Annotated in this window: 54 protein-coding genes and 1 riboswitch; of the genes, 39 read left to right on the top strand and 15 right to left on the bottom strand. The window is 43.2% G+C overall.

The annotated features are described in order from the left end of the window. The first annotated feature begins 594 nt into the window (after positions 1–594). From BCU94_RS11745 to BCU94_RS11710, 8 genes are all read left to right on the top strand, one after another. On the top strand, positions 595–792 hold the full coding sequence (locus tag BCU94_RS11745) for a twin-arginine translocation signal domain-containing protein (protein ID WP_102435971.1): 198 nt from the start codon (positions 595–597) through the stop codon (positions 790–792). A 17-nt stretch (positions 793–809) separates the two neighbouring features. After that, on the top strand, positions 810–3665 hold the full coding sequence (locus tag BCU94_RS11740) for a formate dehydrogenase subunit alpha (protein WP_102476478.1): 2856 nt from the start codon (positions 810–812) through the stop codon (positions 3663–3665). A gap of 28 nt (positions 3666–3693) precedes the next feature. Then, positions 3694–4263, top strand: a complete 570-nt coding sequence (gene fdh3B, locus BCU94_RS11735; RefSeq protein ID WP_102476477.1) for a formate dehydrogenase FDH3 subunit beta — start codon at positions 3694–3696, stop codon at positions 4261–4263. 74 nt (positions 4264–4337) lie between these two features. Further along, positions 4338–5321 (top strand): formate dehydrogenase subunit gamma, encoded by a 984-nt coding sequence (locus BCU94_RS11730; RefSeq protein ID WP_102476476.1) that lies wholly within the window; start codon positions 4338–4340, stop codon positions 5319–5321. A 319-nt stretch (positions 5322–5640) separates the two neighbouring features. Beyond that, positions 5641–6978: a coproporphyrinogen III oxidase family protein gene (locus BCU94_RS11725; protein ID WP_102435978.1), complete on the top strand. Its 1338-nt coding sequence runs from the start codon at positions 5641–5643 to the stop codon at positions 6976–6978. Between the two features lie 171 nt (positions 6979–7149). Continuing rightward, a complete protein-coding gene (locus BCU94_RS11720; protein ID WP_102476502.1) occupies positions 7150–8004 on the top strand; it encodes a PfkB family carbohydrate kinase in 855 nt (284 codons plus the stop codon). A 427-nt stretch (positions 8005–8431) separates the two neighbouring features. Beyond that, on the top strand, positions 8432–9142 hold the full coding sequence (locus tag BCU94_RS11715; RefSeq protein ID WP_102476475.1) for an MOSC domain-containing protein: 711 nt from the start codon (positions 8432–8434) through the stop codon (positions 9140–9142). Positions 9143–9191: 49 nt separating this feature from the next. After that, complete coding sequence (locus BCU94_RS11710; RefSeq protein ID WP_102476474.1) at positions 9192–9551, top strand: DUF4870 domain-containing protein; 360 nt, start codon at positions 9192–9194, stop codon at positions 9549–9551. A gap of 97 nt (positions 9552–9648) precedes the next feature. On the opposite strand, the gene BCU94_RS11705 is transcribed toward BCU94_RS11710, so the two are convergent. Then, positions 9649–11298, bottom strand: a complete 1650-nt coding sequence (locus tag BCU94_RS11705) for an electron transfer flavoprotein-ubiquinone oxidoreductase (RefSeq protein ID WP_102476473.1) — start codon at positions 11296–11298, stop codon at positions 9649–9651. Between the two features lie 208 nt (positions 11299–11506). Further along, positions 11507–11640: riboswitch (molybdenum cofactor riboswitch) on the top strand. Between BCU94_RS11705 and moaA the strand changes: the two genes are divergently transcribed. The 11 genes from moaA (at position 11628) to BCU94_RS11650 (ending at position 19977) form a co-directional block, all read left to right on the top strand. Next, positions 11628–12608 carry a GTP 3',8-cyclase MoaA gene (gene moaA, locus BCU94_RS11700; RefSeq protein WP_102476472.1) on the top strand — a complete coding sequence of 327 codons (981 nt, stop codon included), beginning with the start codon at positions 11628–11630 and terminating at the stop codon, positions 12606–12608. It overlaps the preceding riboswitch by 13 nt. A gap of 64 nt (positions 12609–12672) precedes the next feature. Next, complete coding sequence (moaC, locus tag BCU94_RS11695) at positions 12673–13155, top strand: cyclic pyranopterin monophosphate synthase MoaC (protein WP_102476471.1); 483 nt, start codon at positions 12673–12675, stop codon at positions 13153–13155. Between the two features lie 111 nt (positions 13156–13266). Further along, positions 13267–13515 (top strand): molybdopterin synthase sulfur carrier subunit, encoded by a 249-nt coding sequence (gene moaD, locus BCU94_RS11690; protein WP_076541374.1) that lies wholly within the window; start codon positions 13267–13269, stop codon positions 13513–13515. Positions 13516–13517: 2 nt separating this feature from the next. Then, positions 13518–13994 carry a molybdopterin synthase catalytic subunit MoaE gene (moaE, locus tag BCU94_RS11685; RefSeq protein WP_102476470.1) on the top strand — a complete coding sequence of 159 codons (477 nt, stop codon included), beginning with the start codon at positions 13518–13520 and terminating at the stop codon, positions 13992–13994. 14 nt (positions 13995–14008) lie between these two features. After that, a complete protein-coding gene (gene modA, locus BCU94_RS11680; RefSeq protein WP_102435989.1) occupies positions 14009–14863 on the top strand; it encodes a molybdate ABC transporter substrate-binding protein in 855 nt (284 codons plus the stop codon). A 3-nt stretch (positions 14864–14866) separates the two neighbouring features. Next, positions 14867–15547, top strand: coding sequence for a molybdate ABC transporter permease subunit (modB, locus tag BCU94_RS11675; RefSeq protein ID WP_102435991.1), 681 nt, complete (start codon positions 14867–14869; stop codon positions 15545–15547). After that, a complete protein-coding gene (locus BCU94_RS11670; protein WP_102476469.1) occupies positions 15528–16634 on the top strand; it encodes an ABC transporter ATP-binding protein in 1107 nt (368 codons plus the stop codon). Before modB ends, BCU94_RS11670 begins: the two co-directional genes overlap by 20 nt. Before the next feature lie 82 nt (positions 16635–16716). Beyond that, positions 16717–17241: a hypothetical protein gene (locus BCU94_RS11665; RefSeq protein ID WP_102435995.1), complete on the top strand. Its 525-nt coding sequence runs from the start codon at positions 16717–16719 to the stop codon at positions 17239–17241. 11 nt (positions 17242–17252) lie between these two features. Continuing rightward, entirely contained in the window at positions 17253–17930 is a 678-nt protein-coding gene (locus BCU94_RS11660) for a response regulator transcription factor (protein WP_102476468.1), read from the top strand. Positions 17931–17979: 49 nt separating this feature from the next. Further along, positions 17980–19236 (top strand): HAMP domain-containing sensor histidine kinase, encoded by a 1257-nt coding sequence (locus BCU94_RS11655; RefSeq protein ID WP_102476467.1) that lies wholly within the window; start codon positions 17980–17982, stop codon positions 19234–19236. 60 nt (positions 19237–19296) lie between these two features. After that, a complete protein-coding gene (locus BCU94_RS11650; RefSeq protein ID WP_102476466.1) occupies positions 19297–19977 on the top strand; it encodes a TIGR01621 family pseudouridine synthase in 681 nt (226 codons plus the stop codon). 47 nt (positions 19978–20024) lie between these two features. Here BCU94_RS11650 and BCU94_RS11645 read toward each other — a convergent pair whose 3' ends face one another. Further along, positions 20025–21221: a GGDEF domain-containing protein gene (locus BCU94_RS11645; RefSeq protein ID WP_102476465.1), complete on the bottom strand. Its 1197-nt coding sequence runs from the start codon at positions 21219–21221 to the stop codon at positions 20025–20027. 139 nt (positions 21222–21360) lie between these two features. On the opposite strand from BCU94_RS11645, the gene BCU94_RS11640 reads away from it, so the two are divergent. Then, the gene (locus tag BCU94_RS11640; RefSeq protein ID WP_076541354.1) at positions 21361–21528 is read left to right on the top strand and encodes a YqaE/Pmp3 family membrane protein; all 168 of its coding nucleotides are present in this window, start codon (positions 21361–21363) and stop codon (positions 21526–21528) included. Between the two features lie 139 nt (positions 21529–21667). Continuing rightward, a complete protein-coding gene (locus tag BCU94_RS11635; RefSeq protein WP_102436005.1) occupies positions 21668–21889 on the top strand; it encodes a DUF2986 domain-containing protein in 222 nt (73 codons plus the stop codon). Between the two features lie 71 nt (positions 21890–21960). On the opposite strand, the gene BCU94_RS11630 is transcribed toward BCU94_RS11635, so the two are convergent. The 3 genes from BCU94_RS11630 to moeA form a co-directional block, all read right to left on the bottom strand. After that, positions 21961–22293 carry a DUF333 domain-containing protein gene (locus tag BCU94_RS11630; RefSeq protein WP_102436007.1) on the bottom strand — a complete coding sequence of 111 codons (333 nt, stop codon included), beginning with the start codon at positions 22291–22293 and terminating at the stop codon, positions 21961–21963. 77 nt (positions 22294–22370) lie between these two features. Further along, positions 22371–23141: a molybdopterin-synthase adenylyltransferase MoeB gene (moeB, locus tag BCU94_RS11625; RefSeq protein ID WP_102476464.1), complete on the bottom strand. Its 771-nt coding sequence runs from the start codon at positions 23139–23141 to the stop codon at positions 22371–22373. A 38-nt stretch (positions 23142–23179) separates the two neighbouring features. Further along, positions 23180–24433, bottom strand: coding sequence for a molybdopterin molybdotransferase MoeA (moeA, locus tag BCU94_RS11620; protein WP_102476463.1), 1254 nt, complete (start codon positions 24431–24433; stop codon positions 23180–23182). A 137-nt stretch (positions 24434–24570) separates the two neighbouring features. Between moeA and BCU94_RS11615 the strand changes: the two genes are divergently transcribed. Next, the gene (locus BCU94_RS11615) at positions 24571–24927 is read left to right on the top strand and encodes a GIY-YIG nuclease family protein (protein ID WP_102476462.1); all 357 of its coding nucleotides are present in this window, start codon (positions 24571–24573) and stop codon (positions 24925–24927) included. 71 nt (positions 24928–24998) lie between these two features. Here the strand turns inward: BCU94_RS11615 and BCU94_RS11610 are convergent, their stop codons facing one another. From BCU94_RS11610 to hslR, 4 genes are all read right to left on the bottom strand, one after another. Next, a complete protein-coding gene (locus tag BCU94_RS11610; RefSeq protein ID WP_102476461.1) occupies positions 24999–26867 on the bottom strand; it encodes a M14 family metallopeptidase in 1869 nt (622 codons plus the stop codon). A gap of 197 nt (positions 26868–27064) precedes the next feature. Continuing rightward, positions 27065–28606 (bottom strand): phosphoenolpyruvate carboxykinase, encoded by a 1542-nt coding sequence (locus tag BCU94_RS11605; protein ID WP_102476460.1) that lies wholly within the window; start codon positions 28604–28606, stop codon positions 27065–27067. Positions 28607–28905: 299 nt separating this feature from the next. Then, the gene (gene hslO, locus BCU94_RS11600; protein WP_076541343.1) at positions 28906–29766 is read right to left on the bottom strand and encodes an Hsp33 family molecular chaperone HslO; all 861 of its coding nucleotides are present in this window, start codon (positions 29764–29766) and stop codon (positions 28906–28908) included. 33 nt (positions 29767–29799) lie between these two features. After that, positions 29800–30198: a ribosome-associated heat shock protein Hsp15 gene (gene hslR, locus BCU94_RS11595; protein ID WP_102436019.1), complete on the bottom strand. Its 399-nt coding sequence runs from the start codon at positions 30196–30198 to the stop codon at positions 29800–29802. A gap of 246 nt (positions 30199–30444) precedes the next feature. On the opposite strand from hslR, the gene gspC reads away from it, so the two are divergent. The 12 genes from gspC to gspN all read left to right on the top strand — a co-directional run bounded on the left by gspC (position 30445) and on the right by gspN (position 42029). Next, the gene (gene gspC / locus BCU94_RS11590) at positions 30445–31353 is read left to right on the top strand and encodes a type II secretion system protein GspC (protein WP_102436021.1); all 909 of its coding nucleotides are present in this window, start codon (positions 30445–30447) and stop codon (positions 31351–31353) included. 25 nt (positions 31354–31378) lie between these two features. Then, positions 31379–33523, top strand: a complete 2145-nt coding sequence (gene gspD / locus BCU94_RS11585) for a type II secretion system secretin GspD (RefSeq protein ID WP_102436023.1) — start codon at positions 31379–31381, stop codon at positions 33521–33523. Then, positions 33516–35078 (top strand): type II secretion system ATPase GspE, encoded by a 1563-nt coding sequence (gspE, locus tag BCU94_RS11580; RefSeq protein ID WP_102436025.1) that lies wholly within the window; start codon positions 33516–33518, stop codon positions 35076–35078. The genes gspD and gspE overlap by 8 nt, the downstream gene beginning before the upstream one ends. A gap of 3 nt (positions 35079–35081) precedes the next feature. Then, the gene (gspF, locus tag BCU94_RS11575) at positions 35082–36305 is read left to right on the top strand and encodes a type II secretion system inner membrane protein GspF (RefSeq protein WP_102436027.1); all 1224 of its coding nucleotides are present in this window, start codon (positions 35082–35084) and stop codon (positions 36303–36305) included. Between the two features lie 63 nt (positions 36306–36368). Further along, positions 36369–36818: a type II secretion system major pseudopilin GspG gene (gene gspG / locus BCU94_RS11570; protein WP_102436029.1), complete on the top strand. Its 450-nt coding sequence runs from the start codon at positions 36369–36371 to the stop codon at positions 36816–36818. A 22-nt stretch (positions 36819–36840) separates the two neighbouring features. Next, a complete protein-coding gene (gspH, locus tag BCU94_RS11565; protein ID WP_102476459.1) occupies positions 36841–37416 on the top strand; it encodes a type II secretion system minor pseudopilin GspH in 576 nt (191 codons plus the stop codon). Further along, a complete protein-coding gene (gspI, locus tag BCU94_RS11560; protein ID WP_076541330.1) occupies positions 37403–37771 on the top strand; it encodes a type II secretion system minor pseudopilin GspI in 369 nt (122 codons plus the stop codon). Before gspH ends, gspI begins: the two co-directional genes overlap by 14 nt. Next, positions 37761–38495: a type II secretion system minor pseudopilin GspJ gene (gene gspJ / locus BCU94_RS11555; RefSeq protein ID WP_102436033.1), complete on the top strand. Its 735-nt coding sequence runs from the start codon at positions 37761–37763 to the stop codon at positions 38493–38495. The genes gspI and gspJ overlap by 11 nt, the downstream gene beginning before the upstream one ends. After that, positions 38495–39496, top strand: a complete 1002-nt coding sequence (gspK, locus tag BCU94_RS11550; protein ID WP_102436065.1) for a type II secretion system minor pseudopilin GspK — start codon at positions 38495–38497, stop codon at positions 39494–39496. The genes gspJ and gspK overlap by 1 nt, the downstream gene beginning before the upstream one ends. 78 nt (positions 39497–39574) lie before the next feature. Then, a complete protein-coding gene (gspL, locus tag BCU94_RS11545) occupies positions 39575–40777 on the top strand; it encodes a type II secretion system protein GspL (protein ID WP_102436067.1) in 1203 nt (400 codons plus the stop codon). Between the two features lies 1 nt (position 40778). Continuing rightward, on the top strand, positions 40779–41255 hold the full coding sequence (locus BCU94_RS11540) for a type II secretion system protein M (protein WP_102436035.1): 477 nt from the start codon (positions 40779–40781) through the stop codon (positions 41253–41255). A gap of 12 nt (positions 41256–41267) precedes the next feature. Further along, positions 41268–42029, top strand: a complete 762-nt coding sequence (gene gspN, locus BCU94_RS11535; protein WP_102476458.1) for a type II secretion system protein N — start codon at positions 41268–41270, stop codon at positions 42027–42029. A gap of 90 nt (positions 42030–42119) precedes the next feature. Here gspN and yrfG read toward each other — a convergent pair whose 3' ends face one another. After that, positions 42120–42794, bottom strand: a complete 675-nt coding sequence (gene yrfG / locus BCU94_RS11530) for a GMP/IMP nucleotidase (protein WP_102436039.1) — start codon at positions 42792–42794, stop codon at positions 42120–42122. 79 nt (positions 42795–42873) lie between these two features. Here yrfG and nudE point away from each other — a divergent pair, with 79 nt between their 5' ends. The 3 genes from nudE to BCU94_RS11515 all read left to right on the top strand — a co-directional run bounded on the left by nudE (position 42874) and on the right by BCU94_RS11515 (position 46566). After that, positions 42874–43422 carry an ADP compounds hydrolase NudE gene (gene nudE, locus BCU94_RS11525; protein ID WP_102476457.1) on the top strand — a complete coding sequence of 183 codons (549 nt, stop codon included), beginning with the start codon at positions 42874–42876 and terminating at the stop codon, positions 43420–43422. Positions 43423–43590: 168 nt separating this feature from the next. Further along, entirely contained in the window at positions 43591–44400 is an 810-nt protein-coding gene (gene cysQ / locus BCU94_RS11520) for a 3'(2'),5'-bisphosphate nucleotidase CysQ (RefSeq protein ID WP_102436043.1), read from the top strand. Between the two features lie 294 nt (positions 44401–44694). Further along, entirely contained in the window at positions 44695–46566 is a 1872-nt protein-coding gene (locus BCU94_RS11515; protein ID WP_102476456.1) for an MFS transporter, read from the top strand. A gap of 122 nt (positions 46567–46688) precedes the next feature. Here BCU94_RS11515 and mnmH read toward each other — a convergent pair whose 3' ends face one another. The 3 genes from mnmH to BCU94_RS11500 all read right to left on the bottom strand — a co-directional run bounded on the left by mnmH (position 46689) and on the right by BCU94_RS11500 (position 50045). Continuing rightward, positions 46689–47792 carry a tRNA 2-selenouridine(34) synthase MnmH gene (gene mnmH, locus BCU94_RS11510; RefSeq protein WP_102476455.1) on the bottom strand — a complete coding sequence of 368 codons (1104 nt, stop codon included), beginning with the start codon at positions 47790–47792 and terminating at the stop codon, positions 46689–46691. A gap of 10 nt (positions 47793–47802) precedes the next feature. Next, entirely contained in the window at positions 47803–48846 is a 1044-nt protein-coding gene (gene selD, locus BCU94_RS11505; protein ID WP_102476454.1) for a selenide, water dikinase SelD, read from the bottom strand. A 95-nt stretch (positions 48847–48941) separates the two neighbouring features. Beyond that, positions 48942–50045 carry a fatty acid desaturase gene (locus BCU94_RS11500; RefSeq protein WP_102476453.1) on the bottom strand — a complete coding sequence of 368 codons (1104 nt, stop codon included), beginning with the start codon at positions 50043–50045 and terminating at the stop codon, positions 48942–48944. Positions 50046–50189: 144 nt separating this feature from the next. On the opposite strand from BCU94_RS11500, the gene fabR reads away from it, so the two are divergent. After that, a complete protein-coding gene (fabR, locus tag BCU94_RS11495) occupies positions 50190–50804 on the top strand; it encodes an HTH-type transcriptional repressor FabR (RefSeq protein WP_076541308.1) in 615 nt (204 codons plus the stop codon). An 87-nt stretch (positions 50805–50891) separates the two neighbouring features. Here the strand turns inward: fabR and trmA are convergent, their stop codons facing one another. Further along, positions 50892–51989, bottom strand: a complete 1098-nt coding sequence (trmA, locus tag BCU94_RS11490; RefSeq protein WP_102436053.1) for a tRNA (uridine(54)-C5)-methyltransferase TrmA — start codon at positions 51987–51989, stop codon at positions 50892–50894. A 142-nt stretch (positions 51990–52131) separates the two neighbouring features. Between trmA and murI the strand changes: the two genes are divergently transcribed. Continuing rightward, positions 52132–52932 carry a glutamate racemase gene (murI, locus tag BCU94_RS11485; RefSeq protein WP_102436055.1) on the top strand — a complete coding sequence of 267 codons (801 nt, stop codon included), beginning with the start codon at positions 52132–52134 and terminating at the stop codon, positions 52930–52932. A gap of 10 nt (positions 52933–52942) precedes the next feature. On the opposite strand, the gene BCU94_RS11480 is transcribed toward murI, so the two are convergent. Next, positions 52943–53401 carry an RNA-binding protein gene (locus tag BCU94_RS11480; protein WP_102436057.1) on the bottom strand — a complete coding sequence of 153 codons (459 nt, stop codon included), beginning with the start codon at positions 53399–53401 and terminating at the stop codon, positions 52943–52945. Positions 53402–53648 lie beyond the last annotated feature (247 nt).

The following is a 53648-nucleotide window of genomic DNA, read 5'->3' as shown; positions in this document are numbered from 1 at the left end:
AGTTATTTCAATAGTTATTTTGACCAATTTTAGTGGCTTATTGATTGCTGTTACTACTGAATTTTTACGGCCGCTTTTTGTGCGCTACCTATGCTCAAAAGTAACTTGCTTGTTAATGTTTACAGAGGCATTTGTGGTCAGCTAAATATTGGCTATTTTAATAACGAAAAGCACTGCAAGTACAGCTTTTAAGTACTAAAAGTTATATAGTGATTGTGGTGTTTATTTAGACAAAAACCGTATAAAAATCCTTTTAACTCAATCTACTTGTTAAGTAATTTAACATTGTAAGCACTGCTAAAATCCCACCCAAAAGTTTTGTTCTCACACGGCATGATTTGAAAACATGACCCAGTTAACGCTTTCTTTATTTATTGGTTATTTTAGGCCAATGAACAGGTGTTAGATCATATTATTTCAGCCTCTCTCTCTATATATTAGCGGCGTAAATTTGTGGACTAGATTCATTTATATGTGTTTTTACCTTTTTAGCTCATCCGCTTAACCATTGATTAACAATGGTGTTTGGTAACTAAAAAGGCCTAAGAGGGCATCTGCATGATAAGCAGATGTGTATTAAACCCAGGAGTAAAGATGAAGAAGCAACAGCCTGATCTGAACCGCAGATCTTTGCTGAAAGCCATCACCGTAGGTAGCGCTGCTACTGCAGCAATTGCTGTTTCAGGTGTGAGTGTGGCAAAAGCAACCGAGAGTAACATTAGTATCAAAGGTTCTAATGGTTACAAAGAAACTGCGCATATTCGTAGCTACTACGATAGCTTACGCGGATAATTCAGGAGAAATAAGCGATGAAGTTAACTCGCAAGTCTACGGCAGCACCTAAAGCTGCTAGCAAGTCGCTCGGTATCAACCGTCGTCAATTTATGAAGAATGCAGGTATTGCTACTGGTGGTATCGCCGCTGCTTCATTAATGGGCACTGGCATGATGCGTCGAGCTGAAGCAAAAGAAATTGCTCATGATGCACCAACTGAAATCAAACGTACCGTATGTTCTGCATGTGCTGTTGGTTGTGGTTTATACGCTGAAGTACAAAATGGTGTTTGGACAGGTCAAGAGCCTGCATTCGATCACCCATTTAATGCTGGTGGACACTGTGCTAAAGGTGCTGCATTACGTGAACATGGTCACGGTGAGAAGCGTCTTAAATACCCAATGAAATTGGTTGATGGCAAGTGGAAGAAACTATCTTGGGAGCAAGCTTACAACGAAGTTGGCGACAAGATGCAAGATATCCGTGAAGAGTCAGGTCCTGATTCAGTTTACTTCATGGGTAGTGCTAAGTTCTCGAACGAAGGTTGTTACATGTACCGTAAATTTGCGGCTATGTGGGGCACGAACAACATCGATCACTCTGCACGTATTTGTCACTCTACCACTGTAGCTGGTGTTGCAAACACTTGGGGCTATGGTGCGCAAACTAACTCTTTCAATGATATCCAAAATGCAAATGCAATCTTCTTCATCGGTGCAAACCCGGCTGAAGCGCATCCAGTTGCAATGCAGCATATCTTATTAGCGAAAGAGAAAAACAACGCGAAAATCATCGTTGTTGATCCTCGTTTCTCACGTACTGCAGCGCACGCTGACCTACATTGTGGTCTACGTCCTGGTACTGATATTCCATTCATTTACGGTATGCTATGGCACATCTTTGAAAATGGTTGGGAAGACAAGACGTTCATCAAAGAACGTGTTTTCGAAATGGAATCAATTCGCGAAGAAGTGAAAAAATTCCCGCCTAAAGAAGTTGCTGATGTAACTGGCTGTAGCGAAGAAGAAGTTTACCAAGCTGCGAAAATGATGGCAGATAACCGTCCAGGTACTGTTGTTTGGTGTATGGGTGGTACTCAGCATCACGTGGGTAACGCAAACACTCGTGCTTACTGTATCCTTCAATTAGCCCTTGGTAACATGGGTGTATCTGGTGGCGGAACAAACATTTTCCGTGGTCACGATAACGTACAGGGTGCAACTGACTTAGGTTTGTTATTTGATAACTTACCAGGTTACTACGGTCTAACTTCAGGCGCTTGGGATCACTGGACTAACGTTTGGGATCTTGAAAAATCTTGGGTTAGCAACCGTTTCGACCAAGGTACTTACTTAGGTCGTGATCCAATGACCACTCCTGGTATTCCTTGTTCTCGCTGGCACGATGGTGTGTTAGAAGAGAAAGGTAAACTAGCACAGAATGACAACATCCGTATGGCATTCTTCTGGGGTCAATCTGTTAACACTGAAACTCGTCAAAGCGAAGTGCGTGATGCATTAGATAAGATGGACACAGTTGTTGTTGTGGATCCATTCCCAACTATGGCGGGTGTTATGCATCGTCGTCAGAACGGTGTTTACTTGCTTCCAGCTGCGACTCAGTTCGAAACTGAAGGTTCAGTATCTAACTCTGGCCGTAGTCAGCAGTGGCGTGAAAAGGTTATCGAGCCTTTATTCGAATCAAAAACTGACCTTGAGATCATGTACCGTCTATCTCAAAAGCTTGGTTTTGCAGAGCAATACACTAAACGTATCGCTAAAGATGCCAATGACATCCTAGTTATTGAAGACATCACTCGCGAAATCAACCGCGGTATGTGGACTATTGGTATGACAGGTCAAAGCCCTGAGCGTATCAAACAGCACACCCAAAACTGGGGCACGTTCAGCAACAAGACTCTTGAAGCTGCTGGCGGACCTGCTAAAGGCGAAACTTATGGTTTACCTTGGCCTTGTTGGGGTACGCCAGAGCAGAAGCATCCTGGTACTCAAATCCTGTATAACACAAGCAAACACGTTAAAGACGGTGGTGGTAACTTCCGTGCACGTTACGGTGTTGAATACAAAGGTGAGAACATTCTTGCTGATGGCAGCTTCTCTAAAGGCGCTGAAATCACTGATGGTTACCCAGAGTTCTCTGCACAAATGCTTAAGCAATTAGGCTGGTGGGACGAACTAACAGCTGAAGAAAAAGCATCAGCTGAAGGTAAGAACTGGAAAACCGATCTATTAGGCGGCATCGTACGTGTTGCTGTTAAGCATGGTTGTATTCCATTCGGTAACGCTAAAGCGCGTTGTATCGTTTGGACTTTCCCAGATATCGTACCTATTCACCGTGAGCCGTTATACACATCTCGTCGTGATCTTGTGTCTAAGTACCCAACTTACGATGATATGCAAGTACATCGCTTACCAACTCTTTACAAGTCAATCCAAGAGAAAGACACGTCAGCTAAGTACCCATTAGTACTGACTTCTGGTCGTTTGGTTGAGTATGAAGGTGGTGGTGAAGAGTCTCGTTCTAACCCTTGGCTTGCAGAGCTTCAACAAGAAATGTTTGTTGAAATGAACCCTGCTGATGCCGCAGATCGTAGTCTACGTGACGGTGATACTGTGTGGTTAGAAGGTGCTGAAGGTGGCCGTATTAAGATTAAAGTTATGGTTACTCCACGCGTTAAACCAGGTGTTACTTGGATGCCTTACCACTTCGCGGGTGTTATGCATGGCGAAAGCTTAGCGCCTAACTATCCAGAAGGTACTGTTCCTTACGTAATAGGTGAGTCTTGTAACACTGCAATGACTTACGGTTATGACCCTGTGACACAAATGCAGGAAACTAAGGCATCGCTTTGTCAGGTAGAGAAAGCGTAACAGCAGTTTAAGCTAGGAGAATTGCCGAATGGCTACAATGAAATTTTTATGTGATACCAAGCGCTGCATCGAATGTAATGGTTGTGTCACAGCTTGTAAAAACGAAAACGACTCTGCTTTAGAGTGGGGAATTCAACGTCGTCGCGTAGTGACTATCAATGACGGTCAACCAGGTGAAGCGTCTATCTCAGTGGCATGTATGCACTGTAGTGATGCACCTTGTATGGCTGTTTGTCCTGCAAACTGTTTCTACAAAACTGAAGACGGTATCGTACTGCACGATAAAGATACTTGTATCGGTTGTGGTTACTGTTTATATGCATGTCCATTTGGAGCGCCTCAGTTCCCTCAAGGCGGCGCTTTTGGTGCTCGCGGTAAGATGGACAAGTGTACTTTCTGTGCTGGTGGCCCAGAAGCTGATCACTCTAATGAAGAGCGTCAGAAATATGGTGCTAACCGTGTTGCAGAAGGCAAGCTTCCAATGTGTGCTGAGCTTTGTTCAACCAAAGCCCTACTTGCTGGTGATGCAGAAATCGTTTCTGCTATCTTCCGTGAGCGTGTGGCTTATCGCGGTTCTAACAAGGCTATTTGGGGTTAATCTCCAGCTGAGTTAGTAAGCATAGCTATGATGCCCAAGGTCACTTGGGCATCAAGCAGCATAGAGGAAGTATTATGAACAAGTGGTTCAAACAAATAGGCATCGCAGTCGCACTGGTATTCAGTGTGATCACATTTGCCCATGCAAGTGGTGAGCAACCGACAACAGCGCAAGACAGCAATGTTCAAATTTGGACACAGCTTAAAGACGGTGTTGAAGGGCGTACTACTTCAACCAGCGAGTTCCATGCACAGCCTATCAATACTTATGATATGCGTGTATTTCAACTCCGTAGTGACTTACTAGCGCCTGCGTTAATGGCGTCGTTATTTGGCATGATCATCGTCTTCTTACTGTTTATCAAGATAAACGGTATTTCTAAGCTTCACGGTGGTTTCACCGGTAAGATGGTGTATCGCTGGTCTAAATTTGATGTATCAATTCATTGGTTAGGTGCGATCCCTTGCTTGTTATTGATTCTGACTGGTTTAGTACTATTGGCTGGCCGTTATTTCTTCCAACCGTATATTAGTGAAGGGATGTGGTCTAATTTAGTCTACGTTGCTAAAGAAGTTCACGACTATATGGCTATCCCATTCATGTTGGGTTGGGCGTTAATGGTAGTGCTTTGGGCTAAAAACCAAATGCCAAAAATGTACGACCTTAAGTGGATGATGGTGGTTGGTGGTTACATTAACTTCGGTCCATTTAAAGGTAAGCATCCAGATGCGGGCTTTGCTAATGCGGGTGAAAAACTGTGGTTTTGGGCATTCGCATTGTTTGGTTTATTCATCTCAGTATCAGGAATGTTATTACTGTTCCCGAACTTATTTGAACCAAGCCGTACCTTAAGCTTAATTGCGTTAGTTATTCACTCAGTGAGCGCTATCGTGATTTGTGCCTTCTCAATCGTGCATATCTTCATGGCAACTGCTATGTCAGAAGGTGGTATGGATTGTATGGTTTCAGGTTACTGTGATGAGCAGTGGGCGAAACAGCATCACAACCTTTGGTATGATGAAATTAAAGCGAATGGCGAGTTAAAATATAAAGACTAATAGGTCTGCAGTATTTTTAGCTAAAGCTTAAAAAGCACCTCCAATGACTTCGGTTTAGGAGGTGTTTTTATTTCGGCTTTAGGTTAACCGTGTTTTAACAAAACTTTTTATCATTTTTAACAATGTGATACCTTATATTAGCTATTGGTTATTTAAGCACTCCTAATTTGTGATCGTGGCGGTAAAAATCGACAGATTTGGTTGTTTTTAACTGATAACTTCTAGATAGTTAACATCCTTGTAGCGTATGTCGAAATTTTCTACTTGAGTAGCAACTCATTAGCGTTGCTTGCGAGCCCCTTTTTAACTAGGAATTGCCATGTCATCAATTATCCGTCCATCAGATACCATTATCCAATCACCTTATCAGGCCAATATCACCACGCCAGATTGGATGATCAGTGCGATGGAAAAAGTGATGCAATTTTACGTTGATCGTAATTTGCGTTTAGACACGGTTTCAGCGGAAATGATGCCAGCGCCAGTAGAAGGTAAAAAGTACATGCTGTATGCTCATGTACCTTTTTGTCATACCTTGTGTTCATACTGTACTTTCCATCGTTTCTTATTTAATGAAGATAAAGCTCGTCGCTATTTCGTGTCTTTACGCAAAGAAATGGATATGGTTAAAAACCTCGGTTACGACTTTGAATCTATGTATATCGGCGGTGGCACCACCACGGTATTAGAAGATGAATTGGCTCGTACCATCGAGCATGCTAAAACCCTATTCCCGAATATTAAAGAGGTATCATGTGAATCCGATCCTCAGCACTTAGACAGCCCTGGCTTTAAGCAGTTAGAAGGCTTAGTCGATCGTATGTCTATTGGTGTGCAAAGCTTTAATGATGACATTTTAGCGATGACAGACCGCATTGAGAAATTCGGTACCGGTCAGCAAACATTTGATAAAATCATGGCGGCAAAAGAACTGTTCCCGATCATCAATGTTGATTTGATTTTTGGTTTCCGCGGTCAAACAGATGAAGTTATTCAGCATGATTTAGATATGGCGTCTAAGCTAGACCCTCGTCAAATTACCACTTATCCATTGATGATTACTCACCAAACACGTAAGAGTGTTAAGGGTAAATTAGCCGCTCCTCATGGTGATATGGCCCGTCAGTATCGTCAAATTCTTAATACCTTAAATGGTCAATATACTCAGCTATCAGGTTGGGCATTTGGTAAAGCGCAGAACGAAGGCTTTGATGAGTATGTTATTGATTATGATGAATACTTAGGCGTAGGTTCAGGTTCATTTAGTTTCTTAGATGACACCTTATACGTGAATACCTTCTCGCTTAAAAAATACCAAGAGCGCATTGCCAATGGCAAAATGGGTGTCGAGCAACAAAAGCAATATGGCAAGAAAGAAGTGATGCAATATCGCTTCTTACTGGGCATGTTCTCTGGTCGTTTATCACGTAAGTATTTCCGTGAAACCTTCGGCGTTAACTTAGATACCGCATTGTTTAAAGAAATGGCCTCAATGAGAGCCATAGGTGCAATTAAAAATGACCCGAACGATCCTGATAACCTCATTTGGACCGATAACGGTAAAATGATGGGCTTATTGATGATGAAAGAATTTTATTCAGGCATGGATAATGTTCGCGCTCAATTACGTAAACCCTTGCAAGCCGCTGATATGTAAGCGCCCCAAGCTTGAGAAATAAGTTAATGAAAGGCAGTGACCATGGTCACTGCCTTTTTTGTTATTTGCAGTATACTGATTTTGAATGCATCATCACTGTCCCACCATCCTCGTCATTTTTATCATGATGATTTTGGTGCATTGGACATTGGATTGTTAAAAGAGACCGCTATGGCTAATATTTTACTGCTTGCCAACATTAACTGTGACCGCTTACTGGAATTAGATAAACCGCTGCAAACCGGAGGTCGCTTTCATTATCAAGATGGCGGCTTACGGCTCGGTGGCGGTGGTGCTAATACCGGCATCGGTTTGGTATGGGCTGGGCACAATGTCTCGTTAGTGAGCCAAGTGGGCTCTGACAAGATAGGTAATTGGATTTTGGCTCAAGCCAGCACCAAGGGGCTAGATTGCCGCTTAGTGGAACGCTTTGATGGCGCAACCTGTGAAATGTTATTGGTGATGACGCCCGATGGTGAACGCACTATTATCCGCCCACAAAGACCCCTATTTGAACTGAGTGCGCCACCAAGCTGGCGACAATGGGATGCCCTATACACTAATTCATCAGCTAAAGGGATTAGTCAATGGACCGCATCAGCCCTTGATCATTGCTTGGTCGTATCGCAGTTAGCTAAAGATGAGCGGGTACGACCATGCCATATTTTAATTGCTTCAATTACCGATATGCATGGCCGCTGTGATGACAATAAGTGGGATTTTGCCGCTAAAATTGCCGGTGAGTCATTGCAATACTTTGTGGTCACCGATGGCGAGAATGGGGCGATAGCCTATAGTGCCAATGAACAGTTCCATGTGGCAGCAGTTCAATCAGAAGTTGTTGATACCACAGGTGCGGGTGATGCATTTGCTGCAGGGCTTATACATTACTTATGCCAGCAAAAAACCATTACTCAAGCCATGGAAGAAGGGGCAAGATGGGCTGCATTTGCCGTATCTACGGCAAGCTCGGTACCAGGGGATGCGTTGCAGCACTATCTTCAGTCGGCAACGATTAATGAGTAGTGAGCAATCAGCTACAGGCATTTATAAGTAACAATCAGCAATGAGCATTCAGTAAGCTGCACTTTGTCACTTAGCATCGCAACTAACGTATTTATGTCATTTGGCTTAGGTCATATTTTTATCATAAAAGTGTCGTTGTTCTGTCATGTGAGACGATTATTATGACAAGGTAACTTATTGAACAGGATGCTTTATATGGCTTTTTTGTTGAAAAAGTTTCTTCCATTTCTGGGATACGTTAATGCCCAATGTAATTTGAAAGATTTATGCCCCTGCAATCTCCCCATTTGCAGGGGCTTTTTGTTTAGCATCGCTCTTTTGTGTTAGGGCTAAAAATGCGCTTTGAAAATTCTCTATAGTAAGCACTGCTATAAGCCTGCTATATTCTTAAATAATCCAATCCCTTGTTAATTAAGAGTTACTGCTCATGGATGCTCAGTTGCTGGTTAAAAAAATTTCCGCTTTATATCAAGGAGAACAAGTTAGTGCTCTTGGTGATCAGAAGCACCTTATTGATAGTGGCATTAACAATAAACAACTCGCCCAAACCCTTATCGTCTCCAAGCTGGGCGTAACAGGCGATGGCCAAGCAGATCCACAGCATCATGGCGGCAGCGATCGGGTACTGCATCACTTTCCTCGAGAGCATTATGGCCAATATCGTCGTTGGGATTTAATGACAGGCTTTAAAGATGCGCCTGCCATGGGCGAAAATATCAGTAGCGTTGGCTTAGATGAATCACAGGTCAATATTGGCGATATTATTCAAATTGGCACTACGCTATTGCAAGTCACCCAGCCTCGTTCGCCCTGTTTTAAGCTTAACTTACAGTTTGGTCACCCTCAATTTGCCCTTGCTATGCAACAAACTGCGATGTGTGGTTGGTTTTATAAAGTCTTGCAACAAGGTGAAATTAACGCTGGTGATAGCATTTATTTAGTCGAGCGAAAATCGAATATCTCTATTGCTGAGGCGATGAAAATTTACTTTCTAGCAGAAGTGAATATCGAACAATATTCGACTCTGTTGCACTGTGAAGGGTTAGCGCAAACTTGGGTTGCTAGCTTACAAAAACGAATTCAAACGCAAACAATAGAGAACTGGCATTACCGTTTATATGGGCCAGCGCAAAACTAGAAACAGCGACATCAAAATCAAATCAGTAATATAAATAATAGGGAAAATCATGAGTGATTCAGTGGATACAGTAGAAAAAGAAGCACGTAATATGGGCTTGTTAGTGTATGCGGCAAGTTTTGCTGGTTATATTATTCCACTGGGCAGCATTATTGGACCACTAATCGTGTGGTTGATGAAACGTGATGAATTTAAATTTGTTAATGAGTGCGGGAAAAACTGTCTCAACTTTAAATTGAGCTTACTCATTTATGCCATCGTCAGTTCTATTTTAGCCTTTATTGGTATTGGCTTTATATTGCTTATTCTTTTAGGGTTGATGGATATCATTTGTACCATTATTGCCATTATCAGGGCAGGCGAAGGTATCGCATATCGCTATCCATTAACGATTAACTTCATAAAGTAATGACGTTGAAAATCATTTAGAGCCTATATTGCTTGCAACAAAAAGCCGCATTGTTTATATGCGGCTTTTTAGTGGCTGAAACACATCTAAATAAAGATTACATGTTCGGGTAGTTTGGACCACCGCCACCTTCAGGGGTGACCCAAGTGATATTTTGACTTGGATCTTTAATGTCGCATGTTTTGCAGTGAATACAATTTTGCGCATTAATCACAAACTTGTTTTCAGCGCCGTCGGTAACCACTTCATACACGCCAGCAGGGCAGTAACGCTGGGCTGGCTCGTTGAACTTAACTAGGTTTACCGTGATAGGGATCGAAGGGTCTTTTAAATGTAAATGACACTGCTGATCTTCTTCATGGTAAGTATTAGATAGGTAAACTGACGATAATTTATCGAAACTTAATTTGCCATCAGGTTTAGGGTACTGAATTTCTTTGAAGTCTTTAGCTAAGCCCATTTCTGCATGATCTGGAGCTTCATCACGTAAGGTGATTGGAAATTTACCGCCGAACCAGTTTTGGTCGATATAGTTAAATGCACCGCCAAGGTAAGTACCAAACTTATGTAAAGCAGGGCCAAAATTGCGAGATTTAACCAGCTCTTCATGGAGCCAGCTTTTTTCTATGCGCGTTTGGAAACAATCTAAATCTTTACCTGCTTCAACCCCAGCCATTAATGCTTCCGCTAAGGTTTCTGCAGCGACAATACCGCTCTTCATTGCGGTATGGGTGCCTTTAATTTTGGCAAAGTTTAGCGTACCTGCATCACAACCAATTAATAAGCCGCCAGGAAAGCTCATTTTAGGTAATGAGTTAAGCCCACCTTTTGCAATTGCTCTTGCGCCATAAGTAATACGCTCACCACCCGATAAAGTTTGTGCGATAACCGGATGCTGTTTATAACGCTGAAATTCATCGAACGGACTGATGTGAGGGTTTTTATAGTTAAGGTCGATAATCAGTCCAACTGCCACTTGGTTATCTTCCATGTGGTATAAGAAGCCGCCACCAGATGCACCATCATTTAAGGGCCAGCCACCTGTGTGTACCACTTTACCTTGCTGATGCTGTTCAGCAGGGATTTTCCACATTTCCTTAAAGCCTAAGCCGTAATGCTGTGGTGTTTTACCATTATCTAGATGATATTTTGCAATTAACTCTTTACCTAAATGACCACGACAACCTTCTGAAAACACCGTGTATTTAGCGTGAAGTTCCATGCCCGGCATATAGCTGTCTTTAGGCTGACCATCAATGCCAACACCCATATCGCCAATTAAAATACCTTTAACGTTATTATCGGTATTGTAAAGTACCTCACTGGCCGCAAAACCAGGGAAAATTTCTACCCCTAATGCTTCAGCGCGCTCAGCTAACCAGCGAGCGAGGTTACCGACACTGATGATGTAGTTGCCATCATTGTGCATGGTTTTTGGTACTAAGCTATTGGACATAAGCTGAGATTTACTATCAGAGCTCAATAGGTAGATTTCATCGTGAGAGACTTTAGTATTAAGTGGAATGTCTGAATCGCGCCAATCAGAGAATAGCTCATCCAATACCGTTGGTTCAAATACGGCACCGGACAGAATATGAGCGCCGACTTCAGATCCTTTCTCAACCACGCAGACAGTCATTTCCTTGCCTGCATCTTGTGATATTTGCATTAATCGACAAGCAGTCGCGAGTCCGGCAGGGCCAGCACCAACGATAACTACGTCGAATTCCATTGATTCGCGTTCCATCATTTCACCTTAGTTCTTAATTTCCCGTTTTTTGGCGGGTTTGTTATTTTTTTGTTTTACTCACCTTACCTTAAAATTGCTAAAGGTCACAGTAGCAAGTGAGATTTTAAGCTCGTGAGCTGGCTCGCAAATATTTACAGATTTTTGACTAACTGGGACAAAATGTCATAAAAAGATACTGATTCGAGCGAATTTAGGCCTATAATTAAGTCTGACGGTTCTCCGAGCTTTATGTCCTACGTCCACAGATATGGATATTTAGCCGTGGTAATTATGCCACCGGGGTCAGCAAAGAAATGCGCTTACCTCCCACACTTGGAAAGGTTAACATGTCCCAATTACAAGACAGTTTCGGTCGAAGGTTTCACTATTTGCGAATGTCAGTCACTGATGTTTGTAACTTCAAATGCACCTATTGCCTCCCAGATGGTTACAGACCTGATGGCAAACCTAAGTTTCTCGCGTTAAATGAAATTGAAAATTTAGTGGCAGCTTTTGGTGAAGTAGGCACCCAAAAAATCCGCATCACCGGTGGTGAGCCAACCTTACGTAAAGATTTCACAGATATCATTCGTATCGTTGCAGACAATGACAATATCAAAACCATTGCTACCACCACTAATGGCTATCGTCTCGAGAAAAATGCCAAAGAATGGTATGACGCCGGACTTAGACGCATCAATGTGTCGGTTGATAGCTTAGATCCTAAGATGTTTTATCAAATCACTGGTGAGAACAAATTTGATGAAGTCATGCGTGGCATTGATGCTGCACTTGATGCAGGTTTTGAGCGAATCAAAATCAATGCAGTCTTACTCAAAGGGCTTAATGATAAAGATTTGCCCCGTTTTCTGCAGTGGATAAAGAATACGCCGATTGATTTGCGTTTTATCGAACTGATGGAAACAGGCTTAGGCCATGATTATTTCAACGCTCATCATCTAGCTGGACTCGATATTAAGTTAAAACTTGAGTCAGAAGGTTGGTTATATGATCTTCCTGATGTAGATGATGGTCCTGCGCAAAATTTCAGTCACCCAGATTACCAAGGTCGTATAGGGCTTATCATGCCTTATGCGAAGAACTTCTGTGCCAGCTGTAACCGTTTACGAGTGTCGGCCAAAGGTAAATTGCATTTGTGTTTATTTACCGAAACCGGTCTGGACTTACGTGACTTATTGCAGCACGAGTCTCAGCGCGCCGAGTTAATTGAGCGCTTACATGGCCAATTAGCCCAGAAAAAAGAAACCCATTATCTCCACCAAGGTATCACGGGTGTCACCAAGCACTTAGCCTCTATTGGCGGTTAAGCTGCTGCGGTTTACTTATATTTGAATAATTTTTTACTCTCAAGATTCTATAAGGCAAGTTAGCATGAGCAATTGTTTTACCCATATCAATGCCGATGGCAATGCCCACATGGTTGATGTCACAGAAAAAAATATCACTGAGCGTGAAGCTCGCGCCGAAGCCTTTATTGATATGGCGCCAAGTACGTTAGAGATGATCATGAGCGGTAGTCACCATAAAGGTGATGTGTTTGCTACTGCGCGTATTGCCGGTATCCAAGCCGCGAAAAAGACCTCAGATCTGATCCCATTATGTCATCCATTAATGCTGACCAAAGTGGAAGTAGACCTTGAAGCGCAGCCAGAACTTAATCGCGTCAGGATCACCAGCTTATGTAAGTTATCAGGTAAGACGGGCGTTGAAATGGAAGCATTAACAGCTGCCTCAGTCGCTGCATTAACCATTTACGATATGTGTAAAGCGGTGCAAAAAGACATGATCATTTCCCAAGTACGTTTACTTGAAAAACGTGGCGGCAAATCAGGTCATTTCCAAGCTGAAGATTAGCCGGCAGCGCTTAACTAGCACTATCACGCTAGTTATCAATGCGAGTTAGCAACATCAGCTATAAAGATAAAATATTAGCCATTTTAAAATTTTGAAAGACGAGAGATTGACATGATCCAGGTCCTTTTTTTTGCACAAGTAAGAGAGTTACTCGGCACCGCTAAAGTAGAAGTTGCTGCTGATGGCGTTAGCAATACTGAACAATTACGTGCAGCCCTAGCCGCTAAAGATGAAAAGTGGGCTAAAGTACTCACCTCAGATAAATTATTAGTTGCCGTTAATCAAACCATGAGTTCATGGGATGCAGCGGTTAAAGATGGCGATGAAGTGGCCTTTTTCCCACCTGTCACTGGAGGCTAACCATGAGCCAAGTGAATACTAAACAAGTGGTGAGAGTGCAAACCGAAGACTTTAATGTCGCCGATGAGTACGCCGCTATTGCACAAGATAACAGTGATGGCGCAGTGGTGACCTTTGCCGGTAAAGTGCGTGACTTTAATGACGGCAGCGCAGTGACTGATCTCACCCTTGAGCATTACCCTGGCATGACTGAAGCGGTATTAGTGCAACTGGCTGAGCAAGCCTATGCTCGCTGGCCGCTGAATTATGTCACAATTATTCACCGTGTTGGCCGTATGGAGCTTGGTGAGCAAATCGTGTTTATCGGTGTTACCAGTGCCCACCGTAAAGCCGCTTTTGCAGCCTGTGAGTTCTTAATCGACTTTTTAAAAACCAAAGCACCATTTTGGAAATTAGAAGCTGGTGAGCAAGGTAATAATTGGGTTGAAGCCCGTGATTCAGATGAACAAGCAGCCACTATGTGGAATGAATCTAAATAGCATAGGATGCTGACATGATGACGTTAAGCACGATTCGCCGTTGTTTTCGATTGAGTCAATGGCGACGAACCGCTTTTATCAGGGCGTTATGTAGCCTAGTGTTATTGGTGTCATTTTCATCGCTGGCTGCCAAACCGCCAGCGATTGCCGCCGCTGCTAATGTTAAATTTGCTCTTGATGAAATTGTTACCAACTTCACTGCCTCAACTGGATTGCCATTAAGAGTATCCTATGGATCTTCGGGTAATTTTGTCGCCCAGATCCAACATGGGGCTCCCTTTGAAATGCTGTTAAGTGCTGATGAGTTTTATGTTCAGCAGCTGCATAAAGCGGGAAAAACAGACTCTGATGGCACCATTTATGCTATTGGTAAGTTAGCCCTAGTTGCCCCGAAAAACTCCTCCCTAGTGCTTGATGCTGAGCTTAACGGCTTACAACAGCAGTTAACTGATGGCAAGATTTCCCGCTTTGTTATTGCTAACCCTGCTCACGCGCCTTATGGCGAAAGAGCCAGAAGTTTATTGCAAGCAAAAGGCTTATGGCCGCAGTTAGAATCTAAAATCATCATGGGCGAGAATGTCTCGCAAGCGGCGCAATTTGCCTTAAGTGGTTCTGCACAAGGTGGCATAGTGGCGCTATCGTTAGCGTCCTCTGAGCAGTTTCGCAAAATGGGCAATTATATCGAAATACCCCAGTCGTTATATGAGCCGATTAATCAGCGAATGGTGATGATGCCCAATGCTGGTGCTACCACTCAGCAGTTTTATCAGTATATGCAAACCCAAGCCGCAAAAGATGTACTGCTCAATTATGGTTTTGGTTTTCCTCAGCGTGCTAATTCAAGCGCTTTTATGCAAGTCGAGAATTAATCTATGGATTGGCAATCGTTATGGTTATCAGCCAAGCTGAGTAGCGTTACTGTGCTAATTTTAGTGCCATTGGCCATTGTAGTTGGTCGACTACTGGCTTACCGTCAGTTCAAAGGGAAGTCATGGGTTGAAGCGTTAATCATGGTGCCCTTAGTGCTGCCTCCCACAGTAATAGGCTATTACTTACTGGTTGGCCTTGGCAGTCAAAGCCTCATCGGCCAATGGGTTGAGTCACTCTTTGGCGCGCAATTAGTGTTTAACTTCTCCGGTTTAGTTATTGCCTCTATTTTAGTCAATATTCCCTTTGCAGTGCAGCCAATCCAGCGGGCATTTGAAACTATCCCTCACGATATTCCTGATGCCGCCGCCTGTTGTGGCATGAGTTGGTGGCGAATTTTTGTCAAAATTGAGCTACCGATGATTTGGCCAGGGGTGTTAACCGCAGTGGTGCTGTGTTTTTCCCATGTGCTGGGTGAATTTGGTGTAGTGCTAATGTTAGGCGGTAATATTGCCGGTGAAACCAAAACCATATCTATTGCCATCTACGACAGTGTGCAGGCCTTTGATTTTGAAGCGGCTGGTACCATGTCGTTAGTGTTATTGGTCTTTGCCGTTAGTGTCTTGGCAATCACCACCAGTCTTTCAAGGCGTTTAGGAGGCGAGCATGCCAATCCGCAACGTTGATTTACATTGCCATATTTCCCAACAAGCACCGATCCCGTTAGAGGCTGACTTTAGTTGTAAAGCGGGAGAAGTATTAGCCGTCGTTGGCCCTTCAGGTGGTGGTAAAACCACCTTGCTGCGAATGATTGCGGGCTTAGGTTCAGCTCAACAAGGAGCGATTCAAAGTGGAGATAAAACTTGGTTTTGTCATGAGAAGCGCATCAATTTATCGCCGCAGCAACGTCATATCGGCTATGTGCCACAGCACTTTGGTTTATTTCCGCACTTAACTGCACTGGAAAATGTCATTTCTGGGCTCGATCATATTGCAAAGCATGAGCGTAAAGCCCGGGCGTTAGATTGGTTAGAGCGAGTGAATTTACATGGCTTACCCGCACGCTTACCGGCTCAGCTTTCAGGGGGCCAGCGCCAACGCGTCGCCTTAGCCAGAGCGCTTGCCAGAGAGCCGGCAGTATTATTGCTCGATGAACCCTTTTCGGCAGTGGATAGAGAAACCCGTGAAAGATTATATATTGAGTTAGCACGGCTAAAATCGCAGTTATCAATTCCAGTGATTATGGTCACCCATGATATGAATGAGGCTTTATTACTGGCCGATAAAATGATTTTAATCAGCCAAGGCAAAATGCTCCAGCAGGGTAAGCCCTTTGAAGTGCTCTATCATCCTCGCAATGAAATCGTGGCAAGGCAAATGGGCTTGCGGAATATTTTTACTGCTCAAGTGTCGGGCCGAGATGCAAACGCCAATATTACTTGGCTTAAAATGGGCGACCAGATTATTGCTAGCGATAGCGCCCCAGATTGCGAAGTGGGACAAACCGTACGCTGGGTTATTCCTAACCAAGGCATTCGTTTCAGTGCTATTACCAGCGGACGCCTTTGCCGCAGTATCAATAAACTCGATATCATGATTGATTCTATGCTGGTGATGGGGGAATCGGTGCGCATAAAAGCGTGTATGGCAGGGAGTGATGAGGCGTTTAATATGGATGTGCCAACGCATTTAGCCAATAAACTTAACTTACAACAAGGTTTAGCCACCACAATAGCATTGAAGTCAGAACAAGTTCATATTCTAGAATCATGATCAATTATTAATCTTACAAAGCTTGGGTCTTTTAATCGGCTTAGGTAAAGTAGCTCAATTATCAATGTCTTTTGAGGCTCTCATGTTCCGTATTGTTCTATCATTGCTTGTGGTATTCCCTTCAATGGTGATGGCAACGCCTAGTATGCATACTTTGTTATCTCAAGGTGAGTACGTTGAACCAATTGTGGTGATCCAGCAAGTTGAAATGGAGCACGATGGTTTGGTTTCAGCTTTTGATATGGATATTGAAAACGATCAATTAATTTATGAAATAGAACTCATCAACTTAGATACTAACGAACTCATAGCATTTGAATTTGACGCCCAAGATGGCAGTTTGAAGAGTAAAAAGTTAAGTCAATTTGCCTCAGATGATTTAGACCAGATTAAGGCCGCTAAAGTACTTATTGAACATAACATGAGCTTTTCAGATTTGGTGAAGTTAGCGACAAAAAATAAATCTGGCTATTTAATTGAAGCAGAACTCGAACACGATTTGACCATTAGTTATTTAGAGTTAAAACTACTTAATGTAAATAATAAGCATACCATTGCTTTTGATATTGAGAATTTACGTCCATTACCCCTACTGCAGTGGGACTAAGGAACAGCACTATGCGAGTATTAATCGTTGAAGATGACGCAACAACATTACAGTATGTTGCAGAGGGTTTTACGGCTCAAGAATATCAAGTAGATACGGCAACCAACGGCCATGATGGCCTGTATAAAGCCAAAAATAATGATTTCGATATTATTATTCTAGATCGAATGCTACCCCAAATTGATGGGTTAACACTGCTAACGGCATTACGTAAAAATGGTAATGAAACCCCAGTGTTAATCTTGTCAGCATTAAGTCATGTGGATGAGCGTGTAAAAGGCTTACGTGCTGGTGGCGATGATTATATGACTAAGCCTTTTGCGTTTGCAGAGTTGCAAGTGCGAGCTGAAAAGTTAATTCAACGCAATGCGCCTGCTTCAAATAGTACCGATCTTGAAGTCGGTAATTTGAAAATGGAGCTACTCACGCGCAAAGTGACCTTAGATGATCATGAACTTATGCTGCAACCTAAAGAGTTTCAATTACTCAAATATCTGATGGAGCATCCTAATAAAGTGATTAGCCGTACGCTATTATTTGAAGCTGTTTGGGATTATCATTTTGACCCTCGTACCAATGTGATTGATGTACATATCGCTAAGCTGCGTCGTAAGTTTGAAGAGTTAGGTCACCCAGAAATTATCGAAACCGTTCGAGGGGCTGGTTATCGCCTCTGTAAAGGGAATTAAACCCTACCAAAGTAGTGCTTGGCGGATCACGCTAATATTTTCTACTTTGGTGACCTTGTTAATTGTACTGCTGGTATCGGGTTTATACCGGCAGCTAGTCATGGAACAAGAAAGCCAAGTTGAGCAGCATCTCGCGACTGAAATGCAGCGCTACAAGCAATTAGCCCTCACTGTGGACCGTCGTAGTTTTGCGGCGCAAATTCGCGCGGCTGATCCCAAAACCGCGTTAATTGCTTGGCGTAATAATGTCGACATGGTTGGTGCCTTAAGTTTTGTACCTGACAACATGCCATTATTGCCTGAAACCCGCGATTTCCCCATTCTCACTGGCGGACCAGATAAACTGCATATTTTGACCGGAGGATTGGTGTTAACCAATTACGGTCCCGTGCTTATCGCCACCCGTACTGATAACTTAGCTGCATTGATTGATAAATTTGTTAATGCGGCCTTTTGGATGGTGGCGCTGACATTAGCAATGACCTTAGCCGTTGGTTTTATTTTCTCTAAAGCCATCTTACGGCGCTTAGTTCAATACAATCTATTGAGTCAGAAAATTGAGCAAGGACAATACGATACCCGTTTTCCTGTCAGTCATAATCAAGATGAATTTGATATGCTCGCAGGACAGTTTAATCGGGTATTAGATACCTTAGAGCACAACTTAATGTCAGTACGCGGGGTGACCGATAATATCGCCCATGACTTACGTACGCCGCTTTCGCATTTGCGCATAGGTATCGAGCAGTTACCGCAAAAACCGGCCGAGCAGGTACCTGAGCTCACCGCTATGTTGCTTGAAGAGTTAGATCATTGCTTAGCAACCTTTGATGCCATGTTGTCGTTAACGCGCATTGAAGAAGGCCAGCAGACCCTTGATATGCAGCCGGTCAGCTTGCAGCAGCTTTGCCAAGATTTATATGAAATGGCAGAAGTGGTGGCCGAGTCTAAACAGCAAACTCTTAATTTGGTGATTGAAAAAGATGTCACTATTTCAGGGGATAAATATTTGCTATTCCAAGCATTGTTTAACCTAGTGGATAACGCCATTAAGTACGCCCCCGAAGATGCCGAAATTAGTATTGTGCAACAAGGTCGGCGGATCCAAATTATTGATAATGGCCCCGGAATTAGCGCCGAAGATAAAGAACGAGTGTTTGAGCGTTTAGTGCGCTTAGATCCTAGTCGTCACCACCAAGGCACAGGCTTAGGCTTGTCGATGGTCAAAGCGATTTTATCTCGCCACCGTGCCAGCATTGAATTATTAGATAATGATCCTGGTTTGATTGTCGATATTCATTTCTAATATTCACTTTCAGTATTCGATGTTATTTCGCATCAGTTATTCTTTAATAGAAGCCCATTTATGTATCAGCTAGTTGAGCAACATCCCGACTTTATTATCATTAATAAATCTGCAGGGGTTCATTTTCACAGTCAAGATGGTAAAGCCGGCGTAGTGGCTCAAGTTGAGGCTGATTTAGGGATTAAATTATATGCGGTACACCGCTTAGATACGCCAACTTCAGGCTTATTGATTTTGGCAAAATCTTCAGCCGCGGCTGCTATATTCACCGAGATGTTTAGCGCTCATAAGATCCAAAAATATTATTTGGCCATTGCTAAAGGTAAGCCGAAAAAGAAACAAGGTTGGGTGATTGGCGATATGGCTAAGTCGCGTCGCAGTATGTATAAGTTATTACGTTCTACTGAGAACCCCGCTATCACGCAGTTTTTTTCCCATTCAATTGCCGCTGGGACTCGGTTATATTTACTAAAACCACTGAGTGGTAAAACCCATCAATTACGGGTCGCGTTAGCCAGTCTAGCGGTACCGATTTTAGGGGATAGCCTTTATGGCGGAGAGGCATCAGATAGATGCTACCTGCATGCAATGGCGCTGCAGTTTGAATATAAAGCTACGCAGTACCAATTTATTCAATGGCCCCATTTAGGTGAGCAATTCAAACTGGCAGCAGTCACTCAGCAGCTAGCAAATGAATGGCAAAGTCCCAATGATTTACCATGGCCTGCGCCAGTAAAGTAAACGTGCTCAGAGTCATCACGCTTGCAGTAAAATGGATTTGTTAGCGGTTAAATTGAATCGCTTTGTAAGCGCATTAGGTTGGCTGATTTAACACAATTGCGACCACTGTTTTTTGCTTGATACATGGCTTTGTCGGCCAGTCCTAATAACGCTTCGGCATCGACGCCTTCTTTCATGGTGACACAGCCGATACTGGCTTCAATGGATATGGTGTTACCGTGCCAGTCCAGTTGAATTTGAGCTAATTTATGCTGCAGTTTGCTTGCCACTTGTAGCACGTTATCTTCATCGGTTAAGGGTAAGATCAGCACAAACTCTTCGCCGCCAAAGCGGCATAAATAGTCTAATTTTCGGGTCGCTGAGCTCAATTGTTGCGTCACCGCTTTAAGCACTTCATCACCAGCCACATGACCATAATTATCGTTTATATCTTTAAAGCGATCTAAATCAATCACCATCACACTGAAGCTAACCTTATCCCTTAACCAGCGTTGATGTTCAGTATTGAGTTTATGTTGCAGGGCATTACGGTTCCATAATCCGGTGAGGGCATCCTTGTTGGCGAGAGTTCTAATCTTTACGACTAGGCGATTGATAGTGTTACCAATAATAAGAATATTCACGATCAAAATAAGTGCGATATAGGTCCATAAAATAGGGATAGATTCTTTGGCATTAAAGGCGGCGTAATTGGCTACTTTTTCTGGATAGAGCATCAAAATGAACGCTCTGATAAAAAACATGAATCCAATAGCAACAATGGGGATGACTAACCAATAAGTTGCAAAAGCAGTAAAGTTAGCTTTCAACGCGACATAGTGATCTTTGGCGAGCATAAAAAATAGTGTGGCGGCACTAAAGGATAAAATAATCATCAAGTACGCAGAGCTAGAGGCTTGTGGTTTAGCCAATAGCATTAACCCGCCAGTGATAAACAGCAGCATTAAATCATTGCGATGGCTAGAGGTCAGGTGATACAGCCGTTGTGCGCCCCAGCGTAATAAACAAAAGCCAATCAGGATGAACATATCAGCGACTAGCCAATGTAAGTAGCTGGGTTCATCTGTGCGCTGAATGTAAAGCTGCATGCCGACAAGGATAGAAAAATTAGCCAATGCAAAGCGTGAGCTGGCACTGGGCGCGACCTTCATTGGTACGACCATGATGATCCAAGCGACAGTTGCTGCAATACAAAGCACGCAAATAACTTGAATTAACACTAAGCTACTACTATTTTCTATCATTAAGCCTTCAAAAATTTATAAATATTTCAATATGAAATTGTAGGTAAAATAATCATAATGATATTTAGCGACTTTCACAATTGGTTATTATTTTTACACTAGTTAGCTTTTACTGTTGATAAAAAGGACACTGAAACTTATGGACGCAAACAAAATTCTTCTGATTATACTGGCAATTTTATTACCACCGGTGGCGGTTTTCTTGAAAAAAGGGGTCGGTAAAGACTTACTGATCAACATCATTTTATGCTTATTATTCTTCCTTCCAGGTGTGCTACATGCGATTTGGGTGGTGATACAAGATTAATTAATCTTAAAATCTAAATACCAATTTTGATGATTCAAAATTGGTATTTTTAACAGTTCAATTGTAAAATCGCCCTCCATTTGAATATCTGCAGTAAAAATATTGAATTTTTTCGGCGTAACAGTAACGAGAGTATGCAATGAATCGTCGTAAAAAAATCAACTCAACCCTGAAAGCGAAAGCCAAAAAAGCCAATGCTAAAAAAGCTGGCAGTAACAAACCGGCCTACATTGCTAAAGCCGATAGAATTAAACTTGATGAAGCTGCAGTCACTGAGGTTGCAGTCACTGAAGTTGCAGCGGTGAAACCTGATAGTGCAGTTTTACAAAGTGACTTGGTAACGGCTACCACTACAAGCTAATCCGTTTTATCACGCTGATACTTATAATTTTAGGCGCTAGCCAATTCAATTGCGCTTAGCGTTCAGTGCCACTACGATTTTTGATGGTCGCGTCTAAATAATTCCCAAGACTCCACTACTTCACCGTCGGGTAAAGTGCACAGTAAGATATCGCCATTGATGTGAGCTATGGTCGCTAAACTGCCGTCTAGCTTAAGGCAGTAATCGGCAGCAGGATTAGTTTGGTGTAACGGGGTTATATCGTCACCTGAGCAGGCCGAGAGAAGGGTAACGCTACAGCCTAAGCACAGTGTTTGCATTGGCCTTAAGTGGCAGTAAAATTCTTGAGACGAGCTTGGTGTAAATCCAGTTATCTGGCGCAGTTGTTGAATGCTTAGATGCAGTTGTTGAAGAAGAGCTGACATAACAGAGTTCCTGTTTATAAAGCCGTTTTATCTCTTCTTCAACTATAGACAAGTTTGCCTTGTTAGGTGAATTACTTCTATTGCCCACAAACGGGGCAGTGAATTTGCTTCGGTAGTTTCATTTCTCGAAACTCCATGGTCATGGCATCAATCATTAGAATGCGGCCATTAAGCCCTTGGCCCATACCGCTAATGGCCTTAATGGCTTCAGTGGCTTGAATACAACCCACTAAACCCACGACAGGAGCTAATATTCCTGATTCAACACAGGTTAGCTGCTGCTCACCAAACAGACTGCTGTAGCATTGATAGCAAGGCGACTGCGACTGATAATCAAATACCGTCACCGTGCCTTCCATACGAATAGCTGCCGCTGAAATAAAGCTGACTTTATGCTTAAAGCAGCTGCGGTTAAGTTGCTCGCGAACTAATACATTATCAGTGCAATCCAGCACCAGCATATGTGTTGATACTAACTGCTCAATGGCAGCTTCATCCAGAAACTGATTAATGGTATTGATGTAAATAAGTGGATTGAGTTGCTGTAATGTTTGCTTCGCAGAATCAACTTTTGCTTGGCCGATATTTTCATCATGATGCAGTACTTGGCGCTGCAAATTTGATAACTCCACGGTATCAAAATCCACTATGGTCATTTCACCCACACCTGCCACTGCCAGATATTGGGTTACAGTGCAGCCTAAACCGCCAGCGCCTATGACTAAGACTTTGGCTTGTTTAAGTTTCTCTTGGCCTTCGATATCCATGGCTTTAATGGATATTTGGCGGCTATAACGCAGCATTTCATTATCGGTAAGAATATCGTCAGTTAACATGTCATTGCTCATTAAGCTGCTAGCCCCTTGCTGTCGGTCATTATTAATCCTTAGCAAAGTACGCTGTTAAAGGGTTCAACTTCGACTGTGCTACCCGCTGCAACATCGCCTTGAAATTGCGCTAAGTTAATAAAGCAATTCGCTAGGCTCATTGAGGTCAACATGCCAGAGCCTTGACCGCCAGTGGTGGAAACAACTAACTCGCCATTGTCATCACGGCTAAGCACCCCACGCTGGTATTCGGCGCGGCCCGGCTGTTTACGGATAGGGCTTGAAAGTGTCGCTGTTACGATGACAGGTGCTTTAGGGGTTAAGCCCTGCATTTTGTTGATAATAGGCCAAACAAGCTTGTAGAACGTCACCATTGATGACACAGGGTTACCCGGTAAACCGCAGAATACCGCTTTACCTAATTTACCAAAGGCAAACGGTTTACCCGGTTTAATGGCCAAGCGCCAAAAGGTGATTTCACCTTCTTCAGACAAAATTTGTTTGGTGTAATCCGCATCACCCACTGAAACCCCGCCAGAGGTGAGCACGATATCAGCTTGCTCTGCTGCTTCTCTGAATGCACCTCGAATAGCTTCTTTGTCATCTTCGATGACACCTAGGTCAATCCATTCCACGTTTGCTTGGGTTAATAAGCCTTTAATTGAGTAGCGATTAGAGTCATAAATTTGCCCAGGGGCGAGATCGCTACCAACAGGTCTTAATTCGTCACCCGTTGAGAAAAAGGCGACTTTAAGCTTACGTTTTACTCTGACTTGGCTAATACCGATAGTGGCCAGTACGCCCATCTCTGCGGCGCGAATTTGAATGCCACTTTTTAACACATTGGTACCAGCAAGCAACTCTTCGCCGCGGTAGCGCACGTTAGCGCCTTTCGCTTTGGGCGCTTCAATACTAATGATGTCAGCATTGGTGGTAGTTTTTTCTTGCATCTGCACTGTGTCATAACCAGCAGGTACCGGCGCGCCGGTCATTATCCTGATACAAGTATTGGCTTGAGGCGTCCCTTTAAAAGGGTGACCCGCAAATGAGGTGCCGATAAGGGTCAGTTCAGTCGATGCTGCGCTGAGGTTTAAATCTTCAAAACGAAAAGCAAAGCCATCCATTGATGAATTATCAAAGGGAGGCAAATCAATACAAGAAGCTAAATTCTCAGATAATACTCGCCCAACTGCATCATTTAAGCTGACCATTTCATTGTCTTGGGTGGCATTAACTTGCGCTAATAACGCTTCGATAGCCTCCTGTGGCGGCATTAAATCGGGTTGTGCGCAGGCATCTGGTTGCTTTGACATCGTTGCTTCCTCACATGGCTATTGCCATATACTGATTGCACTTAGCGAGTGCTAAGATGATAAGATTTATGTTTGATTCTGCATTATGCCATGCTGGCAGCAGATAACTATGATCAGACCGAAGGTTTTTTATATCGATGCCGACCCAAAACCAACAAACTGCCAGTGACTGCAATAATAGTCTAATGACCACATCGAAAAAGCCAGCAATCGTGGCATCTGCTTGGTTTTTATATATGGTCAAATGCCATAACGGTCACTTGTACACTGGGGTTACCACAGATGTTAGTCGCCGTTTTGCTGAGCATCAAGCTGGTGGCGTAAAAGCGGCTAAATTCTTAAAAGGAAAAGGGCCACTCACACTGGTATATCAAGAGTCACAGCCTGATAGAAGTCGTGCATTGAAGCGGGAAATAGCGGTAAAGAAGTTAACGCGTAGGCAAAAGTTAGCCATGATTGCGAGTTATGAAAACGCGCAAGCTAAAGCCACTTAACAGGCGCTTATGGCGTATTAAGTGGCAATGTTTGCTGCTGCAGCTGGTTATCGTTAGCTTTAGAATTTGAGTTAGTGAGATCTCAGTACTGGATACTTCAAGTATTGCTCATCGTAATAGGGGCTACGTTGATAAAACCAGCGCAGTCTGGCTTTCGGATCTGCAGCAAAGGCTTCATCCTCTAACGCTTTTTCAAATTCTAGTTTCAAATTATCGTCTTCAGCCAGCATTTTGGCCGCTAATGGCTCGACAGCATAGTCTTCAATGTATTCTGTGCGGGTAAAGATACTATTGAAAAACCCCCATTGAAAAAACGAATCTGCAGATTGAGGTTCTAGCAGTAAAATGGCTAAATCACCCAGAGGTTGGTTAGTGGCAATTTGAATGGTACCTGCAGGTAAAGTGGTTGTTATTTTAACTTTAGTGCTGCTGGCTTTAACCCGTTGACGACCTTCATAATCTACCGCGTTAAATTCAGGCTGACTAAATTGGTATTGCGCCGCCTTGATGGTTTTAGGTTTTTCTAAGCTAGTCATTCTTACGCCATGTATGGCTAAGCGCTCAATCACTTGCTGCCACTGGGCGGGAACATAATAGAATTTAGGCCGTTGAGTGATGATATCGGCTTCAGTGTTACCCATTAGCGGTAAGTTAGGGTATAGCTTTGGCTGGCCATTCCATCTGACCACATTTGTGCCACTAATGTCACTTTGCTCAACGCTGTAGTCAATGCCTTTAAAATCCCAACCTTGGGGTTGTTTGACGCTTTGCCAAGTTAACGCAAGCTGCTGCGGGGTGCGGTACTTATCTTCATAAATTGCCGCTGTTAATTTAGTGCCATGCTCGGCAACCGTTTTAAGGGTTTGCTCAAGCATCACGTAGGTACCAAGCACCCGTTGTTTAAAGGGTTTTAAGCTGTGGTTTTCAATTAAAATGGTCGGTAAATGGCGCGCATCACCGTAACCATTTGAAAAGCGTGGGCTTGGATTCCAGTAAGACAGCCCTTTAGACATATCGGTATTATCAATGGCAAACACTAACCCGCCAGGGACATGACCTTGCTTGGTCAGCGCCGCTTCAACTTCAGGGCGATAATAGTTTTCTAGCCAATCAAAACTTGCTGGGCTATAGCCTTGTTTGACGTTGTAACCAAAGGTGACATCGTATTGGTAGTCGATGCCGTCAGTCACATGGACATCAATGTACAAGTCGGGTTGCCACAAATTGATGGCACGGATCATATGCTGTAATTCAAGGGTATCTAACTTGGCGTAATCACGGTTTAAATTAAGGTTTCTGGCGTTGGTGCGCCAGCCCATATTAACTGGCCCTCGCTGATTAACCCGATTAAACTCATCACTGCGCTCATGACCATCGACACTTAAAATGGGCACAAACAACAGATTTACCTTATCCAGTAAGGCTTTTTTGTCGCCATGGCTAATGTCACGTAGCAACATCATGCCGGCATCTTTGCCATCAATCTCGCCAGAATGGATCCCCGCCTGTACCAGGACTGTGGGTTTATTATTGCCGCTAAGCTCTTTAGCAGTGGCAGCCCCTTCTTCCGATGCGACCAGCATCCAAATATCACGGCCTTGGGGGCTTTTACCGATGGAGACTTGTTGCAGTAAATCACTGCTGTCGGCCAGCTTGGTGAGCCATTGCTGGGTATCATTGTAATTAGGGCTGCTAATTAAACCGTTTTGCTCAAAAGGGGTCGCCCATGGTGCATTTTTTGATTGAATTAATGCTTTACTGGCGCCTTGCCAGCTGGCAATTGGCGGTAAAATAGGGTCGTTTACAAAGGTGTTATTAACGCTAGGGCTGGCAGTTATTATTTTTTCCGAATGCTTACTAAGGTTTTCAGTGGCGAATGCATTGCTATTGAGCAGCAAGAATGAATTAATCACCAGAGTGGCAATGATGGCGCGGCGCATAGATATCCCTATGATATATCCAAAGTTTATTGTGTCATCTTAAATTAATTCTCTATGGAGGCAATAGCAGATTGATACTGATTAAAGGAAAGTAAATTACGCCATTAAAAAAGCCGCAACTGGGGATTTGCGGCTTTTTGATTAGGCTTCAACTTGGTAGCGCCGTGATGACAAGTTAATATGTCATCGGCTCAACACTAGCTATTAGGGCCAGCATTTTTAATCTCATCAGACACGTCATACTTAGCAAAGTTTGCGGTGAACTCTTCGGCGAGTTGCTGAGCAAATTTGGCATATTCAGCTTTATCTGCCCAAGTGTTTACTGGGTTCAATAATGCAGTTTCAACCCCTGATACCGCGACAGGCACCTTAAGGTTAAGTTTATCAATATGCATGGTTTCAACGTCTTTAAGCTCGCCGCTGACAATGGCATCGACAATCGCGCGGGTCGTAGGGATGTCAAAACGCTTACCAACACCGTGAGGTCCACCAGTCCAGCCAGTATTAACCAAGTAAACTTGGCTGCCAAATGATTCAATGCGCTTCATCAATAGTTCAGCATAAACCCCTGCTGGACGTGGGAAGAATGGTGCGCCAAAGCATGTTGAGAAGGTCGATTGAATGGCTGCGGTCGAGCCCATTTCAGTTGAGCCGACTTTGGCGGTATAACCTGACAAGAAGTGATAAGCCGCTTGCTCTTTGGTTAACACAGACACTGGCGGTAATACCCCAGATACGTCACAGGTTAAAAACACCACCGAGTTAGGCTCAGCGCCACGATTTTCTTCAACGCGCTGGCCAATATGCTCTAACGGATAAGCAGCACGGCTGTTTTCAGTCAAGCTAGTATCTGTGTAATCAGGAGTGCGAGAGTCATCTAACACCACGTTTTCAAGTACGGTGCCAAAGCGAATCGCATCCCAAATAACCGGCTCATTTTTTTGACTTAAGTCGATACATTTAGCGTAGCAGCCGCCTTCAATATTAAATACCCCGCCCGGTGCCCAGCCATGTTCATCATCGCCAATTAAAAAGCGCTTAGGATCGGCTGAAAGGGTGGTTTTCCCTGTGCCTGATAAGCCAAAAAATAAAGTAGTGTCACCTTTAGCGCCCACGTTAGCGGAGCAATGCATTGGCAATACCCCTTTTGCTGGCAATAAGAAGTTTTGCACCGAGAACATCGACTTTTTCATTTCGCCGGCGTATTTAAGTCCTGCAAGCAGTACCTTTTTGGCGGCAAAGTTAATCATCACTACGGCATCGGAGTGGGTGCCGTCACGGGCAGGATCGCAAACAAAATCAGGTGCATTGATAATTTGCCATACTGCTTTATCGCCACGGTTAAAGCTTTCTGGGGTGATAAATAGATTACGGGCGAATACCTGATGCCAAGCATATTCTGTAGTAACACGAACCGGAAGGTAGTGCTCATCAGAGGCACCAACTTCAAGCTCAGAAACAAAAAGCTCTTTATCAGCAAGGTAGGCTTCAACACGGCCCCAAAGTGCATCAAAGGTATCGGCAGCGATACCTTTGTTGACTGAGCCCCAGTCGATTTCATCTTGGGTGTTGGCTTCTTGAACAATAAAGCGGTCGTTGGGAGAGCGACCTGTTCTTGCGCCGGTTTTTGCTACCAGTGCGCCATTGGCGGTTAATGTCCCTTCATTACGTTGTAAAGCAAGTTCAATTAACTCAGCGCTAGTAAGGTTAAGGTGTACGCTGTTGGTTTCATCTGTCATCGAGTGGTTCTCCGTCATAAGTAGGTCGTTTATCGGTCTATGGCGCCGATTTTTTTGTTTAGGATGACTTACGTTAGCTTGCTTAAGTTTGGCTTAGGTGCGGCTGAATTAAGGTTCGGTTGAACACTAAATTAGCGATCCCTATGCAATTTAATAATAACGCAATAACGGCACGGAGGAGTAACAGTTTGGTAACTTTTTTGTAATTAGTGGCATTTTTTAAGTTGAAAGGGGGATTTTTAGCGATAAAAAAAGCGCCTTAGGCGCTTTTTTTGAAAGTTTACTTGAGGAGGTAACAGTTATTGCTGCTTGTCTGCACTCATGTTACCAGCAAAGATTGCCGCAATATCGATACTGTCAAAGTTGTAAACTGCAGGACAATATTCACAGTCCATTTCAATTTTACCCTCTTCAGCGAGTATGGCTTCAACTTCTGCTTGCTCTAAGGTCGCCAGCGCTTTAGCGCTACGCTCTTTAGAGCAACTGCACTTAAAGGTGACATCGATAGGATCAAATAAGCGCACTTCTTCTTGATGGTATAAACGATGTAACACTTCTTCTGCGGTTAAGCCAAATAGCTCTTCTGACTTGATAGTATGAGTCAGCGCAGATAAGTGTTCGAACTCTTCGTTTTCTTTGTTTTCAGTCGGTAATACCTGTAACAACATACCGGCAGCTTGTTTACCGTCAGCAAATAAACGGATCACTGTGGGTAGCTGCTCAGATTGATTGAAGTATTCTTCTAAACAGGCGGCTAAATCAGCATGCTCAAGAGACACAATACCTTGGTAGCGTTCACCTTCATCAGGGGTTAGGGTAATCACCATAATACCTTGGCCAAACAGCTCCGCCAGTGAAGCGTCATCTGCTAACTCACCTTTCCAGCGGGCTATGCCGCGTAAGGCCTGTAAGTTGCTGCCATTGATAACTGCTAAAGATACTGGGCCATCACCTTGCAATTGCACACTGATGTCGCCAGTAAATTTAATGGTGGCTGTCAACAATGACGTTGCCGCCATTAATTGGCCGATGATGTGCTGTAATGCAACAGGGTAATCATGGGCGGCTAAAATTTCTTGGTAGCTGTTTTCCAGTTGTACCATTTCACCACGGACTTCGGCATTATCGAATAAGTAGCGATGTAATAGATCTTTGCTCATGTGGTCTCTCAATTTGTTGTGCCGTTAAAAAGTTTATAACTCTTTAAAGCGTTTAAGTTGTCGACGTTGCTTTTTATCCGGCTTAGTTTCAGGCGCCGGATTATTTAAGATATTTAATCTTCTGGCTTCAGCATTAAACTCGCGTTTTTTGATGCTTTCAGCCGTTTCTTGATATAGCGTTTGCGCTATAGCAGCCCCTTGTCGATGTTCAGACAATTGAGCAATAATTATTTCCCTATCATCGTGCCCTTGGCGAAGTCGCACTGTTGCACCGACTTCTGCTAGTTTGCTCGATTTGGCTCTTTGGCCGTTATAGTGAACTTTGCCACCATTGATCATGTCTTTTGCTAGCGAGCGAGTTTTATAAAAACGTGCTGCCCATAACCATTTATCTAACCTTACTGACATAGTATTAACTTGAGCTATGCTCATTAAGCCCCCTCAAAAGTGGTATGAGTTCACAAGGTTGACATTTTTCACATGTAAAATGGAGGCAAGAGCCTAAATAGTGGCATTTCTCACAGCCTTTTTAAGCGCGCAAATGTAGCATAATCAGCTCTATTTCGCCAATCCAGATGCTATGGGCTTGTTGCGACAAGCCGTGTAGGTTAGCATGATGCAGTATTTCCTAAATTAACAGAATAAGAACAGCGACCTGTGCTGAGGGTCAAAGCAAATATGGATGTATTAGATAAAGTTATTACCAAGGTTGCGGCTCTTCCTCAAAAGCAGCTGAGCGCGGCCTTCTTTTGGTTAGGGTTAGTGATCGTGCTATCAATTGCTGCTCAGATCACTTGGAAGTTAATGCCTGTTAATTCTCAAGCTGTAGCATGGCAACCATCGCCAACTTCTTCTGCTAGCGCGAAACGTATTGAGCTCAGTGGTGTGCAACAGTTATCACTGTTTGGTAAAAAAGGTGCCAGTGATACCCAAGCGAAAAAGCCCGCTCCAGTGGAACAAATTACCGATGCCCCTAAAACTAACTTGTCTATTTTGCTGACAGGCGTGGTGGCATCAACTTCTGATTCACATGGCCTTGCGGTTATCGAGTCAAAAGGCAGCCAAGAAACCTACAGCCTAGGTGACAAAATCAAAGGCACTTCAGCGTCATTAAAAGAAGTTTATGCCGACCGCATTATTATTACCAATGCGGGCCGCTATGAAACCTTAATGCTTGATGGCTTAAATTACACCACTCAAAGCCAAGCCAATGAATCACTTCAAAAAGCAAAACAAAATCGCACCGTGCAAACGGTTCAGCGCAGTGTGCTCTCTCAAGAGTTAGCCGATTCACGTGATGAATTACTAGCCGATCCGGGTAAATTAACCGACTACCTGGCTATCTCACCAGTCAGCGGTGCAGATGGCATCAGCGGTTATCGATTAAACCCGGGCAAAAATAAGTCTTTATTTGCCTCAGCAGGTTTTAAAGCAAATGATTTAGCCAAATCCATCAACGGCTACGACTTAACTGATATGGGGCAGTCGTTAGAAGTGATGGGGCAATTAGCAGAATTAACCGAAATTGGCGTCATGGTCGAACGTGATGGGCAGTTAGTTGAAATAATTTTTAGTTTGCCAGAATAGTATGGGCAGTAGAGGATTGAAAATAATGAAGAGTTACGGAATTCGACGCAAGTTATTTGCTGGAATGGTTGCCGGTATTGCCATGCTGGCTTCTCAAGCTGCTTGGTCGGAACAGTATGCTGCCAATTTCAAAGGCACAGACATTCAGGAATTCATTAATATTGTGGGTAAAAACCTCAATAAGACCATCATCGTTGATCCAACTGTTCGCGGCAAAATTAACGTCCGCAGTTACGACTTATTAGATGACGAGCAGTACTACCAGTTCTTCCTCAATGTTTTGCAGGTGTATGGCTATGCCGTGGTTGAAATGGAAAACCGCGTTATTAAAGTCATTAAAGATAAAGATGCCAAAACTGCAGCTATTCGCGTCGCTGATGATAACACCCCAGGCTTGGGCGATGAAATGGTCACCCGCATTGTGGCGTTATACAACACCGAAGCTAAACAACTAGCGCCATTACTGCGCCAGCTTAATGATAATGCTGGTGGCGGTAACGTGGTGAACTACGACCCATCTAACGTATTGATGATTTCAGGCCGCGCAGCTGTCGTAAATAAATTAGTAGAAATTGTTCGCCGTGTCGATAAGCAAGGTGATACAGCTGTTGAAGTGGTATCCCTTGAATATGCCTCAGCCGGTGAGATTGTCCGTATTGTTGATACCCTTTATCGCGCCAGCGCTAATCAAGCACAAATGCCCGGTCAAGCGCCAAAAGTGGTGGCTGATGAGCGTATGAACGCCGTTATTGTGAGTGGTGATGAAAAGAGCCGTCAACGCGTGGTCGATCTAATTCGTCGTCTAGATGCTGAGCAAGCTAACACTGGTAACACTAAAGTACGCTACTTACGCTACGCTAAAGCAGAAGATTTAGTCGAAGTGCTAACCGGTTTTGCTGACCAACTCGTGAGCGATCAAGATGCGGGTAAAACCTCGGGTAGCAAGCGTAAAGAAATTAATATTATGGCTCACGTTGATACCAATGCTTTGGTGATCAGCGCTGAACCGGATCAAATGCGCACCATTGAAAGCGTGATTAACCAGTTAGATATTCGCCGTGCACAAGTATTGGTAGAAGCGATTATTGTTGAAGTATCAGAAGGCGATGATGTTGGCTTTGGTATTCAATGGGCATCAGCTGCTGGTGGTGGTACTCAGTTTAATAACTTAGGCCCAACCATAGGTGAGATTGGCGCAGGTGTATGGCAAGCACAAGGTGAAGAAGGCACTACAGTGTGTACCGAAAATGGTACTTGTACTGAAAACCCAGATTCACGTGGTGATATTACCTTACTGGCGCAAGCATTAGGTAAAGTGAACGGCATGGCTTGGGGCGTGGCAATGGGTGACTTCGGCGCCTTAATCCAAGCGGTTTCAAGTGATACCAAATCAAACGTACTTGCAACACCGTCGATTACCACCCTTGATAACCAAGAAGCATCATTCATCGTTGGTGACGAAGTACCTATTCTTACCGGTAGCCAAAACTCAAGTAACGGTAACAGCAACCCATTCCAAACCGTTGAACGTAAAGAAGTGGGCGTTAAATTAAAAGTGGTACCACAAGTCAATGAAGGTAATGCGGTTAAGCTGACCATTGAGCAAGAAGTGTCAGGTATTAACGGTAAAACTGGTGTCGATGTGACCTTTGCAACTCGTCGCTTAACTACCACGGTTATGGCAGATTCTGGTCAGATTGTAGTACTGGGCGGTTTGATTAATGAAGAAGTACAAGAGTCAGTACAAAAAGTGCCATTTTTAGGTGACTTACCGATTATCGGTCACTTATTTAAGTCTTCATCAAGCGGTAAGAAAAAGAAGAACTTGATGGTATTTATCAAGCCAACCATTATTCGTGACGGTATCACCATGGAAGGCATCGCTGGTCGTAAATATAACTACTTCCGCGCCCTGCAACTTGAGCAACAAGAGCGCGGCGTAAACTTAATGCCTAAGACCAATGTGCCAGTGTTAACTGAGTGGGATCAAGAAGCTTATTTACCTGATGAAGTGAACGAAGTGCTTAATCGTTACAAAGAAGGTAAAGAGTTAGAAACTAAGATGCGCGAAACAGACCCTGCGCTTAAGCATATTAGCGAAAGAAAAGATCTAGACAATGCCGTCACTGAAGCTGCTGAAACCGAACAAGAAGATGATGCCAATGAGTGAAGCAGCAATGACTGAACAATTGGCACAGGTGTCTACCGATTTAGGCTTAGAAGCCGAAGAGCTTAATGATGAGGTGTTTCACTCCAACAGTCGTGAACGCCTGCCATTTGCTTTTTCTCATCGCTTTAATTTGGCATTGGCCAAAGAAGCCGATGCCCTAAAGCTTTACTACACCAGTAATACCCCACTTGATGCCATGCTTGAAGTGCGCCGTTATGCCGGTGAAGATCTGGTGTTAGTCAAGCTGCCGGTAGAAGACTTTGAAGCGAAATTAACCCACACATTCCAGGCTAATTCATCAGAAGCCCAGCAGCTGATGGAAGACATTGGTAATGAAATGGATTTATTTACCCTCGCCGAAGAACTGCCACAAACCGAAGATTTGCTCGAAGGTGATGATGACGCGCCAATCATTAAATTGATCAACGCCTTGTTATCAGAAGCCATTAAAGAAGAAGCCTCTGATATCCATATCGAAACCTACGAAAAGCAATTAATCGTCCGTTTCCGTATTGATGGGGTTTTGAAAGAAGTTTTAAAACCTAACCGTAAACTGTCTTCATTGTTGGTTTCACGTATTAAGGTGATGGCGCGTTTAGATATCGCAGAAAAACGTGTGCCGCAAGATGGTCGTATTTCATTACGTATTGCCGGCCGCGCAGTTGATGTGCGTGTCTCTACCATGCCATCAAGCCATGGCGAGCGAGTGGTATTACGACTACTGGATAAAAATACCGGCAACCTAGATTTAAAATTATTGGGTATGACCCTGTCTATCCAAGATGAATTTGAAGCGTTAATTCGTAAACCGCACGGTATTATTTTGGTTACCGGCCCAACAGGTTCAGGTAAAAGTACCACCCTGTATGCGGGGTTAACTGAGATTAACTCCAAAGACACCAACATTTTAACCGTTGAAGATCCGATTGAATATGAACTGGAAGGCATTGGCCAAACTCAAGTGAATATGAAAGCGGATATGACCTTCGCCCGTGGTTTGCGGGCGATATTACGTCAAGATCCTGATGTGGTCATGATTGGTGAAATCCGAGATTTAGAAACCGCACAAATTGCAGTGCAAGCTTCACTAACCGGTCACATGGTTATTTCGACCTTGCATACCAACACGGCATCGGGCGCGATTACTCGTCTGCAAGATATGGGTGTTGAGCCTTTCTTGGTGTCTTCAAGCTTACTGGGTGTATTAGCCCAGCGACTTATTCGTACCTTGTGTAACGAATGTAAGGTCGAGCATGAGCCAGATGAGCGTGAGCGCGAATTATTAGGCATAACGGTCAATGATACCCGAGTGATTTATCGCGCTAAAGGCTGTAAAGCCTGTGGTCATAATGGTTATCGAGGTCGTACCGGTATCCATGAATTACTCACTGTTGATGACAACGTTCGTGAATTAATTCACGGTGGCCGCGGTGAGTTAGCCATTGAAAAGTATGTCCGTCAAACGATTCCAAGTATCCGTCATGATGGCATGAGCAAAGTACTGAAAGGGGTTACCACCCTTGAAGAAGTATTGCGCGTGACCCGCGAGGAGTAATCAATGGCAGCGTTTGAATATAAAGCCCTTGATAGCAATGGTAAACAGCAAAAAGGGGTGATAGAGGCTGATACGGCTCGTCATGCACGTAGTCAGCTACGTGAACAGCGCTTAATGCCCTTAGAGCTAGAACCGGTTGCTGAAAAAGAAGCCAAGGCCAAAAGCGGTGGGCTTAAGTTTTTCAAACGTGGTATCTCGGTTGCAGAGCTTGCTTTAATTACCCGTCAAATCGCCACTTTAGTTGCTGCAGGTTTACCCATTGAGGAATCACTCAAAGCGGTAGGCCAGCAATGTGAAAAAGATCGTCTTGCCAGTTTGGTCATGGCGGTGCGCTCGCGGGTTGTTGAAGGGTATAGCTTGGCTGATTCTTTAGCCGAATTCCCCCACGTATTTGATGATTTGTACCGCGCTATGGTGGCATCAGGTGAAAAGTCTGGTCATTTAGAAGTGGTACTAAACCGCTTAGCCGATTACACCGAACGTCGCCAGCAACTGAAATCTAAACTAACTCAGGCAATGATTTACCCTATGGTATTAACCATTGTTGCCATTGGGGTAATTGCCGTATTACTGGCAGCAGTGGTACCTAAGGTGGTTGGTCAGTTTGAACATATGGGTCAAGAGCTACCCGGTTCAACTCAGTTTTTGATCCTCGCCTCTGATTTTGTGCAAAATTATGGGGTATTTGTGCTTGTGGCACTGATTGGTTTGTTTGCACTACTAAAGCAGCTGCTAAAAAAACCAAACTTTAGAATGCAATATGACACCTGGTTACTCAAAGCTCCGGTTATTGGCAAAGTCAGTAAAGGCCTGAATACCGCCCGTTTTGCGAGAACCTTAAGTATCTTGTCAGCAAGTTCTGTACCTTTGCTTGAGGGCATGCGTATTGCCAGTGAAGTGCTGCAAAACGTCAAAGTGCGCGCAGCAGTGGATGATGCTACAGCAAGAGTGCGTGAAGGTACCAGCCTGGGCGCGGCGCTAACTAATACCAAACTTTTTCCGGCTATGATGCTCTATATGATTGCATCAGGCGAAAAAAGTGGTCAGCTGGAGCAAATGCTAGAACGTGCTGCAGATAACCAAGACAGAGAATTTGAATCTAATGTGAATATTGCCTTAGGGGTATTTGAACCCATGCTCGTGGTCAGTATGGCCTCGGTGGTGTTATTTATCGTGATGGCAATTTTACAGCCTATTTTAGAATTGAATAACTTGATCAGCGCTTAAGTATCCAAGTTATTTACTATTTATTGTTAGCGCACCGAGTGTGCGCGTCGGAGGAAGTTGTTAATGCAAACTAATCGAAATCAAACCCGTGGTAAACAAGCTGGTTTTACCTTACTTGAAGTCATGGTCGTGATTGTTATTTTAGGTATTTTGGCCTCTATGGTGGTACCTAACTTAATGGGTAACAAAGATAAAGCTGATATCCAAAAAGCCGTTTCTGACATTGTAGCGTTAGAAAACACCCTCGATATGTACCGCCTAGATAACAGTGTGTATCCAACAACGGAGCAAGGCTTAGATGCGTTAGTGCAAAAGCCAACCTCGTCACCTGAGCCACGTAATTACCGACCAGACGGTTACATTAAGCGTTTACCACAGGATCCTTGGCGCAACGATTACTACCTATTAAGTCCTGGCGAAAATGGCCGTATTGATATTTTCAGTGCCGGTCCTGATGGCCAAGTGGGAACTGAAGATGATATCGGCAACTGGAATCTGCAAAACTTCCAGTAAGCACGAAGTCTAATAGCAGATGATGATATCTAAACGCCAATCGGGGTTCACCCTCTTAGAAGTATTGCTGGTTGCCTTATTGATGGGGTTAGCTGCGGCTGCCGTCACGATGACAACCAGTACTTCAGGGCCTGAGCAAGCGTTAAAAAAAACGGCCCGTCAGTTTATTGCGACCACTGAATTAGTGATTGAAGAAACCATTTTAAGCGGTCAATTCTTAGGTATCGTCGTCGAAGAAGATGAATATCAATTTGTCTATTACGATGAAAAAAAATGGCACCCTATAACCCAAGATCGTCAACTGGCCCCAAGGCAAATGGACCCGGGTGTGAGTTTGAGTCTACTGCTTGATGGCTTGCCATTAGTTCAAGAAGATGAAGATGATGAATCTTGGTTTGATGAGCCATTAATTGAAGCCTCAAAAGAAGATAAAAAGAAAAATCCCGAGCCGCAAATTTTACTGTTTCCCAGTGGTGAAATGTCGACGTTTGAGTTGAGTTTTTTGACCGATGACGACCAAGGTAAAGAGATTGAAGTGCTAGTGGTGGGTGATGCATTAGGGCGTTTAGCCATAGGAAGCTTTGATGAAATACAGTAAAGGTATGACCTTACTTGAAGTCATAGTGGCCTTGGCGGTGTTTTCTATTGCTGCGGTTGCTGTCACCAAAAGCATTGGCGATCAAATGGCCAACCTGCCGATTTTAGAAGAGCGAACCTTAGCCCAATGGGTTGCTAGCAATCAAATGGTTGAGGTTAGATTAACGCAGCCTTTTCCTGAGCTGGGCACTAAAAATGGTCAGGTAGAGTTAGCCGATAAAGATTGGTATTGGCGTCAGGAAGTGATTAAAACCACCGACGACAATTTCAGAATGATCAGAGTATTAGTCAGTGATGATGACAGATTTAATCGCACCGTCGCACAAGTGAGTAGCTATGTTCACAATGAAGGCTAAGCGCTCAAGACACAGCGACAATCATCGCCAAGCAGGCTTTACTTTGCTGGAAATGATGATTGCTATTGGTATTTTTGCCATGATCGGGCTGGCATCGAACTCGGTACTGTCAACCGTGATGAAAAACGATGAAGCCACCAAAGAATTTTCAATCCGTTTGAAAGCCTTACAGCAAGGATTTGGCATTATCGAACGTGATTTAGGCCAGATGGTAGCCCGAACACAACGTGGCCTAGACGGCGAGCGTACCACCACTGTGTTTCAAACGGGCGATAACATGCTGGACTCAGAAACCGAAGCGCTGGTGTTTTTCCGTTTAGGTTGGCTCAACCCTGATGGCATGTTGCCAAGGGGTAGTTTGCAGTCGGTGTCATATGTGGTGCAAGAAGGCCGCTTAGAGCGTTGGTACTATCCTTACCCTGAGCCAGAAATTGGTGCAGAGCCATTAAAAAGTTTGATCATTAAAGATGTTATCTCCATCGAGTATTCGTTTTTTGTCGGTGATAAATGGGAGCGTAAAGTTGATGCTTCACAACTGCCACTTGGCATCGCGATGAAATTAGAAATTGAAGGCTTAGGTATCATTGAGCGTCGTTTTCTACTGCCTAAAGGTGGCGGTGATGCCGCAGCCAGTAACGGCGACAATAACGATGATAATGGCAGTAACGATAATACTGATAACGACAATGATACTGATGGCTCTAGCACGGGTGAAGACGGATGATGAAATATCAGTCGCCGGGGTTGCGTAAACAGCGCGGAGTCGCGTTATTAGTGGTGTTACTGGTGGTCGCTTTAGTGGTGATTATTGCGACCAATATTACCAGCCGTAATCAGTTATCCATGCGCCGTACCTTGAATTTAGCCCAGTATGATCAAGCCTATTGGTATGCTATTTCGGCAGAAGAATTAGGTAAAAAGATTTTAAAGCAAGATATGGAAGATGCTGACGGCACCGTACATTTACAGCAATATTGGGCTTTAGCTGATGTGATTTTTCCGGCTGAATACGGCGAAATTGGCGGTGAGATTAAAGATATGCGTTCTTGTTTTAATCTTAACGCTTTATCAGTTAAGTCAACAGAAGTTGAAAATGGCCAACCTAAATTATCATTAGCCGCGACTCAGTATATGTCACTGTTGGTTGCCCTAGGTATGGATGAATTTGGCGCCGAGCGGCTGACCCATACTTTGATTGATTATATTGACGAAGATACGGTAGCAATGCCCTATGGCGCTGAAGATGCCGATTATGAGTCTCGTAATACGCCGTATCGAGCAGCGAATACCTTGATGAATCATCGCAGTGAGCTGCGGGCGGTATTAGGATATAACCAGCAAGTGTATTTAACCTTGTTGCCTTATATTTGCGCGATACCAGGTAATAACCAACAATTGCTTAATGTGAATACCCTAGAGGTTGAACAAGCAGCATTGTTAGTGGGTATGCTAGAAAACAAGATTAGCCAAAGCGATGCGGAAAGTTTAATTAACCAACGACCTGCAGATGGCTTCGAAACCGCAGCAGAGTTTTGGGAAAATAATTCCTTAGCGAGTTTAGCCACTGAAAGTAATATGAAATCGAGCATAGTGGTCGATAGTAATTACTTCTTATTAAAAGCGGGCGCTAAAGTGGATAATGCGATGTTTAGAATGGATAGCGTTTTGCGTCGCAGTAATAACAAGTTTGATGTGATCAGTCGTCAATACGGTGATCAGCAATAATGAATATGGGTAACAATCCGCTTCAATTAACCTTGGCTAGTTTGGCCTGTGGCAGTTTGAAGCTTGTGGAGAATGACAGTGTCTGAACGGCTTTTTATCCGATTAGGGAAAACATCAACAAGTCCTTGTTCGTGGCTGGTATGGTCAGAACAAGAGCAAGAAATTATTGCTTCAGGTGAGTTAAGTGATGCAGCGAGCTTAACCAGTTTGACTGAGCGCGCGGGCAATCGTCCGGTGGATGTGTTGGTGCCAGCGGCCAGTATGACATTGACTCAAATTGCATTGCCTGAAAAAAATCAGCGCCAAGCGTTAAAGGCACTCCCTTTCATGCTAGAAGAAACCATCGCCTCTGATGTTGAAACCATGCACTTTGTGGTTGGCCCCCGTGATGGTGAGCAGCTAAATGTCGCCGCAGTGGCCCATGAGCAAATGCAAAACTGGTTATCTTGGCTGCTTGATGCTGGCATTAAAGTAAAGAGTATTGTCCCTGATTGTTTAGCCTTACCGTTGGATCAATGTAGCTGGGCTGCGCTGGATATGGGTGATGAATTGTTACTGCGTACCGGTGAAGGTAGTGGTGTGAGCTTGCCAAAAACATGGTTAGATTTCGCCTTACCTGAGCTGCTATCGCGTCGAAGTGATGCCGATTCTGCGCTAAAAATTGCCGCCTATAGCGAAGACTTAGTGTTTACCAATGCTGAGGTGGAAGCGAAACCATTAGATATTCCGATGATGGTATTGGCAAAGGGTATTTTACAGGCACCGATTAATTTATTAAGCGGTGTGTATCAGCCAAAGCGTGAATACAGCAAGCATCTGATGCTATGGAAAAATGCGGCTATTGTAGCGGTTATTGCTATCGTACTTGGGCTAGTGAATAAAGGCTTAACCATTCATCAGTTGAATCAACAAACCGCTGAAATAAAACAGCAAAGTGAAGCGATATTTAAGCGTGTTAGTCCAGGGGTAAACCGGATTGTTAATATTCGCTCGCAGCTGGACTCACAATTGCGCAGTCTTAAAGGTCAAGGTGGCGGTGCTGCTTTCTTTGACATGCTTGATGGCCTGAAAGAGTCATTTCAAAAAGTGCCCGATTTAAAACCGAACTCAATTCGTTTTGATGCAAGTCGTAATGAACTGCGCATGCAAGTGACGGCAAAAAGTTATGATCACGTGGATAAATTCAAGCAACTGGTTGAAGCGCGTTATGAGTTTGATATGGGTGCCATCAATAGCGGTGACAATGAAGTGAATACCACAATTACCTTGAAGGGCAAATAAGATGGAAAATTTGCAAATTTGGTGGCGTGGACTCGCGCAACGTGAACAGCAATTAGTCGGCAGTTGCGCAGTGTTTGTGGTTATTGGAATTTTGTATTGGGGCATTTGGAGCCCGATTGCAACTGCGGCAGACAATGCTGAAAAAGATCATCAAGCAGCCAAGCAAACCTTAAATTATGTTAAACAATCGGCGAATAAAATTGCCGGTTTAAAACAACAAGGTTCTGGGCCAAGAGCATCAGGCAGCTTAAGTTCGATTGTGAACCAATTAGCTGGCCAATATGATTTAGACATTACCCGTATGCAGCCACAGGGCAATAAAATCCAATTGTGGATGGACGATGTGCCATTTGACAGCTTACTTGATTACTTGCATGAACTGGTTGAAGAAAAAGGCTTAACCCTAGAAAGTGTTGATGTATCAGAGTCTGACTTGGCAGGTTATGTCAAAGTGCGCCGTATTCAGTTATCTAAGTAAGTAGGTATAGTAGTGAGTTTGATTAAGAAAATTATTTTAGGTGTTTTTGTTTACCTGATCTTTTTGGTGGTATTTATCCCAGCAAATTGGCTAGTGGGGATTGCGCCATTACCCAATAATATCAAGGTAAGCGGTGTTAGTGGTACATTGTGGCAAGGCTCTGCTGATTTGGTGTCGATTGATCGCCGTTTGATTGAACAGGTGTCATGGGATTTAAATCCTTGGACATTATTTATTGGTCAGCTCAATGTCGATCTGCAGATTGGTAGCCGGGCAACGCCAGTTAGTGGGCAGGGTGATATTAGTTGGTCTTTCTCAGGTGTCTCAGCTGAAAACTTGCGCTTTGAAGCGCCGAATAAATTTTTATTAGGCAACGCAAAATTACCCTTTAGAACCATGGTAGATGGTGATGTCAGTTTAATTGTTGAAAGCCTTAAGCAAGGTACGCCTTGGTGTGAGCAGTTAACCGGTAAGCTATTTTTGAATGCTATTGATGTTAAAAATCAGTTTGGTGAATATCCTTTAGGGGATATCGCCCTAGGGTTGAGTTGTATTGATGGCCAAGTGCAATTGATGACTGATGACTCAATGAACAAAATGGGGATTCAAGGTAGCGCCACTTTAGGTGAAAATAATCGTATTGTGGTTAGTGCTAAGATTAAACCGACCCATGAGCAGCCACAAGATTTAACCCAAGCTTTAAGCTTTTTGGGTAAACAAGATAGCCAAGGCTATTACCCTGTTAATTATCAGGGCACGATTCCAGGGTTGTAGTAACGACTGCTTCATCAGAAATTTGAAAGGCAGCTGAATCACATCAGCTGCCTTTTTTATTGGCTATAAATTATTAGCTACCATAGGCACTTAGCCTTTAACTGCAGCTAATAAGTCTTGATGTAAGAGTTGGTAATCATCAATGGCAGGAAAATCGATGAAATCCTTATTGGGCTTTTGACTGTCAGGATTGCTAATACCTAATTGAAAGCCAACACCCGCCAAACGTGATGCTTCAAGAATATTTTCATTGTCATCAACAAACAAACAGCGGCTTGGATCTAAGTCATATTTCGCGAATGCTTGCTTCCAAAATTCAGGGTGCTCTTTAGGATAACCCGTTTCATGGCTCGACATCATTCCATCTAGGCCTCTTGCCAGTTCAGTATGTTCTAATTTAAGTTCTAGGCTTTTAGGATGGGCATTGGTTAACAGGATTCTTTGTTTACCTGCCGTAGCGAGCGCCTCTAAAAAGGGCATGCTGTCTTGGCGCATTTGAATTCGCTCAACCAGTGAATAATGCAGGGTGAGAATATCTATGTCTAATTGTTGCTGCCAAAAATCAATGCAATACCAGTCTAGGGTGCCAACAACCTTATGGTAAGACTGCTCGACTAGCGCCTGCGCTTGGGCTAAGGAAATTTGCTTTTGTGTACTAAGCTGTTGAGGTACCAAAGTTAACCAAAAATGGTTATCAAAATGCAAATCCAGCAAGGTGCCGTCCATATCGAGCAAAACTGTGTCTATCTTATGCCAAGGAAACATGTAAATTCCGGTTGTAGAATATAGCTAGGGTAGTAAGATTGTAACTGGTCTTACTAAATTCGTCATATACGAGGTTTTAATGACATCACGGCATAAAAAGCCCGAAATTCTTCATCGCGAAATTGTCGCCAAAAGTCGACTGTTTCAGATAGAACAGCTGCACCTAAAATTTTCTAATGGCATTGAGCGTCAATATGAACGAATGAGTGGTGGCAGCCGCGGTGCTGTTATGATCGTGCCTGTGCATCAAGGTCAATTTTTGTTGGCTAAAGAATATGCCGCAGGCACTGATAATTATGAGTTGGGTTTTCCTAAAGGCTTGATTGATCCCGGCGAAGAGGCTGTTGAAGCCGCGAATCGTGAGTTACAAGAAGAAATCGGTTTTGCCAGTCGTAAGCTGACCTTACTAAAAGAGTTAAGTTTAGCGCCGGGTTATTTTGCCAGTAAGATGCAAATTTTTATCGCTGAAGAGTTATATGAAAGCAGGCTAGAAGGTGATGAGCCTGAACCTATTGAGGTTATCCCGTGGGCGCTTGGTGAATGGCAAGCGTTACTGGATAACACTGATTTTTCAGAATCGAGAAGTGTGAGTGCATTATTTTTAGCCCAACAACATTTACAAGGTTAATCTTGTTACTGTGTTAGCGGCTAAATTTAGCCAATTGAGATGTTGTAAGCGTTATTACTGACTGATGATTAAAATATTTCAGCTTACTCATCTAATTTAACTACAAATAAATCGTAAATTAGTCTAACTTGACACTATTCAGAGTATTATTTGGCGATTGGAGTCGTTATGAAGCCAGAAGAAGTAATTGAACAAGTCATCAGTATTGCCACCGAGGCGGGTCAAAAAATCCGCGATATTTATTTGAAAGGTGATTTTGATCGCGAAATAAAATCTGATAATACTCCTGTCACCTCAGCGGATCTGGCTGCAAATGAAATTATTTGTACTGAACTTGCTAAATTAACGCCTGATATTCCAATCTTAAGTGAAGAAGCTGCCGATATACCTTTTAATGAGCGTAGCGAGTGGCCACGCTATTGGTTAGTGGATCCATTAGATGGCACTGGTGAATTTATTGCTGGTAGTGGTGACTTTTCAGTGATTATTGCACTCGTTGAGCATAATCGCCCTGTGATGGGGATAGTGTATGTGCCGATGACAAACGTGTGTTACTACGCGATTGCAGGTTTAGGAGCCTACAAACGTGATGCTAACAATGAAGTGCGTATTAGCAGTAAACCACTTACTGATATTAATGAATCAGGTTTACGTCTTGCGGTAAGTCGTCGTCAAGACCCACAATCAGTATTAAAGTTACTCAGTCATCCTAGCAGTTGCGAATTAGTGGTGTTAGGCGGCGCAGCATTAAAGAGTTGTTTAGTGGCCGAAGGCCGAGCTGACTGTTACGTGCGTTTAGGGCCAACCGGTGAGTGGGATACAGGCGCTGCGCAAATTATTCTAGAAGAAGCAGGCGGCGCGTTAATGGATATTAACCTGCAACCGTTAACTTATAATGAACGTGAAACCCTTGAAAATCCAAACTTTATTGTTGTAGGTAGCCCGAATTTACCTTGGGACGATATCCTCACTAATTAGTCAGCTCGACATGACTTATTTAAGCCCTCTAGTAGAGGGCTTTTTTGTGGCCGCCATTTATAAAATACTCATGCTGTCTATAAATTAATGGGTTATGAGCATTGTTTTAATTTTGTTTGCTGTTAGTTTGTTGTTCAAAGCATTATTGATAATAGCGGCTTAAGGGCAAATGCAATGCGTAAAGGAGAGGGGGTGTTCACTCAGAGCTTCATTCATGGCTTAAATTACTTACCAAAATTGTTATCTATTTATATTCAAGGCTATACCTCAGGAATGGCAAAATAAGGATGTTTCATGGTATTAACCAAACGTTTTCTCCCTTACTTCATCACTCAGTGCCTTGGGGCATTAAACGATAATATCTATAAAAATGTGCTGCTATTACTGGTGACTTACAGCCAGGTAGATGCACTACCGATTAGCGTCAATATGTTTGTTAATTTAGCTGCCGGAGTGTTTATTTTACCGTTTTTCTTATTTTCAGCCCATGCAGGTGTCGTGGCTGACAATATGGACAAAGCGCGACTGATAAGACGACTTAAATTACTGGAGCTTATCATCATGTCTTGCGCGGCTTTTGCCATATTGTCGCAAAGCTATTTGCTGATGTTGGTACTGCTATTTCTTACTGGCAGTCAATCGGCTTACTTTGGCCCAGTTAAGTATTCCTTATTGCCACAAACGCTTAAAGAAGATGAGTTAGTTACTGGTAATGCTTGGGTTGAAATGGGCACCTTTATCTCGATCCTTGCTGGCACCTTGTCTGCAGGTTTGTTAGTGGCAAGTGAGCATAGTTTACTTGGCGCTGCGGTGACTGTGGTGACGTTATCTATTGCTGGTTACTTATCAAGCCGGGCTATTCCTGCATTACCGCCACAAGGCACAATCAGTAAAATTCGTTTTACCCCTTTTACGGGAACATGGCGCAGTATTGCCAAAGTAAGGCAAACCCCAAGTATCTGGATGGCTATTCTCGCCATTAGCTGGTTTTGGTTTTTGGGCGCCACTTATTTAACCCAGTTCCCAAACTTTGCTAAATTACACCTGTATGCCGATGCAACCGTGGTGTCGTTATTGTTGGCATTATTTTCCATTGGTATCGCCATAGGCTCGTGGGTATGTGAGCGGATTTCCTATGGTCATGTGGAGTTAGGCGTGTTGCCGTTTGGGGTTTTAGGCTTAACGGTATTTGGGGTTGATTTAATTTTTGCTATTCCGCCAGCGCCATTAGATAGCAGTTTCGTATATAGCTTTAGTCGCTTCATCACTGATCCGCAGCATTATCGGCTGATGGCTGATTTGCTGTTTATTGGCTTAAGTGGTGGATTATTCATTGTGCCCTTGTATGCCTTTATTCAATCTAGGGCTGCACCAGGGGAGTGTGCCCAAGCTATTGCGGCAAACAATATTATTAATGCCTTATTCATGGTGATGGCGGCATTGCTATCTATGTTGTTACTTGGCGTTTTAGAGTGGAGTATTCCGCAATTATTTTTACTCCTTGCTGGGTTGAACACTGCGGTGGCGTTATATGTGTATGCTCAGGTACCTGAGTTTGCTCAGCGCTTTATCAGTTACTTGTTGAGCCACTTGATGTACCGCGTCAGTGTTAATGGGCGTCTCAATATTCCGGCGCAGGGAGCTGGGGTGATTGTCTGTAATCATGTTAGCTATGTTGATGCCTTAATTATTATGGGCGCATCCACCCGTCCTATTCGTTTTGTGATGGATAAATCCATCAGTGAAATTCCGCTATTAAAATATCTCTTTCGCCATGCTGGAGTTATTCCTATTTGCTCACCTAAAAAGTGTGAAACCACCTACAAGCAAGCATTTGAGCTAATCCATGAAGCCCTTGGTAATGAGGAGCTAGTGTGTATTTTCCCTGAAGGACGTTTATCTGTTGATGGTGAAATTGCTGAGTTTAGACCCGGTATCGAAGCGATTTTAGCGAGAGATCCCGTCACAGTAATCCCGATGTCATTACAAGGCTTATGGGGCTCATACTTTAGCCATAAAGGCGGCCATGCACTGACAACACCACCGAAGCGTTTTTGGTCTAGGGTGACTGTGAATATTGATGCAGCGGTCGATGGGGTCTCACTGGGTCGCCATGGGCTACAAGCTAAGGTCACTGAGTTATTTGATAGCACAACTACTCGTTAAATGAGAGCGCTAATGGTCGTTAAGTGATGGAGCTAAAACACGAGTATAAGTGGTTGCTCTATCTTTGCTATGTGACACTCATAACAGCAACCGTTCGTTGTTATGAGTGCAGAGTGTGTGAATTATCCTGCTAGCTGATCTAAATATTGCTGGATCGCAATTTTATCACCACTAAATATTACCCTTTGCTGACGTTTGCTCATTTGGTATTGATACATAGGGTCGTAATAGCGCTCTAATAGTATTGAAATCCAATCAAAATGTTCATTAGCATCGTTTATTGAAAACTGTCGATTTATGGCGCTTTCAATAATGGCACTGAGCTGTTGGTGTTGCTTGCCACCTAAGCGTTTTTTGATGCTATTAATGCTGCTAAGCAGGTATTGGCTAAACTGTTCTTTTCCATGTTCTGCGCCATATTTATTGATAAAGGCGGCTGACTTATCAATAACATAGTCTTTATGTATTCTGTTTATACGATTCGCTAAGCTTTCTTCTAATACAATCATCTCACTGGCTTGCATCGCTTGGTAAAAAGCTTTGGGTATGGCTGAGCGCCCGATTAAGAAGCTTTCGTCTTCTAACAAGATTTTATGTTGTGGCAATTGCTGATGTTGTAGTAGCTGTGTCGCCAGCTGATTTTCGAAATTAATTTGAGTTGGCTGGGGCTCAAGGTTCTTACCAAAGCTTGAGCCGCGATGATTGGCAATGGCTTCTAAGTCAATGGACTCTGGTCGCAGTTGTAAGAGCTCGGTCTTGCCGCTGCCGGTGCTGCCGCTTAAAATGACTAAGGGCTGCAAAGTCGCCGCGGTATCAATGATATCAATTAAATATTGGCGCATGGCTTTATAGCCACCTTCAATATAAGGGATATCGATGCCGGCCTCTTTCAGCCATTGCTGTGACAACTTTGAACGTAAGCCACCACGAAAACAATATAGGTAGCTGTTGGGGTGCTTAGCGATAAACTGCTGCCAGCTTTCAATGCGCTGCTGTTTGGTTTTGCCATTAACCAATTGATGACCTAATTCGATAGCCGCCTGTTGTCCTTGCTCTTTATAGCAAGTACCAACCTTGGTACGTTCACTGTCATTCATCAGCGGGAAATTGGCCGAATGCTCGAAGGCGCCTTTACTAAATTCGATGGGGGCGCGCACATCAATGAGCGCACGCTGCTGAAGGAAAAGACGTTGATACTCGGTTTTAGCAATGATGTTAGCAAGCATTTGTTACTCTCTATGTCAGTGTAATTAATGCGCTATTGGTATTTGAAGCGCTCAATTCACCAATGCAAATAGGGGCAATATTTTGCGCCTCAAGTAAAGCAACCAGTTGTTGTTCTGCGTCAGCGCTTACCGCAATCAACAAGCCGCCACTGGTTTGCGGATCGCACAGAATCGCTTTTTGTTGCTGAGTTAGTGCTGGTAAGTATTGCTGATAGCTGTCGAAGTTGCGTTGGGTTCCGCCTGGGGTGCAACCTAAGTTTAAGTAGTGCAGCGCTCGGTCTAATAATGGGATGTTATTAAATACTAAATTCGCAGTGACATCGCCGCCTTGGCAAACTTCAATCAAATGACCTGCCAAGCCAAAACCCGTGACGTCTGTCAGTGCATTTACTCCAGCGATTGCCGCAATATCTTGGCCGGCCTTGTTTAGCTGACACATGGCATCAATGGCAATCATACTGTCTTGCTCTGTGAGCTTTTTTTGTTTTTGCGCGGTAGTGAGGATACCGATCCCTATCGGTTTAGTGAGATACAGTTTATCGCCAGCTTTTGCCGTATTATTGCGCTTTAATTGCTCAAGAGGGATTTGTCCGGTTACCGCCAATCCAAAAATCGGTTCAGGTGCATCAATGCTGTGACCGCCAGCTAACATTATTCCCGCATCTGCGCAGGCTTGGCGCCCGCCTTCAATAACCTTTTGAGCCACTTCTGCAGCTAAGATATTCACTGGCCAGCCAAGTATGGCAATAGCCATGATAGGCGTGCCACCCATGGCATAAATATCGCTGATGGCATTAGTGGCCGCGATACGCCCAAAGGTGAAGGGGTCATCCACAATCGGCATGAAAAAGTCAGTAGTACTGATAATGCCTGTTTCATCATTGAGTTGGTAAACTGCTGCATCGTCACGGGTTTGATTGCCGACTAATAATTTAGGATCGGTAAAAGAGGGTAAAGATGAGGCAAGTATGGTGCTAAGTACCTGCGGGGAAATTTTACAGCCACAGCCGGCGCCGTGGCTATATTCAGTAAGTTTAACTGACGATTCAGACATTAATGGGTAACCCTTAAAAAGGAAGATTATCCATCATAAACACATACGGCTACCTTGCAAGGTAGCCGTTTACTTTTAATGGGTTAAAACAGACTTTAATAAGCAGCAGTGAGGCTATTCCAGTTTTTCTTTTGGGCTAACAAACGTGCTTTTAATTCTTCGACCTGCAATTTTAATTGCTGGTTGCTCAGTTGTTTACGTTTGGCATCTAGCAGTACCTTTTTCGCTTGATAATAATCCACTAGATGTTGCTTCATAAGATCATATTCGGCTTGGAAATTAGCGATTATTTCATCACAATTTGGTAAATGTGCGACCTTATTTTGCGCTCTTAATAATTGCATTTGAAGTTTGGCACTTTCGATTCGCTCTTGCGGTACTACTCGTAAATCAGTGGCTAAACCACACCATTGCATTGACTTAATTAGCCATTTTGTTGGGTCGTAATGCCACCACTTAATACCATTACGGTAGTCATTTTCAAAAATGTGATGAAAGTTATGATAACCCTCACCATAGGTCAGTAAGGCAATCATGCCATTATCTTTAGCCGTATTTTTATTGGTATAGGGCTGACTGCCCCAGACATGGGCTAATGAATTAATAAAGAAAGTACAGTGATGTACGACCACTAAACGTAATAGTCCTGCCATCAGCACCATTGAAATAATATCGCCATTGAGCCAGCCTAAAAATGCCGGTAGTGCGATATTCATCAATACCACTAGGGTAAGATAATGTTTATGCTGCCACATAACGATGGCATCTTTTTGTAAGTCACGGACGTTATTATAATCATGATAACGACTGGCTTGGTATTCACGTAGCATCCAACCAATATGACTATACCAAAAGCCCATTTTGGCTGAATAAGGATCTTTATCGTTATTATCAACGTGCTTATGATGGATGCGATGATCTGATGACCAATGCAGTGCACTATTTTGTAATGCTAATGCACCGCCAAGGGCAAATAAGAATCGCATTGCAGGATGCGCTTTATAAGCTTTGTGAGACCATAATCTATGGTAACCGGCGGTAATTGAAAGGCCGCTAGCAAAGGCAAGTACCACAAAAGCAATCCACTCAATAGCTTCAAAGCCATGTGTAAAGCCACGCCACGGCACTAAAGTCAGCGCGCCAAGTAGTGTTAGCGCAAATAAAGCAGTATTTAACCAAATAATCGGTGGTTTTTTCATTAAGATAATCCATGATTCTTATTGAGCGTACAGTTGTAAGCTAATTTAGCTCACCAACTTTATTCGGTCAAGTATCTCGGGGCTGTGTTTTTAGCTTAAAAGCGGTATTATCTGTGCAATAACATTTACTAAATGGATCTTTACATGGGTGTAAGAGCATTACAGAAAGAAAAAACCCGTCGTGCATTGGTAGATGCCGCTTTTAATCAATTAAGCGCTGAACGTAGTTTCTCCAGTTTAAGCTTGCGAGAAGTGGCAAGGGAAGCGGGCATAGCACCAACCTCTTTTTATCGTCATTTCAAAGACATGAATGAACTTGGTTTAACCATGGTTGATGAAGGTGGACTTACACTTCGACAAATGATGCGTAAAGGTCGCCAGCGCGCAGAAGCGGGTGGCAGTGTCATTCGCATCTCGGTTGACACGTTTGTGGAAGTATTAGAATCAAATCCCAATGTTTTTCGAATTCTATTACATGAGCGCTCAGGAACGTCAGCGGCTTTTCGTGCCGCTGTAGCAAGAGAAATAGAACACTTTATTTCAGAGTTGTCTCATTACACAGAGGCGACTGCTGGAAGAACGCCGATGCTAGCCAGAGTACAAGCAGAAGCTTTAGTTACCCTAGTGTTTAACGCTGGGGCATCAGCTTTAGATATGAAACGAGCTGACAGAAAAGTATTAGCCGATCACTTAGTGCTGCAATTGCGCATGGTGGCAAAAGGCGCAGAAGCGCTGCAACATAAAGTTGATACTAAATAGCATCAGTGAATTAATAGTAAAACTTGCGCAATAAAAAAGCCGTTATGGATAATTCATCCTATAACGGCTTTTTAATATGTGTTGAACCTACTTACGTTCTAGTAGTACACCTGATTCCATATGGTGGGTATATGGGAATTGATCAAATAAAGCGAAACGGGTGATCTTATGGGTGCTTCCCAGTACCTCAAGGTTTGCTTTTAGGGTTTCTGGGTTACATGAAATATATAAAATGCGGTCGTAGTTTTGCATTAATGCCAAGGTGTCATCGTCAATACCCGCTCGTGGTGGGTCAACGAAAATGGTATTGCAATCGTAGCTATCTAAGTCAATACCTTCTAAACGTCTAAAGGTGCGTTTTTTCGCCATCGCATCACTAAAGTCTTCAGCAGACATACGAATGATTTGCACATTATCGACTTTGTTGATGGCAATATTATACTGCGCAGCATCAACAGATGGCTTAGCTAATTCTGTTGCTAGTACGCGGTCAAAGTTTTGCGCTAAAGCGATAGTGAAATTGCCATTACCGCAATAAAGCTCTAATAAATCGCCAGTGCTGTCTTTGGTTGCTGAAATAGCCCATTCGAGCATTTTGACTGACACTTTCGCATTTGGCTGGGTAAAGCTATTTTCAATTTGTTTATAATGTAATTCTTGACCGGCTACATTAAGGGTCTCAACCACAAAGTCTTTATCTAAATCGATTTTAAGTTTACGTGCTCGGCCAATGATATTGACGTTAAACTTTTCAGCTAAACGCGCCTTCATTTGGGTCGCTTGCTCTATCCAAGTGTCGCCTAATTGGCGGTGATAAAGTAACGACACTAAGATCTCACCACTAAGCGTGGTTAAAAAGTCCACCTGAAATAACTTAAAGCGTAAATCATGATTAGGACGTAGCTCTTCCATTAATGCAGTCATCATTTCATTGATTAAAGTCCCTGCAGGCAAATATTGCTCACAGCGCACTTTCTCATCTAAGACTTTATCAAACATGTAATAGAATAAGTCATCGCCATCGTGCCATACTCGAAACTCGGCGCGCATACGGTAATGGGCTGGTTCTGAGGCAAAAACTTCTAAACTAGGCGGCGTAAAATCGGCAAAGTCCTGTTCAAGCTTGATACGCTTCTCTGCTAGTTGCGCATCATAGTTTTTAGGATCCATTGCAGCTAAATTCATTTTGTTCCACCATAGGCTGTAAATTAAGGGCGCAAATATTATACTACACAACGCTGATGTCCAGCGGATTGACTTAATCTTAATGGATTAAGTGGTTAATTTTATCTATACAGCTTTTATCACCCGCATTATGGAGAAGAGATTGTCAGGTCCAATACTTATTTTTGATTCTGGTATCGGCGGTTTATCCGTTTTAGAACACATTCAAACAAAAATGCCTGCTAAAGATATCTTCTATTTATTTGATAATGCGCGGCTACCTTATGGGGACCTAGCAGAACAAGCATTAATTGAAGGTTGTGTGGCACTGATCATCAAGCAAGTGGCATGCATTAATGCTTCCATTGTGGTCGTTGCCTGCAATACTGCCAGCACCTTAGTGTTACCGCATTTACGAAGACGACTAACCATACCCGTGGTGGGCGTAGTGCCAGCAATTAAACCTGCAGCGCAATTGACTCAATCCAAACACATAGCATTACTTGCCACGCCTGGGACAGTTGAAAGAGCTTATACTAAAGAGTTGATCCGTGAGTTTGCTGGTTGCTGTGAAGTGACTTTGATTGGTTCATCTGAATTAGTGCTTATTGCCGAAGAGAAAGCTAAAAGAAACCCAATAAACTTAAATGCAATAAAACCAATCTTGGCTTCGATAAATGGCACTGATATAGATACCTTGGTTTTAGGCTGCACTCACTTTCCGTTATTACGCCAAGAAATAGCTGAGTGCATTAGCCATCCAGTAACGCTATTAGATTCCGGCGAAGCCATTGCAATAAGAGTGGCGTCATTATTAGAAACAATAAACAGGTCAGCTAAAGGTAAAACGAACAAAGTAGGCAGGTTAACAGCGGGATTTACAAAGAAGATAGATAAAGGCTTAGCATTAACATTAGCTGACTACGGTTTTAAGCAACTAGAGTGCATTTCCGTAGGCAGCTAATAGAAGGGGTTTAGTCTTCTTTATTTGACTCAGATGGATCTGACTCTTGTGATTTAGCTTCACGCACCTTTAGTGTGCGTTCTTGGAAACTGTAATCGTTTAACTTGTTCATTGCTTTCTTGGCGCCAGTTTCAGACATTTCAACAAAACCAAATCCCTTACGGCGACCTGTTTTTCTATCTCTAACTAAACGTACTGAATTAACTGGTCCATATTCGCCGAATAAAGCTTTCACTTCACCTTCATGAACACGGTAAGGCAAGTTACCAACATAAAGTGTCATTGTTGGGCCAACATAAGGCTTATTTGAATCAGTTGCAGTTGAAGACGGAACAAAAGTGAATATAAGACTCGCTAACATAACACCAGCGATGAAAGACACGACTAATTGAACATTGGTAGAAAGAGCATAAATAACGATTGCACCTATAAGGGCAATAATTAGGGTAATAACAAATGACTTTTGCATATGATTGTCTCTAATAAAAATGAAAAATGATAAATAACTGTTAAAAACATTGCTATGGTAATGAATTATTGAAGCTTTCACCATACTCTGATGAAAATATGACCTCAAAACACGATAAAAACCATATTACTGATAGTTACTGTAGGACAAAAGTGTTCTTTAAATACCCATAATAGTTAAAAATAAAACGATCTGTTCAAAAGCTATTCGCTTAAACGGTTTTTATATAAAAAGCCCTTGCACCAAT

The sequence above is a fragment of the Shewanella sp. 10N.286.52.C2 genome, from assembly GCF_002874545.1.
Classification (GTDB): domain Bacteria; phylum Pseudomonadota; class Gammaproteobacteria; order Enterobacterales; family Shewanellaceae; genus Shewanella.
The sequence above is the reverse complement of the archived record's forward strand: the minus strand, read 5'-3'. Positions and strand labels throughout refer to the sequence as shown.

Coding starts and splice junctions, on each gene's coding strand:
- moaA (WP_102476472.1), top strand. CDS start 11,628: ATGTCCCAATTACAAGACAGTTTCGGTCGAAGGTTTCACTATTTGCGA.
- moaC (WP_102476471.1), top strand. CDS start 12,673: ATGAGCAATTGTTTTACCCATATCAATGCCGATGGCAATGCCCACATG.
- fdh3B (WP_102476477.1), top strand. CDS start 3,694: ATGGCTACAATGAAATTTTTATGTGATACCAAGCGCTGCATCGAATGT.
- gspD (WP_102436023.1), top strand. CDS start 31,379: ATGAAGAGTTACGGAATTCGACGCAAGTTATTTGCTGGAATGGTTGCC.
- moeA (WP_102476463.1), bottom strand. CDS start 24,433: ATGTCAAAGCAACCAGATGCCTGCGCACAACCCGATTTAATGCCGCCA.
- BCU94_RS11610 (WP_102476461.1), bottom strand. CDS start 26,867: ATGCGCCGCGCCATCATTGCCACTCTGGTGATTAATTCATTCTTGCTG.
- yrfG (WP_102436039.1), bottom strand. CDS start 42,794: ATGTTTCCTTGGCATAAGATAGACACAGTTTTGCTCGATATGGACGGC.
- gspE (WP_102436025.1), top strand. CDS start 33,516: ATGAGTGAAGCAGCAATGACTGAACAATTGGCACAGGTGTCTACCGAT.
- BCU94_RS11745 (WP_102435971.1), top strand. CDS start 595: ATGAAGAAGCAACAGCCTGATCTGAACCGCAGATCTTTGCTGAAAGCC.
- mnmH (WP_102476455.1), bottom strand. CDS start 47,792: ATGCTTGCTAACATCATTGCTAAAACCGAGTATCAACGTCTTTTCCTT.
- BCU94_RS11540 (WP_102436035.1), top strand. CDS start 40,779: ATGGAAAATTTGCAAATTTGGTGGCGTGGACTCGCGCAACGTGAACAG.
- gspF (WP_102436027.1), top strand. CDS start 35,082: ATGGCAGCGTTTGAATATAAAGCCCTTGATAGCAATGGTAAACAGCAA.
- BCU94_RS11605 (WP_102476460.1), bottom strand. CDS start 28,606: ATGACAGATGAAACCAACAGCGTACACCTTAACCTTACTAGCGCTGAG.
- BCU94_RS11725 (WP_102435978.1), top strand. CDS start 5,641: ATGTCATCAATTATCCGTCCATCAGATACCATTATCCAATCACCTTAT.
- BCU94_RS11480 (WP_102436057.1), bottom strand. CDS start 53,401: ATGCAAAAGTCATTTGTTATTACCCTAATTATTGCCCTTATAGGTGCA.
- BCU94_RS11705 (WP_102476473.1), bottom strand. CDS start 11,298: ATGGAACGCGAATCAATGGAATTCGACGTAGTTATCGTTGGTGCTGGC.
- BCU94_RS11710 (WP_102476474.1), top strand. CDS start 9,192: ATGAGTGATTCAGTGGATACAGTAGAAAAAGAAGCACGTAATATGGGC.
- BCU94_RS11660 (WP_102476468.1), top strand. CDS start 17,253: ATGCGAGTATTAATCGTTGAAGATGACGCAACAACATTACAGTATGTT.
- BCU94_RS11500 (WP_102476453.1), bottom strand. CDS start 50,045: ATGAAAAAACCACCGATTATTTGGTTAAATACTGCTTTATTTGCGCTA.
- gspI (WP_076541330.1), top strand. CDS start 37,403: ATGAAATACAGTAAAGGTATGACCTTACTTGAAGTCATAGTGGCCTTG.
- gspC (WP_102436021.1), top strand. CDS start 30,445: ATGGATGTATTAGATAAAGTTATTACCAAGGTTGCGGCTCTTCCTCAA.
- BCU94_RS11670 (WP_102476469.1), top strand. CDS start 15,528: ATGCCAATCCGCAACGTTGATTTACATTGCCATATTTCCCAACAAGCA.
- nudE (WP_102476457.1), top strand. CDS start 42,874: ATGACATCACGGCATAAAAAGCCCGAAATTCTTCATCGCGAAATTGTC.
- hslR (WP_102436019.1), bottom strand. CDS start 30,198: ATGAGCATAGCTCAAGTTAATACTATGTCAGTAAGGTTAGATAAATGG.
- BCU94_RS11645 (WP_102476465.1), bottom strand. CDS start 21,221: ATGATAGAAAATAGTAGTAGCTTAGTGTTAATTCAAGTTATTTGCGTG.
- moaE (WP_102476470.1), top strand. CDS start 13,518: ATGAGCCAAGTGAATACTAAACAAGTGGTGAGAGTGCAAACCGAAGAC.
- modA (WP_102435989.1), top strand. CDS start 14,009: ATGATGACGTTAAGCACGATTCGCCGTTGTTTTCGATTGAGTCAATGG.
- BCU94_RS11730 (WP_102476476.1), top strand. CDS start 4,338: ATGAACAAGTGGTTCAAACAAATAGGCATCGCAGTCGCACTGGTATTC.
- moaD (WP_076541374.1), top strand. CDS start 13,267: ATGATCCAGGTCCTTTTTTTTGCACAAGTAAGAGAGTTACTCGGCACC.
- gspJ (WP_102436033.1), top strand. CDS start 37,761: ATGAAGGCTAAGCGCTCAAGACACAGCGACAATCATCGCCAAGCAGGC.
- trmA (WP_102436053.1), bottom strand. CDS start 51,989: ATGAATTTAGCTGCAATGGATCCTAAAAACTATGATGCGCAACTAGCA.
- BCU94_RS11630 (WP_102436007.1), bottom strand. CDS start 22,293: ATGTCAGCTCTTCTTCAACAACTGCATCTAAGCATTCAACAACTGCGC.
- BCU94_RS11715 (WP_102476475.1), top strand. CDS start 8,432: ATGGATGCTCAGTTGCTGGTTAAAAAAATTTCCGCTTTATATCAAGGA.
- BCU94_RS11515 (WP_102476456.1), top strand. CDS start 44,695: ATGGTATTAACCAAACGTTTTCTCCCTTACTTCATCACTCAGTGCCTT.
- BCU94_RS11720 (WP_102476502.1), top strand. CDS start 7,150: ATGGCTAATATTTTACTGCTTGCCAACATTAACTGTGACCGCTTACTG.
- BCU94_RS11615 (WP_102476462.1), top strand. CDS start 24,571: ATGCCGACCCAAAACCAACAAACTGCCAGTGACTGCAATAATAGTCTA.
- BCU94_RS11665 (WP_102435995.1), top strand. CDS start 16,717: ATGTTCCGTATTGTTCTATCATTGCTTGTGGTATTCCCTTCAATGGTG.
- cysQ (WP_102436043.1), top strand. CDS start 43,591: ATGAAGCCAGAAGAAGTAATTGAACAAGTCATCAGTATTGCCACCGAG.
- moeB (WP_102476464.1), bottom strand. CDS start 23,141: ATGAGCAATGACATGTTAACTGACGATATTCTTACCGATAATGAAATG.
- BCU94_RS11650 (WP_102476466.1), top strand. CDS start 19,297: ATGTATCAGCTAGTTGAGCAACATCCCGACTTTATTATCATTAATAAA.
- hslO (WP_076541343.1), bottom strand. CDS start 29,766: ATGAGCAAAGATCTATTACATCGCTACTTATTCGATAATGCCGAAGTC.
- gspK (WP_102436065.1), top strand. CDS start 38,495: ATGAAATATCAGTCGCCGGGGTTGCGTAAACAGCGCGGAGTCGCGTTA.
- modB (WP_102435991.1), top strand. CDS start 14,867: ATGGATTGGCAATCGTTATGGTTATCAGCCAAGCTGAGTAGCGTTACT.
- BCU94_RS11740 (WP_102476478.1), top strand. CDS start 810: ATGAAGTTAACTCGCAAGTCTACGGCAGCACCTAAAGCTGCTAGCAAG.
- gspH (WP_102476459.1), top strand. CDS start 36,841: ATGATATCTAAACGCCAATCGGGGTTCACCCTCTTAGAAGTATTGCTG.
- selD (WP_102476454.1), bottom strand. CDS start 48,846: ATGTCTGAATCGTCAGTTAAACTTACTGAATATAGCCACGGCGCCGGC.
- BCU94_RS11640 (WP_076541354.1), top strand. CDS start 21,361: ATGGACGCAAACAAAATTCTTCTGATTATACTGGCAATTTTATTACCA.
- gspG (WP_102436029.1), top strand. CDS start 36,369: ATGCAAACTAATCGAAATCAAACCCGTGGTAAACAAGCTGGTTTTACC.
- BCU94_RS11635 (WP_102436005.1), top strand. CDS start 21,668: ATGAATCGTCGTAAAAAAATCAACTCAACCCTGAAAGCGAAAGCCAAA.
- fabR (WP_076541308.1), top strand. CDS start 50,190: ATGGGTGTAAGAGCATTACAGAAAGAAAAAACCCGTCGTGCATTGGTA.